We start from the raw sequence: 43,603 nt of genomic DNA on the forward strand, positions 1-43,603 counted from the left end.
GAACAAACAAGTTAGAAATATAAACTCCCATCAAATTTTTTGATGGGAGTTTTTTTATTTCTACTTTATAAAAATAATCTAATTGATTATTGATATCATGAAAAATAAAATAAATAATTAAGTACAAAATAAGGTTGATAATGATGTAATAAAATATGTATTTTAGCATTAATTACAATTCATAAAACCTGTTTTTTTTATTTCTTCTATCAATTTATCAGGATTAGAAACTCTGAAAATTATTTTTGAATCATATTTAGGATTTTTATGAAGAATTTTAATTCCTTTTTCAAAAAAATCGTTAGATGGAATTATATCTATAATATCTTTTTTTAAAAGGATTATTTTAAAGAAAAACAAATAATTTATTATTAACTTATCTTCATAAATATTTATTTGAGCAAGTAAACTTGACATTCTAATAGAGCCTATTATAAGACCTCCCGATTTTGTATAAAGATTGTTCATATTTTTTTAGGTTAAATTATTGATATTGTGAGAGTGAAGTTTTGAATAAATAATTTTACAGTTAGGAATGCTCTGAAAGGCATATTTTATCGTTTTAAACTGCATATCCAAAGCAGACAAATCTTACTTCAATAACGACTTCCCAGAATCCTTATAATTCCATGTTTTTACTTTCATCAAATCAGCAATTGTAGAGGCAATTTGATTGAGATAAGTTTGTTTCTGTTTGAATTTTTTAGGATTAATCCCATTTCCAATCATCAAAATAAAACCTTCGTCTGATCCAGGAATTTCATCATAATGTTCTGGCCATTGTCTTCCATTTCCACGTCCGTGATCAGTTGTTACAATAATAGTTGTTTGATCTTTATAGAATGGATCGCTTTGTACATAATTCCATAATTCCTCAATCATTCTATCATTGCGATTTATTGAAGTAATATATTGATCGTAATCTTCATCATGTCCGTAATCATCAGCTTCTCCATAACCAATAAAAAGTAATTTTGGCTTTTGATTTTTCATCGCTTCTAACGCAAATTCGTGCGTAAAAATATCAAATCTAGTTGCCCACCATTGTTTTGGTGTTTCTAATTGAAAACGTTCGATAAGCAATTCTCGTTCAGATTTGTTTTGATTAAAACTATCTTGATATCCAGCATTTACAAACAATTTAGAACGTTCTTGATTGAAAATATTTGTATACATTCTCCAGCTTCCAAAAGCCATTACCTTATTGTTTAAATTCTTTTGTTGATTTGCAATTTCAAAAACTGAAACATTAGGATTCGGAATATCTTTGTTATTTTTAATTCGCTCATCATCAGCTTTTCCTGTAATAATTTCGTTGTATCCAGGATAAGACCATAATCTTTTGTTGGTCAAATTAACAAAGTTTTGTTCATCACGATTTCCTAAAATAACTCCTTTGTCTTTAATCGTTTTCCACGTAAATGGCATCAATAATTCGCGACGTTTTATAGAATCTTCTGTCCAATATTTTTCATTAGTTTGAACAATAAGTGAGTTGTATTTTTTATCATTTAAAATTGATTTTTCAACTCCTCGGAAAACTTCTTTCCAACGAACACCATCCAGCGTAACCAAAATAACTTTCGGTTCTTGAGCAAATAAAAAATTTGAGAATAAGGCAAGAATAAGAAATGTATACTTCATGTGATTATAATTTCTTATAAAAATAGGAAAAGCATCGATATGATGCTTTTAAAAGTATTATTTTTCTAATTTATCGACGATTTGTTCATAAATATCTTCGGCACTCAAATTTTGAAAATAATCATAATTTTGAAACTTTTTTGGATCTTTTCCAAAGATAGAAGTTGGACGAATTTTCATCGTTTCGTCTTGTATCACATCATTCATAGATTGACCATAACCTAAAAATCCAGCAAATGGATGCGTTCCACCCCAAATAGAAATTGTGCGTGTTCCCATCAACGAAGCTAAATGCATGTTTGCGCTATCCATAGAAATCATTACTTCTAATTTAGCAATTGCTTGTAATTCTTCTTCAAAAGAGATTGTTCCAGCTAAAGATTTGATGTTAGGATTAAAACTTTCCCACGTTTTTAATTCATCAATTTCAATTTTTCCACCGCCAAATAAATAAATTTTGTACCCATTTTCAGCTAATTTCTTCGCAACGATTTTCATCTTTTCGATGGGATACATTTTACTTGTAAAGGCTGCAAAAGGCGCAATTCCAATTGATTTAGATTCTTTAATCGATTTTGGTTCGATTTTATGCTTTAAATTGACGTTAAAACTAAATTGACGCAAAACATCAGCATAGCGCTCAGTTGTTAATTTTAATTGCTTAAAAACGCGATTTTTTTGATTGACTAAAGCTTTTTTCTCCTCACGACCTTTATCTAAAGTAGCCGTTTCTGTTCCGTTAAGTTTGAATAGAGTTGTAATGACTTTTGATCGGATTACGTTGTGAAAATCAGCTACATAATCAAAATTATATTGTTTTAATTCTTTGTATAATTTGAACAAGCTAAAAAAGCTTTTGTAGTCTTTGTTCAAATCAACCGAAATAAATTTGATTTGAGGAAATTGCTTGAAAATATTTCCCATAAAAGGGCGCGAAGCAACATAAACTTCGATGTTAGGATTTTGTTCAATAAACTCTTGTAAAACAGGAGCAATCATTGTAACATCCCCCAAAGCAGAAAAACGTAAAACTAATAGTTTTTTATGATTCGTTTTCTCCATTATTCCTATTGTTAATTTCTTTTGCAACCATTTTCATTTGCTTTTCAAATTCTTGCTTAGATGCTTCAAAATATTGATCAGAATTTTCGGCATGTTTTGCAATTTTACGCAACGATTTTCGGTCACTTTTTATGAAAATTTCTCCAATTTTAGACGCTTCTTCAGGTGAAAAACCATATTTTATAAGGATTTGTCTACCAACGTAAACAGATGAGAAAAAGTTTTCTCGATAAACTTCGTCTATACCATCTTTCAAATAATTATACGCATAACTACGATTTTTTGCACGAACAATAATTTCTAAATTCGGAAAGTTTTTACGAACAATATAAACTAATTTTTGATTAATTTCTGGCGGATCCAAAGCAGCTACAAAATATTTTGCATGTTCAGCACCAGCCGATTTTAGTAAGTTAACATTTGTTGCATCGCCATAAAAAACATTAAAACCCTGCTTGCGCATTTTCTCTACACGCTCACTATCATTATCCAAAACAATCGATTTTATTCCAGTGCTTTTCAAGACACGACTAATTGTGTTTCCAAAATCACCAAAACCAGCAATAATTATTTCACCTTCTGCTGAATGTGGATTTATTTTATCGTTTTCAATGATTGTTTTTACTTTTGTTTTTACACCAAAATATTTTAGAATTAATTTTTCATTTAAGACTAAAAGTAATGGTGTTATTACCATTGTTATCGCAGTTGTAGCTAACATCAAATCGTACCATTCTTTATTTAGAATATCTAAATTTCGAGTCAATGATAAGATAACGAAAGCAAATTCTCCGACTTGTGATAAAAGCAAAATGAACAACCATTTTTGATCAAAATCAAATTTATGTTTGATTCCAATAAACCATAAAACCAATGATTTTATTAACATTATTCCAAATGTTAATCCAAGAATCATAAAAGGTTTATCTGCAATTAATTTGAAGTTAATCGTTGATCCAACAGCAATAAAAAAGATTCCTAATAATAATGATTTGAATGGCTCAATGTCACTTTCTAATTGATGTTTATATTCGTTATTCGCCAAAACAACACCAGCAATAAATGCTCCCAAGGCAGGAGAAATTCCAACTTTTTGCATCAAAATTGAAACTCCAATGACTAAAAGTAGGGCAGAAGCGGTGTAAATTTCTCGAACTTGTAATTGTCCAACATACTTGAAATAAGGTGTAATAATGTATTTTGCAATCACATAAATAAATGTAATTGCACCAAGAATAACCAAGGTTTTCATGAACGCTGGTCCACCAACTAACAAACTTTTAGAATCATCTCCAATGGACTGAATCAAGGAATCTCCAACTAAAAGTGGAATAATTGCTAAGATTGGAATTACCATAATATCTTGAAACAACAAAACTGAAAAAGTTGATTTACCTATGTTTGTTTTGGTCAATCCTTTTTCGCTAAGTGTTTGCATAATAATGGCTGTTGAAGACATGGTTATTGCAAAAGCTATAGAAAGAGCCAAAGAAAAATCCATTTTCAAGGCAAATATTCCGACTAAAGTTGCAATAATTATTGTTCCCAAAACTTGCATTCCACCAAGGTTGATGATTTTATTTTTCATCTTCCAGAATTCCTTTGGATCAAGTTCTAATCCGACCAAAAAAAGCATCATAACTACACCAAATTCTGTGGCGTGCATAATGTCTGTACCGTCATTGCCAACAAATTTCAGCAGATAAGGTCCAATTAAAACTCCGGCAATTAAATATCCCAAAACCGAACCCATTCCTAATTTTTTGGAAATAGGAACGCAGATTACAGCGGAAAATAGAAAAATAAATGCTTGGCCTAAAAAGTCGTTCATTATTTTATAAGGTTGATTAGATGATGTGTCTAACTATTATTTTGTTTTGATTGAAATGCAATCGCATAAAATTTGAATTGTTTTATCATCGCTAATAATCCATTTGCACGAGTTGGTGATAAAAATTCTGATAAACCAATTTCGTTGATAAAATCTGTATCCGATTCTAAAATATCTTTTGGCGTTTGATGATTATACATTCTCACCAATAGTGCGGCAATTCCTTTTGGTAAAATAGCATTAGAATCAGCTTTAAATTCGATTGTATTACCATCCAATTCTGCATCTAACCAAACAGAAGATTGACAACCTTTTATGATTTTATCATCTGTTTTTGCTTCTTCTGGTAAATTATTTAAGCTTTTTCCTAACTCGATCAAATATTCGTAGCGTTGTTCCCAATCATCAAAAAATGAGAATTCGTCTACTATTTCGTTTTGAATTTCTTTAATTTTCATATGACAAAGTTAGAAAGTTTTTGATAGTTTTTCCTCAAAAAAAGACGTTAAATAGCTTGATTCTTTTAGATTTCTTATTTTTGTGTTTTGATAAATTTCAATTCCCAAAAAATGAAGTACACTTTCATTGTTAATCCTAATTCAGGAAACGCAAAACACGATATTTCGCTCGATTTTTTACAATCAAAATTTGATTCTTCAGACGAAATCGTTTTGAAAGAAACAGCTTATCAATTTCATGCAAAAGAATTGGTGAAGGAGGCGATTGCAGAAAATTCGGATGTTATTGTTGCATGCGGTGGTGATGGGACAATCAATGAAGTGGCGAGTGCTTTGGTGAAAAAAAATATTCCGTTAGGAATAATTTCTGCTGGATCTGGAAATGGTTTGGCAACAAATCTTAATATTCCGAAAGATGCTAACAAAGCGATTGAAATTATCAAATCAAATGCAGTTCATACGATTGATGTTGGCAGAGTAGAGGACAAGTATTTTTTTAGCAATTTAGGTTTTGGGATTGATGCAGAAGTTATAAAAACATATGAAGAAAATCAAAAGCGTACGATTACTGGATATTTTGATGCATCTGTGAAAACGTTGTTGAATTATAAATCGAAATTGTTTCGTCTTTATATAGATGATGTAATTATTGAGAAAAATTTTTATTATCTATTCTGCTCTAATTCTAACATTGCTGGTTATGGAATCTCTTTTACACCGAAAGCTGATTTGTCTGATGGTGAATTGGATTTATTGATGATAGAAGATTTGGATGTTTTCGAGCAATTTTATTTTTCTGTACTGGTTTTAGCCAAAAAGATTGATTTGTTGGACAAAGCAAAGTATCGAAAAGTGAAAAAGTTCAAGATTGAAAGTTTAGATAACAATCCTATTACGTATCAGCTTGATGGAGAGATTCATAATACCGATTCACTTCAAGTAAAAGTTAAGGTCATACCAAATGCTTTAAAAATCATTTTTTAAACTTCAATTATTATTTAATTAGCAATATAAATTATACATTTTCAATAAATTAAAATATTATTAACGTAGTTATAAACGATTTGTTTGTAACCAATTTTATCTTCAATTTTATAATAATACTTGCATTCGTTGTAACTTTGATTAAAATTTTTGCAATGAATACGCCTTATAAAATTTTAGCAATTGATTCTAATCACGAATGTCTAAATAATGGACTTCGTGAAGCAGGGTTTATTGTTGATGAAGATTACACTTCACCCAAAGAAATCATCGAACAAAAGATCAATGAATATGATGGAATGATTGTAAGGAGTAGATTTCCAATTGATAAAGATTTTTTAGCAAAAGCAACGAATTTAAAGTTTATTGGTAGAGTAGGGGCAGGCTTGGAGAATATTGACGAAGAGTTTGCAGCTGATCATAACATTGTTTTATTCAATTCTCCCGAAGGAAACCGAGATTCTGTTGGTGAACATGCGATTGGTATGTTGTTGATGTTGATGCATCATTTGCGCAGAGCTGATAACGAAGTTCGTAATGGAATTTGGAAACGTGAAGAAAATCGTGGTGATGAATTGAAGGGAAAAACGGTTGGAATTATTGGTTATGGAAATATGGGAAATGCTTTTGCGAGACGTTTGCAGGGTTTTGAAGTTAATGTGATTTGTTATGATATTTTGCCAAATAAAGGAAATGAATTTGCGAAGCAAGTTTCGTTAGAAGAAATTTTTGAACAAGCTGATGTTGTAAGTTTACATACGCCGCAAACACCAGAAACGATGCAAATGATTAATGCAGAATTTATTTCTAACTTTAAAAAAACATTTTATTTTGTGAATACAGCGCGTGGTAAATCTGTTGTGACAAAAGATTTGGTTGAAGCAATGAAAACAGGAAAAATTTTAGGAGTAGCTTTAGATGTTTTAGAATTTGAAAAATCGAGTTTTGAGAAATTAGTTGCATTTGATTTACCAGAAGAATTTCAGTATTTAATCCAAGCGGATAATGTTGTTTTGGCGCCACATATTGCAGGTTGGACGCATCAAAGTAAAGTGAAATTAGCAGAGTTTATTCGTGATAAAATAATTGATTGGAAGAATAATCAGTAATGATTAATTGATATAAACTAAAAAGGTTCCGAAACTTCGGAACCTTTTTTCATTTTGTAAGTTTTTTGTAAACTTTATACAAAATAACTGCTACTATAATAACAAGAACGATTTGGAGTAGAATCCAAAGTATAACATTAAATGTTGATTCGCCTGAAATTGATAGCATATATATGTCTCATGTGTTAACTGAATGCTAAAATATAAATTATTTTTAACATTTTGTTAATAATTTAAAAAAAGTTTTATTCATCTTCTAGGTGTGTTAATTGATAACTTATCACATGTCAATAGATAAGTTTTTTTTGCACCCTAAATTTGTATAAAAATAAATTACTATGAATTACCAAATATTTAAATCAGAATCAAGAGGTGGAGGAAATCATGGGTGGTTAGACTCTAAACATTCTTACAGTTTTGCAAATTATTACGATCCAGCTCGTATTCATTTTGGAGCTTTGCGTGTCGTAAATGATGATATAATTACCGGAGGAATGGGATTTGGAAAACATCCTCATGATAATATGGAGATTATTACAATTCCTACAAAAGGAGGAATTTCTCACGAAGATTCAATGGGAACTGGTTCTGTAATTGAGTCTGGGGATGTACAAGTAATGAGCGCTGGTACGGGAGTTTTTCATAGTGAAATGAATGCTTATGAAAACCAAGAAGGACATTTTTTTCAGATTTGGATTATTCCAAATAAAATGAATGTTGAGCCTCGTTATCAACAAATTTCTGTTCGTGAAGTAGCAAAAGAAAATGAATTATATCAAGTTCTTTCTCCAAATGCAGATGATCAAGGAGTTTGGATTCATCAAGATGCATGGATTTTTTTAGGAAATTATACAGAAGATAAACAAGAAACATACAAAGTACAAAAAGAAGGAAATGGTGTTTTCTTTATGGTTGTGGAAGGAGAAGTTGAATTTGATGGAAACAAATTAGGACGAAGAGATGTCATCGAGATTAAAGATACAAACGAGTTTTCGTTTAATGTAGCAAAAGATTCTCGCTTGATGTTAATCGAAGTTCCTATGGATATTTAGAATTTTTTTCAAGTTTTAGTTGTTTTATATATAGAGCAGATTTCAGAAATGGAATTTGCTTTTTTTTTGTTAAAAAAATACCATTATCAACACAAGTATTTAGTATATTTACTGCTTATAAAACTTTAACTCAAAACGTATTAATCTATACTATATGAAACGTTTATTCATCATTGCTTCTTTCGCTTTAATGATTATCAGTTGTAAAAATGATAACATTGAAATTGATTCTACATCTGCGCAAACTTTTAGTGAAACGGTAGACAAAATTTCGAAGGCTTTGCCTGTTATGCAACAAGATAAATTTAAGGAAGCTTTACAGATTATTTTCGAGTATAACACAAGTCAATCAATGGATAATGAATCGCGTTGGGGAATTGTGCGTACGTTGTTAGATGGAAAAACAGTAGATGAGGTTTTTGATATTGCTGAAAAAGTCGCGTTACAAAATAAATTTACATGGAATAGAAATCAAGTTCCTTTGGTGAATGGAATTCCAAAATCAGGTGCAATTGAAACTGTAGAAACGCCTGCTGAACCGACTTCTAATGTACAACGTTTCGATTTTAGTTTAAAACAAGATGATAGTGGAATCTCAATTTCTCCTTTTTTCTACAATGCGCAAGGAGAGGAAATTCAGTTGGATAAAGCTGTAACGGCAACGATAGAAGTGTTTAATTCAGGTAGTATTGTGTACACATTTCGTTCTACAATTGATCCAAATTCTATGGATGATTTGTACAGAAAAAATACAATTAATATTAAATATTCGTCATTAGATGCTTCTAAAATTAAGAGTGATCGATTAGATATTTTGGTTCGAATTCCGAATTCTGAACGATATTTAACGAATCGTAAAGCGGTAAAAGTTCCGTTGAATTTAGTTGGTGCTGCTGAGGTTGTAGATTCTCTTTTGGTTGAAAGTACGCCTGCACATGTAAGTAAAGAAGCTGGAATGGTAAAATCTCTTTCGAATCGTTTTATGACAAATTTATCAAAGAAAAATTATTCTGGTGCTTTTGCGTTGACAAGAAGTGGTGAATGGAATACTTTCCAAAAATTTTCTTCTGATGAATCAATTAAGAATTTAGAGCAAGCAACAATTAATGATGCAAAAGTGTTAGATGCAGACGAAAAAGTTGCATTAGTTGAAGTGAATGCAAATTTAAAAGACCAATCTTCTAAGACATATCAAGTGACTTTAGAAAAGATTAATAATAAATGGTTTGTGGTTAATTTTAAATAATCGTAAACGTATTAAACATAAAAAAAGCGTTCAAAATCTGAACGCTTTTCTTGTTTTATATTGAAATGAATTATTGTCCGTTTGCTTCTTTAGCAGCGTCCGCTTTCATTTTTGCGTTTGCAGTAATTGCAATCTCTACACGACGGTTTTGAGCACGTCCTTCTGCAGTTGTATTATCAGCAATTGGTTCCTCTAAACCTTTTCCTTTCGATGTTAAACGAGAAGAAGCAATACCTTTAGAAACTAAATAATCTTTTACAGACTGTGCGCGTTTTTGAGATAATGGTAAGTTATAATTTTGAGAACCTACGTTATCAGTATGGCCAACAATTAATAAATCTGTATCAGGATATTCGTTGAAAACTTCTACTAATTTATCTAAGTTAGATTTAGCAACAGCAGTTAAAGAAGCTTTGTTATAATCAAAAGTAACTTTAGAGTTTTCATCTAAAATTAAGTTAATCCCTTCTTCAGTTCTTACGACTTCTGCACCTGGTAAAACTTGCTCAATTTTTTGCGCTTGTTTATCCATATTGTTACCAATAACACCACCAGCAGCTCCACCTACAGCAGCTCCAATTACAGCACCTAAAGCAGTGTTACCACCTTTACCGATATTATTACCTAAGATTCCTCCAATAACACCACCAGCAACAGCACCAATACCAGCACCTTTTTGTGTATTGTTTGCATTTTGTACAGCTGTACAAGAAGACATAATAAATGATCCTCCTAATACAATTGCAGCTATTTTAGTATTTATTTTTTTCATAATTTCTAAGTTTTTTAAATTGTTGATTAACGTACGAAGTTATAAATCACTTGTGCAATTTTTCCATTTGCATTGATATCTTGTACCAATTTCATCGAATTTGCATCAACATAATCTACACGCATTTTATATCCTGCTGTATTTTGTTTCGCTTTGATTCCTGTAACATCTTTGAAGATAAAGTAAGTTGTAGAACCATCTTGTTGTAAATCCCAAATAATATTTGTTGTTCCTGAAGGGCAATCTCCGCCAGCGTTATTAAATGTATATGTTCCTTTTTTGTTGTTTTGAACTAAGTTCCATGTAGAACCTTCATAACATTCTGGGTTTGCTGTGTCAAAAACTTTCGCAACTGCATCAGTAACTTTTACATTACCTTGTACCTCGTTTGTTGTTAAACCTTGGTAGTCTACATTTGTCAAAGTCCATGCACCTCTCACTTCTTTACCTGTTTGTATTTCTTGTTTTGCAACGGTTGTAGATGCACAAGAAGTTAAAAATGCTGAAGCGCATATCCCAAATAATAAAATACTTTTTTTCATAGCTATTTATTTTATCTATTATTAATCTTAAAAAACGGCTTCTATAAATTAGATTTAATAAAGTTTTAGAAAAAAAACGACTTCTAATACATCTGATTAGATAATCATTCTTTAAAAACGCTTATTTTAATTTTCAGCTTTAATAATATAGATTAAAGAAGAATATTGACCTGTTTTTTTAGCTTGAGTATTAGACTTCAAACCAATTCTAAGTGCATTGATAAAACCTAACTTATTACCTTTATATTTTTCAGATAGTAGACTCACATAAAATGAATCTAATTTCATCGGGTGGATAGATTCAATTTTCATACCAAAGTTGCTAAATAACTTTCGCATGCTGGTTTCTGTGAAATGCCATAAATGACGAGGTACATCATAAGCTGCCCAATGTTCACCATAATATTTAGCATCATACGATTGGTGGTTTGGAACAGCTATTACTAAGATACCACTTTTTGTTAAATGTTTCTTTAGTTCTGTAATTATTTCTTTAAGATTAGGAATGTGTTCTAAAACATGCCACAAGGTAATCACATCATACTTTTCTGTATTCTGTTCTAATTCTGTAGAAGTAACTTTTTCGATTCCTACTTTTGATTGAGCAATTCGTCTTGCCGAATCATTTGGCTCCATTCCCAAAACATCGTAACCATTTTTTTGTAGATGCTCTAAAAAATCTCCAACGCCGCAACCATAATCTAGAATCTTTTTACCATTGCCAATTTTATTAATCAATTCTAATTTATTATTTAGATTGATTGATTTTGCCATTTGATAAAAACGTTCGAAAATAGATTTCTTTCCATCGGTATGGGAAATGTAATTTTTACTTTCGTAATACTTTCCCAAATTTTCGATAGGTTGGGGGAGAGTATACAAAACTTCAGTTTCTGAATCTTCGTAAATTTCGAACTTTTCTTTTGTTAAAAAATAATCTTTTAAATCTAATTTCTTAATACCAGAAAATCCTTCTTTTGAAGGATTTTCTTGAGATGTTTCACGTGGAACATTTTCCATATTATCTTCCCATGTAAATTAATAATACACTAATATCTGCTGGTGATACACCACTAATTCTTGATGCTTGTGCTACCGTTGCAGGTTTTATTTTTGTTAATTTTTGACGAGCTTCTATCGACATCGAACCAAAGACATGATAATCGATGTCAGCCGGAATTTTTAGATTTTCCAAACGATGCAATTTATCTGCATTCTGTTGTTCTTTCTTAATATAACCTTTGTATTTGATCTGAATTTCTGTTTGTTCTAATTCTTCTTGATCGTATTCATTTGTTTCAATAAATTCTTTTACACGATCTAATTTCGTAAAATCAGAAAGTTTTAACTCAGGACGAGAAATAACCGAAATCATTTTGTTTGGTTGTTTCAAAGGTGTTCCTTCGCGCTCTTCAATTACATCATTTATTTCTTGTGGCTTGATGGAATTTTCTTCGAAATAATTAACAAGTTTTTCAGCTTTGTCAAATTTTTCTTCCATTCTTCTCAAACGATCTTCTGAAGCTAAACCAAGTTCAAAACTTTTTCTTGTCAAACGTTCATCCGCATTATCTTGTCTCAATAAGATACGATATTCTGCACGAGACGTAAACATACGATAAGGTTCTTCTGTACCTTTTGTAATCAAATCGTCGATTAAAACTCCTATATAAGCTTCGTTACGATTTAAGATAAATGGATCTTTTCCTTGAATTTTTAACACAGCATTTATACCCGCCATCAAACCTTGAGAAGCAGCTTCTTCATAACCTGTTGTTCCGTTAATTTGACCAGCGCAATATAAGTTATCAATTAACTTAGTTTCTAGCGTATGTTTTAACTGTGTTGGTGGAAAATAATCGTATTCGATGGCGTAACCTGGACGTAAAATTTTTGCATTTTCAAAACCAGGAACAGAACGTAAAGCTCTTGCTTGAATATCATCTGGCAAAGATGTTGAGAATCCATTTATGTAGAATTCCATCGTGTGCCAACCTTCCGGTTCAGCAAAAATCTGATGACGATCTTTGTCTGCAAAACGATTAATTTTATCTTCGATAGATGGACAATATCTTGGTCCTGTCGATTTAATTGTTCCGTTAAACATTGGAGAACGATCAAAGCCTTCACGCAATAAATCATGAACTTCTTGATTGGTATAAGTAATCCAACAAGAACGTTGTTTCGTTAATTTTTGTGTATTTGTATATGAGAATTTTGAAGGATTTTCATCACCTGGTTGCTCAACCATTTTCGTATAATCGATAGAACGACCATCTACACGTGGAGGAGTTCCTGTTTTCATTCGTCCAGCTTCGAAACCTAAATCAACTAATTGTTCCGTAATTCCGAAAGCAGCAGATTCTCCCATGCGTCCACCTCCAAATTGTTTTTCTCCAATATGAATTAAACCATTCAAAAAAGTACCATTTGTAAGTACAACAGACTTAGAACGAATTTTCATTCCCATGGCTGTAATTACTCCGCAAACTTTACCATTTTCGATGATTAAATTTTTTACCATATCTTGAAAGAAGTCAACATTCTCTGTTCTCTCTAAAGATAAACGCCATTCTTCTGCAAAACGCATACGGTCTGATTGCGCACGTGGCGACCACATCGCTGGACCTTTTGATTGATTCAACATTTTGAATTGAATCGCAGTTTTGTCGGTAATAATACCTGAGTATCCGCCTAAAGCGTCAATCTCGCGAACAATTTGCCCTTTCGCAATTCCACCCATAGCAGGATTACAAGACATTTGTCCGATTGTTTGTAAGTTCATTGTAACAAGAAGCGTTTTTGCTCCTAAATTGGCTGCTGCCGCTGTTGCTTCTGCACCTGCGTGACCACCACCAACTACAATTACATCATATTCTGATTGAAATATCATTTGATTTGTAAACTTATTTTTCTTGTTAAAATAATAAATGTTCCACGTGGAACATTATTGATTTAGATAGCTACTAAACGTTTCTAAATATTGATTTTCTTTAGCAGTCATTAATTCTTTGTCATCTGGTTCTTTGTCCATATAACCAGCAAAATGTAATATCCCATGGATAACAACGCGAGCTAATTCGTTTTCAAAAGAAACATTATTTTGCTCAGCATTATCTTTGATTCGTTCGACGCTAATAAAAATATCACCCATCAATTTATCTTCAATAGAATTATCGAAACCAATAACATCTGTGTAATAATCGTGTTCTAAATATTGTCGATTAATTTGAAGTAAGTATTCATCATCACAGAAAATATAGTTTAAATCTTCTATTGTTTTCCTTTCATTCTTCATACTCTCTACGATCCAATCTATCCAAGTTTGAGCATCTTTTAGCTCAAAATCTGTTTCGTAAAATAATTCTATCATTGTTCTAAAACCAGTAACCTAAACTTAAATTAAATAATCCTTTTTTTGTGTAAGGCGAATAACTCCAAATAAAATTTAAAGGACCTAATGGACTATCGTAGCCATAGGTAATGCCGTACCCAAGATATTTGTAATCTGTTAAACTCAATTGCTCAAATCTATCTGTGATATTTGCTATATTCATAAATAGACTTGTGTAATGATTTTTCAAAATTCGAGCTTGAATATGAGAGCCAAAAAGCAATTGATTGTCGCCAATTGCAGAGCCAAAGGGAAGCCCATAAAACTTAGTGTAATTGAAAAAATCTTGTTCAACATAACCTCCGATATAAAACTTCTGAGGCATTGTTACATTATCGTTGAAAAAGGTTCCAAAGTTAGCAGTAAATCTGTAACTTAGGAAATTATTTAACGGAAAATTTGCCTCTAAACTTGATTCTAACAAATAGTTATTTTCAAACCCAGTTACATTAGAATCAAATAAATACTTGAAACTTCCATCAAATTTTAAACCACTACGCGCAAAATTTGCATTATTTCGATTATCTGCTTTGATATATCCATACGCTTTCCAATAATAACCTTCGGATTTTGCTGGAAATTCCTCATTAGAAGCAATAAAATTATTTGTGAAAACTTTTGTGTATTGATGCTCTAATCCAACGCCAATAGCAAATTTTTCTTTGATAGTCGATTGAATGTAGATTTGATTGATGTATTCTCTAAAGTTATAATTTACTTTTTTGTAGATATTATCCTGGCCAAAGAAGTTTCTTAGATCAATTTCTTTATCAAAATAATGTGAAAAAGAGTTGAAGCCGATACTTGGAAGATATCCATTATCAATGAAAAAATTGATGTTATATCGCGCATAATCACCAACCACAACATCAGCAGAAAGCACCGAGTTTTTGACAAATAAATTCTTTGAAGTGAAGTTTAAAAGTAATCCTGTTTTAAATAAATCATCGTAATGTAATCCAAATCGGATAGATTGTTTGGTCTTATTTTCTTGAACTTTTAACGTTAATAAATTTTCTTCATCGTTAATTTCTGAGATTTTATACGTGATATTATTGAAGTTTCCAGAAGCATATAGTTTCGAAATTCCAGCTTTTAAATCATCATATTTTATAATTTCAGGAGTACGAATTCTTAGCTTACCTTCGATATAATTTGTGTTGAAATTTTTCAATCCTTCAACCTCGATTTCTTTGACCAAAACATAATCATCAAGTTTGATTTCGTTTCGAGTTCTGTTCGAAGCATGCTGTTTTTTTGCAATTTCTTTGAGTTGATCATACACTTTTTCTGAAGCAATAAGTCCGCGATTATAAATAGAATCTACTTCATCAAAACTTGTAACTGCATATTCTTTTAGCTCCGGTTTAATCAATAAATCGACTAATTTTTTCTGTTCATCTGTTTTTTTAACGATACTCATCGTCATAATTTGACTCAAAATATCAATAGCAGAATTTAGATCATCACGTTTTTGTAAACCATCACCCAATTCTACACCGATAATAATATCAGCACCCATATCTTTCACTTCTTTCACAGGGAAATTGTTGACAACACCACCATCAACATATATTTTACCATCAATTGTGACAGGATCTAACATGGTTGGATAAGCGCCCGAAGCCAAAATAACGCGTGGTAAAAATCCTGAACGAAAGACTTTTTCTTCTCCAGTTTCGAGATCAGTTCCAATACAAACAAAAGGCGTTGGAAGTTTATTGAAATCATCAATATCATGAACTGGACGCAATAAATAAGTCAATAAATCAAGCGGACCTTGACCTTTTGAAATGGCATTTGGAATCGTTAATTTGAACTTATCAAAAGGTAATTCTAAGATGTATTTTTCTTTGTATGCTTTCTCGAAAAAAGGAATCTCTGCACGATCTTTATTTTGCGTAATCAATGAAGAAATATCCAATTGATGCATGATTTTCTCGAGTTCGTCAGGTGTATATCCAGCTGCATATAATCCACCGATAATCGCGCCCATACTTGTACCTCCGATGTAATCAATTTTGATTCCAGCTTCTTCAATCTTCTTCAAAGCGCCAACATGTGCATAGCCTTTTGCGCCACCACCACTCAATACAACACCCACTTTTAGACGCGTTGAATCGTTCTTCGCTTCTTGTGCAAAAGAAATGGTCGAAATAATGAAAATGAAAGTAAAAAGACTGCGCATAAATTGATCTAAATTGAAGAATAAAGATAGCAATTTTGAATCTAAGTTGTAGAATTGTTTAACTATTCTACATTATTTTCATAACAACTTAAATAATATGAAAATTTCGAAAAGTTGGAAGAAAAAGCTTTATTTACTTTTAGAAAAGGTTTTAGTTTTTCTATTTGTGAAACAGAAAGTGGATATGAATCATAAATTTCTGTCGGATAATCATCCTTATTTAAGGTAAAATCATTTAAATAAAAAAGAATCTGTTCAGATGTTATTTCTAATTCGAATTCATTGTTAAGAGAATCGTCAGAATTATTATACTCTTCAATTAATCTAATTATTTTATCCATTTATTTTTTTTAAAATTACAAAAAAAGAGCTACTATTCAGTAACTCTTTTCAATAAATTATTCTTTGTAATAAACGCGTTTTATACGTTGGGAAACCGAAGTTAAGACTTCATAAGGAATTGTTCCTAACCATTCGGTAACGTTAGCTAAAGTTGGCGAGTTTCCAAAAATAGTCACTTCGTCACCTTCTTTACATGGAATATCGGTAACATCAACCATCATCATATCCATACAAATGGTTCCGGTAATTGTAGCCAAATGCCCGTTGATACCTACTTTTCCTTTTCCGTAACCAAGTGAACGACGAATTCCGTCTGCATAACCAACAGGCAAGGTTGCAATTTTGGTATGACGCTCCGCTGTAAAACGACGACCATAGCTTACAGTTTCGCCTTTTTCAATCTCTGAAATCTGAGAAATTACCGTTTTGAAACGCACAACAGGTTTCAAATATTTCTCCATAAAATCGGTATATTCAGAGTAGCCATACATTCCGATTCCTAAACGAACCATGTCATATTGATGTTCTCCATACGCTACAATTCCAGGAGAATTTAACGCATGTTTGATTGGTTTTATGTTTAAAGCAGTTGTAATTGCCGCATAACTATTATCAAAACGTTCTAATTGATATTTCGCATATTCTTCTTCCTCTGGCATATCTGCAGTTGCTAAATGCGTGAAAATTGAGCGAACATAAACATGTGAATTATCTTTTAGAATTGCAATTAATTCTTCGAAATCATCTTCGTGAAAACCAAGACGATTCATACCTGTTTCCATTTTTAGGTGAATTGGATAAGGTGAAGAAATTTGTTTTTCTTGTAGTTTCTGAATGAATAATTTCAAAACACGTAAACTATAGATCTCTGGTTCCAATTGATAATCGATAACAGTAGAGTAACTACTTTGTTCCGGGTTCATGACGATAATTGGAATGGTAATTCCAGCTTCGCGCAATTCTTTTCCTTCATCTGCAATCGCAACGCCTAAGAAATCGACACCGTTATTTTGTAAGGTATTTGCTACCTCAAAACTTCCTGTTCCATAACTATTCGCTTTTACCATGCACATCAATTTTGTGGTAGGTTTTAGCAATGAGCGGTACACATTTATATTTTCGATCAGGTGTTGCAAATTAATTTCAAGAACAGAATCGTTGGAACGTGTTTCTAATTCACTCGAAATTTTTTCTAATTTGAACGGACGAGCGCCTTTTAATAAAATAGCTTCGTTGTCGACGTTTTGATGACGGAACTGCTCTAAGAATTCTTCAGTCGAATTGAATGAACGAACATAGGATTCAAATAAATGTTTGAACTGAGAAATTTTTTCTCCAATTAAAACTATCTCATCAAAATGATAAGGGTTGACTAAATTGGCTGCTTGTTGATATAAATCGTGGTCAGATAAGTTACTTTGTAAAATATCCGTCAACACCAACGATTTTTTGTCGCGTGGTTGTTGATTTAACACATTTAGACCAATTTTTAATGAATTTAGATCAGAATTGAATGTATCATTAATTAAAATTGAATGATTAATCGCTTCTTTAATTTCCAAACGCATTTCGATTGGTAGAAGTTGACTAAATTCGTTTTTAAGTTGTTTATAATCAATATTTAAACTAATTAAAGTCGTTAAGCAAATTAAACTATTTTTAATCGAAGCATCATCGATAAAAGGAATCGAATAGGTGAATTCTTGTTGATTATGTAAAATAGAAATTTGCGTATTAGTCTGATTACTTTGTATTTGCTTGATCTGTACAGTGGCAGAATTGGAGTAACCGTAAGTATATTTATCTGTTTTTGCTAAATGAGCGTTTTCAAGAATAGCTTGATGAACTTTTTCGTTTTCGATATTGAAAACTAATTTATCAACATGAGAAAATAGTTTCAGTTTTTCCTGAATCAATTCATCTTGATTTTTGAAATTCTCTAAATGCGCTTCTCCGATTTTTGTCAACACACCTATTGTTGGTTGAATAATTTCTTCGAGATTTTGCATTTCATTTGGCATCGAAATTCCAGCTTCGAAAATACCCAAATCGTTTTTCTCTTCCATTTGCAAAACAGAAAGTGCTGCTCCAAATTGAGAATTGTAACTTTTTGGACTACGAACAATCGAGAATTTTTTCCATAACAATTGATTCAACCACTCTTTGACAATCGTTTTTCCATTGGAACCGGTAATTCCGATCACAGGAAAATGAAATTGTTTGCGATGAATTTTTGCCCAATTTTGCAAAGCAAGTAGCGGATTTTCAACCTCGATAAAATTTGCATGAGGCAAATTTGTCAACGCTTTTTCTACGACAAAATTTCGAATTCCTCTTTGATAAGCATCTTGCAAAAACAAATGTCCGTCTTTTTGGTTTCCGTGAAAAGCAAAGAAAATTCCGTGAATTGGATTGACAATCATGCGCGAATCAAAGAAAATTTGATTGATGATTTCGTCTCCATTTCCAATCAAAGTACCGTTGATGATACTTGCAATTTGATTTAGATTATAAGTTTTCAACTTTATGTTTGTTATGTTCTTCCCAGAAAGCAACTCGGCTTAATGGTTCATATTCTAGTACTTCGCCAAGTTCTACAAGACGATCACTGTCAATTTTTCGGTGCGAATAATTGGCTAAATTTCCTGTACGAACGCAGATTGCATGCACTTTTGTTACATACTCGGCAGTCGCCATTAAATTGGGCATTGGACCAAAAGGACGACCTTTGAAATCCATGTCCAAACCAGCTACAATAACGCGTTTGCCTTCGTTTGCCAATTGATTGGCTACGTCTACAATTCCTTCATCAAAAAATTGTGCTTCATCAATCCCTACCACATCGCAATCATCAGCCAATAATAAAATTGCTGAAGAATACTCAACTGGCGTTGATGTAATAGAATTTTGATTGTGTGAAACGACTTCGCGGTCCGCATAACGCGTATCTATCGTAGGTTTGAAGATTTCGACACGTTGTTTGGCAAATTCGGCACGTTTTAGACGGCGTATAAGTTCTTCGGTTTTACCAGAAAACATTGAGCCACAGATGACTTCTATCCATCCACTTTTTTTGTTATGATTAAAGGTATTTTCGAGGAACATAGTTCAAATAATTTAGATTAAAATATGAGAACAAATTTACGGAATAAATTAGTTGAATGAAGTAAAAAATTAAATGAAGATAGAGATATAAGAAAAGTTAAATAAATGCGTTCTAAACTTTAATGTTATAACAACAACACTTATTTATTTTATGGAAACTCAACAAGAAAATAATAATCAAGAAATTGATTTGGTTTTTTTAGCGAAGAAAATTAAAGGTTTTTTTCTATCAATAGGTTTTTTAATCCTACGATTAATCAACTTTATTATTCGAAACAAAATAATAGTAATTATCTTGTTCATTTTAGGTATATCTCTTGGGGTTTATTTTGATAAAAAATCAAAAAATAATTTTAAAACAGAAGTTGTTGTTGTTCCAAATTTTGATAGCGTCGATTTACTTTATTCAGAAGTAGAAAATTTTAAATCGAACTTAAATTCGAACAAATCTAAATATGACTTTTTGAATGATGTTGTAGATTTAAGAATAGAATCTATAGAAAATATAAATAGTATTCTTACAGATAAGGATAATTTGGAAATTTTTAAAGTATTAACATCAAATGGACAAGATTTATCTAAAATTTTGAAAAATGAAGAGTTTAAAAAGAATTATAAATATCATTTAATCACGTTGAAAACAAATTCATCGGTGAATTCTCAAAAAATCATTGATTTTTTATTAAATATTATTAATTCTAAACCATATTATAAACAAAGGTCTGCTTTCGCAATTAAAAATCAAACTAATGCTAAACAACAAGCAGAAAAGAGTATTGAACAAATTAATAAGATTCTAGAAAATTTAGGAAATGGAAGTGTTTCTGTTGTTGGTAAAGATTTGAATATTAATAGTTATGATCAATTATCTAATGTAATTGAGATGAAAGATTATTATATGAAAAAATTAGTTGATATTAATACTAAGTTAATTGAGTATAAATCTACTATTTATCCTGTTAATACATCTTTTAACAATAAAATACACCAAAAGATATATGAAAAAATGGTAGTTATTTTACCACTTTTTTTGATTGGTTTCTACTTGTTTTTGTCTTATATCAAATATTTGTATGCGAAGTACAATAATCTATACCAAAAGACAAAAATTACAAATGCTTGAAAAGAGCAAAAATATTATCAAAAACAAGGAAATTAAACAAGGTTTAATCACACTTTTTTTAAGAGGAATTGGTGTATTGACGTTATTTGGTTTTACTATTTTTTTTAATCGAAATTTTGATTCTTCTGTGGTGGGCGATTACGAGTTTACTCGTATGTTTTTACTCGTATCAGGAAGTATTTGTTTGTTCGGCACAGATATCTCTATTTTATATTTCGCAGGAAGATTGAAAAGCGAAGAAAGATTTTATGAACTAAAAAAATTGTATTATAAAATATCAATTCTAAGTTTTCTTTTTTGTTTAATAATAGGACTTATTTTTTTTATTTTTTTTGATTCAACTTTTATTAATTCTTTTTTTGGTTCGGAAAACTCATATAAAATAACATCTTATAGTATATTGTTTTTATTTTTTAATGTTTGGACTCTTTTTAATACGGAGGTTTTGAGAGCTCTTGACCAAATTGTTTGGTCTGAATTATTTCGAAATACATTCAAGTTCTTTCCTGTTATCTTTGGCGCAATCATTTTATATGGAAGTGAAAAAGAGGAAAGTATTGTCTTTTATTATATTTTAGGTTTTGTAATTCTAGGTCTTATTACTTCAGTTTTTGTATTAGTCCTTTTGAGTAAAATTCCGAAATCAAAACATAATTATTCATCAATAACTTATCGCGAAATAATAGATTATTCTTTGCCAATGGGAATAAGTAGCTTTGCAGTTTATTTATTTTCTACAATTGATATTATTATTTTGAGAAACTATTTTTCGAGTTCAGATGTGGCTTTATACGCTTTGGGAATAAAAATAATGGCAATTTTGAGTATGGTAATTTTAAGCATCAATGTTAATCTTTCGCCACAGATAGCTGAACTTTATTTGAAGAATGAGTTAGACGAGTTAAAGAAGGTTTTAAGACATTCGAGTCGATTTATTTTTCTGTTAAGTGTAACAATAGGCTTAATAATTATTTTATTTTCTGATTACATTTTACCAATATTTGGAGCAGAATATATTGCAGCGAAAACAGCTTTATTAATTCTTGTTATTGGACAAATTTTAATTTCAAGTTTAGGAAGTTCGGCTGCTTACTTGAATATGACAGGAAGACCAAAAGTTTTTCGTAGTTTTCTATTGATTGCTTTGCTAATTAATCTTTCCTTGAATTTAATTTTGATTCCTAAATTTGGAATAATAGGAGCGTCTATAACGTATGTTTTAACAATTCTTTTTTGGAACTTATGTGCTGTTATATATATTTACCAAAAGGATAAAATAAAAATTTATATCAATTGAAATGAGAGTTACTCTACAAAAAAATAAGTTAACATTTATACTTCTTTTTTTATTGTCAATTCTTATCGCATTGATAGGAGAGAAAGTATTGCCACAGAAGTTCTTTATAGATGCTAATACAATTGTTTTTGATTATTATAATGAAGCAGGTTTCAAAGGAAGTTATCCGCTTACAATGTCTTTTTATAAATATACTCAGTTAGGTAAATTACCTTTTAATGTAGTAGGTGTTTTTCAGTTGTTTTTTTATTATATTATTTTATTCAAAATAGGTGTACCAAAGGATTTTCATATCCTTACTATAAAAAATATAATTGTTTACTTAGCTTTTTTGATGATAGGAATTTTTATCTCAATGCCTTCAAAAGAGTTTATTACATTTCTATTTATTTCACAAATTGTTTTCTTATTTCAATCTAAAAAAATAGGGTTTGATTTATCACTTTTATATTCTTTTTTAATATTAATAATATTTGGAATATTCTTCAGGTCTTATTTTGCATTAATACCTGTTATATCTATTTTATTATACTTTATTTCGAAAATAAAGTATACAAACAGGACATTCGGAATAATAATAATAAGTGTATTAGTAATAATTCTATTTTCAGCGTTACATTATTTAGCAAAGGGAGAATTTTTTTCTGATTTAGCAAGAAATTCTGTAAATGAAGTTAGACAAGGCTCTGAAGATGCAAACTCTATGATAATTCCTCCATTAGAACCTACAGGATTATTAGCAGAGTTAGTGAATACTTTTTATAGTTTTTTATCAGTTAATTTCCCAATTGTAGAATATAAGCATTTATTATCACCTCGAATTTTTCTATTTATTATTTGGCAGATTTTATTTACAATAATTTTTATAGTTCGTTTTTCGTGGGCCATAAAAGATCCGATAAAGAATAATAGAATATTATGGATATTTTATTTTCTGTTTTCTTATCTAGCAATCCAAAGTGTTTTTGAGCCAGATTTAGGTTCAGCAGTTAGACACAAAATTGGAATTTTACCATTGTTTTATTACGTTTTCTACTATGATAGTTTCTCTAAAAAAGTATAATCAAATTAATCAGTTATTGATTCTACTAATTGCATGTACAATCGTTTTTAGGAGTATTTGTACACCTATTATTATATTTTTTTTAGTGTTTAATTTATTTCATTACAAGTTTGTTAGCATTGAAAAAAAACACTTTAAAGATATTCTTATCATTAGCTCACCGTTATTAATTAGTATATTGTTTTTTTTTAATAATGATACAATTTCAGGAGGATTCAAATCTGTAGAAAAATTATTGACATTAATTATTTTTCCACTTTTTGTATTAACGAATAAAAACTTAAATATCAATTTTATTTTAAATCAATATAGGATTTGGTTTCTCGTTATCTTATTAGGGTTTTTAGTAAGATTTGTTTTAATTTTTCCTGAGAAAATAACGAAATATATTAATGGAATTGATTTGATAGAAATTGGTTATCAATTTGCAATTTCATTAGGCTCGCATGCACCATTACTTAATTTACAGGTTGGATTTTTGAGTGTAGTTCATTTTTATTTTTTGATTCAATCAATTGTAAATAAACAATTTTCTAAAATATTTTTTAATATCATTCTATTTTTCCTTTCATTTTCTTTGGTGCTAATTGTAAATACTCGTATTACGTTATTAGCTGTTATTCTTTGTGTAATTGTTATTTTGATTAGAGAACTTATTTCTTTGTATTCACTAAAGAAAACAATGATTGGTTTATTCTTAGGATTAATGATAACAGCCGCAATAATAGGAGGTTTTGTTAAACTTAATCCCTATATGTACGAGAAATACTCCTCGGTTACTTTTATACATATGGATAAAGTTGGAAAGCTTGATGAAATTAAAAATCCAGAAATTGTAGTGTTTAATGCTTTGGTGACAAGAGTCTCTATTTGGAAAGCATCTGTAGAAGTCGCAAAAGAAAATTTACCTTTTGGAACAGGAGCTGAGATGGGTAAAAAAGAACTTTTTGATTATTATAAAAAGACAAATCAACATTTCTTAGCTAAATACGAATTTCCAGTTCACAATCAATTCTTAGATTTCTCAATAAAATTTGGTGTTATAGGCTTCATAGTTTGTTGTATTTATATATTTTTTCCGTTTTATAAAAGCTTAGATTTACTCGATTTCAAATCACTATTTATTTGTTTTGGAACGTTGTTCTTTATTTCGAATTTAACGGATGATTTTTTAATTCGATTTGATGGAATTGTTTTTAGTGGATTATTTTATTCATTTTTTAGTAGTATTTCAACCTTTAAAAAATAATAAATGAAAAAAGCTATAATTATTGATTGGCTTGATAAATATGGAGGAGCAGAAAGAGTAATCGCAAAACTTAATCAAATTTTTCTTTTTGACGAGGTATATACTTTGACTAATATTATGAAAAAAGAGGAGTTTTTGGAAATTTTTCCTCAAAAAAATATACAAGTTCACGACACTTTTCTTAGAAATTTAAAAAATAAATTTAGATTTCTTTACTTCATTTTCTTTTGGGTAATAAACCGAATGAAAGTTTCTCCAGAAATTGATTATTTTATTTCTTCCTCTCATTCTATAGCAAAAGGTGTTACAAAAACTCGAAAAGACCAAATTCATATAAGTTATTTTCAGGCGAGAAACTCAAATTATATCTGGGACGAAGTAGACTTATATCTTGGTAAAAGTAAATATCTATTCTATCCTTTATTATTGATTCTTAGAAAAATTGATGTTAAACAAGCTCAGAAACCTGATTATATAATTTCTAATTCTAAGTTTGTTCAACAATGGATAAAAAAAACATATAATAGAGAGTCTATTGTAATTTATCCACCCGTTAATTTCGAAAATTTTGAACTTGTAAAACATAAGTCAGATTATTACGTTATTGTAGGTAGAATGGCTTCAATAAAAAGATTTGATGTTGTTATAAAAGCATTTAATCAAAATAAAAAGAAATTAATAGTTATTGGAGATGGAGAAAAGTTAGATGACCTAGTAAAGCTATCTACCTCAGATAATATCCATTTTTTTGGTTTTTTAGAATCACAACAAGTGGGTGAGTATATCAGCAGAGCAAAAGCATTTATACAAGTTGGAGTAGAAGGTTTTGGGATAGCTCCGTTAGAAGCACAAGCATGTGGAACACCAGTTATAGCTTACGCAAAAGGAGGTGTTTTGGAAACTGTAATTGATAGACAAACAGGTGTTTTTTTTAATGAACAAACTGAAAAAAGTTTAGATTTTGCAATAAATGAATTCGAGCAATTACAGTTTGATCAGACTTTAATGAGGAATCATGCATTAAGTTTTTCTCAAGAAGTTTTCGAGAAAAAAATGAGAGATTTCGTAGAATCAATAATAAAAAAAGTATAACGTAAATTTTATAATGGGTAATCTTAATAAATTTAACTTTTCAATAAAGATAGGATTTTATATTTTAGATGCATTGATTATTTTTTTTGGTTTACTTTTTTTTATTTGTAATCAATATCAATATTTTTATCATACTAAGTTAGCTAGACTTCCTTATTTTTCTGAATTACTCGACGCTCATTACAAAGCAATTTTACTATTATTATTCGCTTGGTTTGTTATTTCAGATTATGTAAAACTTTATTCTATAAAAAGAGTCAATTTTCTTAGAGAAATTCTTCGAAAAATAGTGTTACAAACATTTTTCTTTTGTTTGATTATTTTTACAATTTCTGGAATAAAAAAAGAGGAACTATTAGCGAATCAGTTAATTGTTTATTTTGTTTTCATTTTATTTGCTTATCTAATCTTTACACGATTACTTGTATTTTTGGTTAGTCGCTATAATTTTCAAAAGGGCAATGACGTAAAGAATGTTATTGTTTTGGGAGAGAATAGTAATACACCACGTTTTAAATCGATTATAGAGAATAGAAAACATTATGGCTATAGAATTATCAAAACAAATAATATTATTGATAATGATTCATTAGAAACAGTTTTATTATCAAATAAAGTTAAAGAAATATTTATATCTCAATTAGGATTACCTATATCATTACAAGAACAAAGTATTGTTAACTTTTGCGAAGATCATCATGTAAAAGTAAGCTATATACCTTATTCGTTGAACACGGAATTAATAAGTTTAGATGTTGTATACATTGATACTTTACCAATTTTTAGATTTAAAAAATTTCCTCTAGAAAAAGCGGAAAATAAATTGATCAAATCCTTATTTGATGTTATCATTTCTTGTTTTGTTTTAATTTTTATAATGAGTTGGTTGTTTCCGATAATTGCAATTTTAATTAGGTTAGATTCGAAAGGGCCAATATTTTTTAAACAAAAGAGAAGAGGAATCAATGGAGTAGAGTTTGACTGCTATAAATTTAGAACAATGCGTAATGATGGAACAAATTCCATTAAAGCTACAGTAGTTAACGATAATAGAATTACAAAAATTGGAAAGTTTCTTCGTAAAGCAAGTTTAGATGAATTGCCGCAATTTTTTAATGTACTGAACGGAGATATGTCTATTGTAGGTCCACGGCCACACATGATATCACAAGATATACATTACAGTGAAATTATAAGAAAATATAATCTTAGAAATTATGTCAAACCAGGTATTACAGGTTTAGCACAAGTAAAAGGTTATCGTGGAGCTATAGATTGTGATAAAGATATGGAAGATCGTATACGAACGGATATCTTTTACGTACGTAATTGGTCACTTCTTTTAGATTTACAGATTATTTATCAAACGATAGGTTTAATAATAAAAGGAGATAAAAATGCTATATAAAAGATAAAAAAACCTCTTATAAAATTTATAAGAGGTTTCTCGAATTAATTCGAAAATATATTTTATACAATATAAGATAAATTATCTTTCGTATCTTTTTTCATTTTCGGTTCCAAAGCTAGCGATTTTATATAACCACCATCCCATCAATGCGCATCCGATGAATGTAAATAACCATCCAAAGATAACACCAATTGGAGATAATAAGTTTTCAAAAGTCCATTTGAAAATATCACCAATCGCAAAAAATAAATCAGTTATAACTCCCATATTCTAGTTTATTGCTTAATTTGCATCAAAGTTAATAAAATGTTGGTTAATCTACTTGACAAAAGGAATTTTTTTATACAGATTTTTATCATTGTGCTGTTTACATTGCTTGGAGCAACGAATTTTAACAGTATTGATCTGAGTAATTTAGAAAAATTAGGGGTAATCCTGACGATTTTGACGATTGCTTTTGTGGGGTATATCGACAATACAAATGATTTAATTTCGACTTCTTCCTACCCAACTTTTACTTACATTTTGTGGATAATGCCTTTTATTTCAGGTTTATCAGATTATAGAATTGCTGGAAGTTTGTTGCTTGTGACTTATGTAACAGTGCAATTACTCTATTTTGAGTCCGAAAAAAACGATACGTACAATGCTTTTGATATAGGCGTTTTTATGAGTTTTGCAATACTATTAAGTCCGCCACTTATTTTCTTAGGAATTGTAGTTTTTACTTATTTCTTGACTTTAAGAGTTGTAGAACCAAAAATTCCTATTCTAGGTTTTCTAGGATTTATTCTTCCAATATTAATCGTTGCTCAAGTTAGTTTTCTGCTCGATTATTACTTTATGTTCGATTTTTATAAAGAACAATTAATGTTTACAATGGTTCATTTCGAATGGAAACAATTGTTTTTAGTTCCAATTGCAATTATTCTAATTTATTCAATTATCAATCATTTCAAGAATGTGAATAAATTGACAGCGCAAAAGAAACGAATCTTTTTGTTGATGCATTTTATGTTTGGAACAATGCTGATTACGTATATTCTTTACGGAGGAAATAATGACGCTTATCTTGCCTTCTTAGGTTTTAGCATAATGTTGATGTTAACAAGATATTTTAGCGAAAGCAAACCCAAAATAGAATGGCTAAAAGAGGCATTTCTTTGGGTTTTTATGATTTGCTTGCTAATCTATAATTTTTATGATAGAATCCCGAGATTCTTCTCCTTGATTACGGAGGTAAGTTTTTAATTCGAATTCTTTTCCATCAAAAATACCATAAGTAAAGTAGTTAATCCAATCACCAAGATTGATATGACGCGCTTTGCCTATAGCAATTTCCATTGGTAAATGTCGATGTCCATAAATTAGATAATCGTAGTATTTTCGATGCAATTGTTTGCGGCTATACATGATTAACCATTCGTTGTCAACGCCCAAAAAATTAACATCTTCATCACCCGAAATCATTTTATTTTTTCGAGAAACTGTAATTCCTAACCACATTGCCAAATCCGGGTGAAGTAGATAAAAAAGAAATTGACAAACTTTGTTCGTAAAGACCTTTTTCATGCGTTTATAACCTTTATCTCCAGGACCTTTTCCATCGCCATGAACAATAAAAAATTCTTTTCCATTGATGATAAAATCCTGTTTATCTCGAAAAACAATCGCATTGATTTGTTCTTCCAAATAATCTTTCATCCATAAATCATGGTTTCCGACAAAGAAATAAATAGGAATTCCACGATCAGAAATTTCGGCTAATTTTCCTAAAATACGCACAAATCCTTTCGGAACAACGTGTTTATATTCGAACCAAAAATCGAATAAATCGCCAATCAAAAACAAAACACCACAATCGTCTTTTATTTCGTCAAGCCATTTTACAAACAATTTTTCGCGCACCAAACTATCTTTTTCATTCGGAGCACCAAAATGATGATCCGAAGAAAAATAGGCTTTTTTACCAGCTTCTAACTGAATGTTTATTGGTTGTCCTCCGCTAACCATTCTGCATAAGAATTTTCAGTTTCGTGTAATTTCAAAGCAACCAAATCGATATTCGTTGGTAAAAGAGGCTTGATTTTATCCACAATCCACAAAATCATATTTTCAGCAGATGGTTGATAATCTGTAAAAACAACATTGTGTCCTTCTGCTAATAATTTTTCTCCCAATGTTTTGTGAGGCGAATTTTCGTTCAATAAAATTGCGTGATCAAAAAGATTAACAATTTCTTTGTTCACAATTTTTTTCAAATCCCCAAAATCCATCACCATTCCAAGTTTCACATCGTTGCTGTCCTCAGAAGGCGTTCCTTTCACAGTTACAAATAATTTGTACGAATGTCCATGTATATTTTTACACTTTCCGTCATAACCATGCAAAGCATGTGCAGTTTCGAACGTAAAAGCTTTTGTAAGTCGAATGATTTTCATTAAATTTAGTACTAAACTTTAATTTGCAAAGGTAATGGAAATCAAAACAATCGTAAATTCTTTGGTTGATTTATTTTTTCCGATGCGTTGTTTGGATTGTCAAGACGTCATTCAACCTTCGCAATTTCTGTGTGTTTCGTGCTCAACCAAACTTGTTTTTACGCATTTTAATTTTGATCAAAATAATCGCGCTTATGATAAATTGAGAAATTTTTGCGAGGTGGAAAATGCCTTTTCTTTGTTAGAATTTAAACATCATAACACAACGCAAGCCATTTTACATGAAATGAAATATAGGAATCGCCCAGAAATTGGAATTGATTTAGCGCAGATGATTAAGTTTGATTTGAGTGATTATGACGGAATTATTCCGATTCCTTTGCATCCAAAAAGATTGAAAACAAGAGGCTACAATCAAGTCGAAGATTTTGCGCTCGCGTTGGCTGAAATTAATCAAATCAATTATTTTTCGAACGGATTAATTAGAACAAAATACAATTCTTCTCAAGTAAATGAAGACAAAAAACATCGATTAGAAAATTTGAAAGATGCGTTTGAAATCAATCCAAATCTTAAACCTGGACATTATATATTGATTGATGATGTGTTAACAACTGGCGCAACGATTGCATCAGCAATAAAAAAGTTTAATCTTTCTCAAAATTTTAAGATAAGTGTAATTACCATTGCTTGTGCTTAATAACAAGCTTTTTCTTAACTTGCGCCCATGAATAAGACGACACGTTTTTCGCTTTTGATGTTAACCATTTTGACGGTTATTTCTTGTGCAAGACAAGGTTCACCAACGGGAGGACCTAAAGATGAAACTCCGCCAGTTTTCCTAAAAGCTGATCCAGATACGTTGGCAACAAATGTAGATGTCAATTTGCAAGAGGCAATAATCAACTTTGATGAGTATATTCTTCTAAAAGAGTACAGCAAAAATGTGGTTGTTTCGCCATCGTTTCAAATTCCGCCAATTGTGACGCCGCAAGCTTTAGCGAAGAAAAATATTTCGATTAAATTTCAAGAACCATTGTTACCAAACACGACGTATAGTTTCAATTTTGGTGATGCGATTCAAGATTTTAACGAAAATAATAAGTTGTCAAACTTTCAATATGTTTTTTCGACAGGTAGTTTTATTGATTCGTTGAAGGTGACAGGTCGAGTAAATGCGTCTTATGATTTCAAGTTACCAGAGAAGATATTGGTTGGGCTATATAAAGTAGACAGTGCTTACAAAGACAGCATTATTCTGCAAAAGAAACCATATTATATTGCGAGAGCCAATGATAAAGGAGAATATCAATTAAATTATTTGGCTTCGGGCAAATATAAATTGATTGCTTTTGAGGATAAGGTAGAAAATGTGATGTACGATTATGGGAAAGAGCGTTTGGCTTTTTATAACGAACCAATTGAGTTGAATGCGAATCAACAAATCAACTTGAATTTATTCAATCAAAAACCAGCTTATCGTAAACCCGAAGCGAGTTTTAAACAAGAAGGTTTAATTGTTTTTAAAACGACTGGCGCAACGGATGATGTAACGATAACTCCGGTTGGAAAAGAATTTAAAACAGCTTATATTCAGAAGTTTCCAAAACAAGATTCGATTAATTTTTGGTTCAATCCAAAGGTGGATACAATTGTAGGAAGAAGTGCAAAATTGAATTTCAAGGTTCAACATAAAGATCAAATTGATGAAGTAAGTGCATTATATTCAAAATCGAATACAGAACGAAAATTAGAATTTAAAGCATTAAATGATCAAAAATTACCACCAAATAAACCATTTAAAATTCAGGCAAATGCACCAATAAAATCATTGGATTTATCTAAAATTTATGTGTTTAAAGATACAGTTTCAATTCCATTCAAAGTTTCGATTGATACAGTGAATGCTCAGAACTTGAATTTTGCTTTTGAGAAAAATTTAGACGAAAAATTTGAAGTTAATATTTATCCAAATGCGTTGACAGATGTGTTAGGAGAGAAGAATGATACGCTTGCTTATCCAATAAAAATGGGAACGAGAGGCGATTTTGGACATTTGAAATTAACACTACAAAATACTCCAAGCAAACCATTTATCCTACAGTTTTTAAAGACTGATAAAGATTTTACAGTAATTGAAGAAATTTATAATCCAGCAAATAAAAACTATTTTGAGTTCAATTTTATTGAGCCAGGAGAATATTTGTTCCGTTTATTGGTTGATGAAAACGAAAATGGAAAATGGGATACAGGCGATTATTTATCAGGTAAACAACCCGAACCAATTTATTTGTATCCAGAGCCAATCAAAATTAGAGCGATGTGGGATGCGACCGAAACATGGGTTTTAGGAGAGACAAATCAACCAGTTTCTTTACCAAATGATAACAAAGATTCGGACAAAAATAGAATACGTCGAGGAGAATTGAAAGAAGGCGAGGAGCGTCAAAATCCACGAACAACAAATAAGAAATCAGAGGAATAGTTCTCTGATTTTTTTATTTAATCAATTCGCAAATCTTTTGTAATACTTGCATATGGTTGTATATCATAAACAGGACAGCCTTTCTGTCCAAAATAATACTTCCTACAATTAAATAAACTTGATATCGATTTTTAGGTAAATTATTATCAAAAAGATGTTTACAATTTGTAATTAATATTGCATTGATAAATTCTTCAACAGTAAGATTTTCCCATTTTATAAAATGATAATCTAAGAAAACATATTTTAATAGATTCGTGAAATTTTTAATTTTTAGATTTAAAAAATCACTTAACTTTTGGAAGTTATTTACTTGTAAGTAATTAGATATTTTATCCGTTAGTTGAATATGATGTCCAAAGTAATTTTGAAACGTTATGTAAAGTGAATTAAATTCTTCTTTGTTTTCGGAAGTAACATCAATCATTTGACAAATTAGGTTTGAAATTTCCCCAACTCGACTTACTTTTTGAATATCTTCATCTTTAAAATGAATTTTGAAATGATTTTCAAATTCCATGATTAATTCAACATTATCTAATCCCATATTTCTAACTTTCTGGAGCCAAATATATAAAAGGTGAAAGAGGAATATTTCTTAAAATAGAATAAATCAAAAGGAAGATTAAGAAATTTCGCGCAAAACTTGCGGGAAGATGTAATTTGCCTGACATTGGTTTGCCTAAAAAAATATTTCCAACAATAGCATAATACAATTGTATACAAATGTAAAGTGCAAATGGTAAAATAAGATTGTAGCGTAACGATTGTAAAAAATGTCCGTGAACTAGCAAGGAAAAAGCACGTTGACCGCCGCAGCCAGGACACCATAATCCTGTTATTTCATGAAATATACATTTGATAGAAAACGGACTTTGGTTGCTGTAATAACTATAAAAATAGACGATTACCAAAATAGGCAAAAGCGTAGCTAATCCATAAACCAAAATCCGTTTTATCATATGATTAATTTCCGTTAGAGCTTTCTAAAATACTTTTATATTGCTCCATATAAGCATCCATACCTCCTGTAATTAACATCACAACATTTATAATAACACCAATTACGCCTAAACCAATTGCAACATAAGCTAATAATTTAGAATTCTTAGCTGCTTGTTCAGCACCTGTATAATCGCCAATATTGTGTTTTGTATTCACTTGATTTGCAAAAACAATTGCAATAATACCCACAATAGTACCGATGCAACAAGGAGAACAAAGCCCTAAAACAGTACCAATGATTGCTAAAACAAGGTTGTTTTCTGGTTTTGGTTTAATTTCTTCAAAAGAAGATTGTTGTGGTTGATTAAAATCTTGAGTAGATTGGTTAGAATAATCCATAATTAGAGTGTTTTTAGTTTCGAATAAAAATAGAAAAAATAATGTATAAATCAAGTGTTTATAAAATATTTAATATTCTATTGAAATAACATTCGATATAAATCTTCAACTTTAGATATTCTAACGATTCGAATTCCAAAATCTGTATCTTTTATTTTATTGTATTTTGAAACAAAAATTGCATCAAAACCTAATTTTTCAGCTTCGGTAATGCGTTGTTCAACACGATTTACAGCTCTTATTTCTCCACTCAACCCAACCTCTCCAGCAAAACAACAATTATCAGGAACAGCAGAATCTTCGCTTGACGAAAGAATTGCCGCAATAACAGCTAAATCAATTGCAGGATCATCCACTCGAATTCCGCCTGTAATATTCAAGAAAACATCTTTCATATTCAGTCTGAACCCAGCACGTTTTTCTAAAACTGCCAACAACATATTCAATCGTTTGGCATCAAAACCAGTAGCAGTACGTTGTGGAGTTCCATAAACAGCAGTAGAAACTAAAGCTTGAATTTCAATCAACATCGGGCGAACACCTTCCAAAGTTGCTGCAATTGCATTTCCGCTTAGTAATTCATCTTTTTTGGTAATTAATACTTCTGACGGATTTGTGACTTCACGCAAACCAGCTCCTTGCATTTCATAAATTCCGATTTCTGCAGTCGAGCCAAAACGGTTTTTGTTTGCACGTAAAATTCGGTAAATATGGTTGCGATCGCCTTCAAATTGCAACACAACATCTACCATATGTTCCAAAATTTTTGGTCCAGCAATTACACCTTCTTTCGTAATATGACCAATTAAAATAATCGGTGTGTTGGTTTCTTTTGCGTATTGAATCAGCTCAAAAGTTGTTTCTCGAATTTGCGAAATACTTCCTGGAGATGATTCTACATAAGTGGTTTGAAGCGTTTGTACAGAATCGACAACAATCAGTTGAGGTTGAATTTCTTTGGCATGCGCAAATATTTTTTGCGTATTAGTTTCGGGTAAAATAAAACATTGATCCGATTCAATTCCGATTCGTTCGGCACGAAGTTTTACTTGCGAAACAGATTCTTCTCCAGATACATATAAGATTTTAATCGTATCTAACTTTAAGGCAACTTGCAACATCAATGTCGATTTTCCAACACCAGGTTCTCCACCAACCAAAATCACTGATCCAGGAACAATTCCGCCTCCTAAAACCCTATCTAATTCTTGGTTTTTCGTTGAAATTCTTATTTCTCCTAATGGATTTATTTCGCGAATATTCAGGGCAAAAGTTTTTTCTTTTTTGTCCGATTTATCTTTCCACGATTTTTTTTCGTCGCCTTTGTCTACAATTTCTTCAACAATGGTATTCCATTCGCCACAACTTTTGCATTGTCCCATCCATTGCGCGGTTTGCGTGCCACAGTTTTGGCAGAAATATGTAGTTTTTGTTTTAGCCATAGTTTCAAATTTAGACAAAAATAATGTTTTATCGCGACAAGATATGGAGTTATAAGTGTGAAAAATTTTAATACAACAACTAAAAAACGTTAATAATAATTTACTTTTTTAACAAATTATCAACTTTAGATAAAGTTGAGTTAAATATTGATTTTCAATCATTTTCTCGATTATTTTTAATCATGTTTTAAAATGCCAATGAAAAGAACTTTACTTCTTAGCTTTTTTTATATTTTTTGTATTTCTGCCAATGCACAATCGACTTTAATTTCGGGGAAAATTATGGTAGATAATGCGGATGAAATCGTTAATCTTGATGATTTTGTAATCGAAAATTTAACGTCAAATGCACGAACAAAATCAAATGAAAAAGGTCTTTTTTCGATTCGAGTTCAGCCAAACGATGTTTTACTTTTCAAACAAATTGGAATTGAAGAACGTCAGCTTAAGATTTCTGAATCAATGATTAGAAAGGGTTTTATAGACGTTCATCTAAATGTTGAAGTGATAGAATTATCCGAAACGAAAATAAAACCGCTTAAAAAGAATTGGAAAGAAAATATTAGCAAAGAAGAAACGCAAAGCGAAAAAATCAATAAAAGTTTAGGTATTAATGAAGAGTTTAAAAATGATATGGTGAAAGCCTATTTTGCTTCGGAATATCTTCGAAAATTAAGAGTTCCCATTCGTTATGAAAATGTGATGGGTTTGATAGAGCAATATTCGGACAAAGAAGTGCAGACGTATAAACATTTTCTGAAAAAGAAAAACCTTGATAAATATGATAAAATCATTCAGCTCAAAGATTATTTCACCGAATATTATTTTGAGCATGATTTGAAAATTCCAAAAGGAAATATTCTTGATTTTATTCATTATTGCTTTGTTGAGTTTAAGTTAGAACCACTTTTAAAAGCAAATAATTATGATCAAATTAGTTTGATTTTCGAAGAACAAGCGCCAAATTATCTTTCTATTATCAACCAAAAACCAATCGAAAATGAGTAAAATTTTATTCTTTTTATTAATCATTTCATCAAGTTATCTTCAAGCACAAAGCACTTTAATTACAGGAAAAATTATTGTGGATGATGCAGAAGAAGTTATTGATTTGGAAGGAACTTCGATTGAAAATTTAACGACAAAAACCAAAACAAAAGCGAATAATGTTGGCTTATTTTCGATAAATGTGAATTTGAATGATGAATTGTTAATCAAGCATACGGGAATCGAAGAAAGAAGATTGAAAGTTTCGGAAAGCATTATTGCGAAAGGTTTTGTGACGATTCATGTAAATATTGAAGTAATTGAGTTGAAAGAAGCGAATATCTCGAAATTAAATATAGACAAGCTTAACAAATTAGGAAAAAATAAATCTGCTTCTAAAGAAATTGTTGATGCGACTGGTGTTAATGATAAGGAGTTTCAAAAAACTGTTGTTGAGAGACATAATTGGGCGACATTTCATCGAAAAGATAATCCATATGCAGGCAATTTATTAGAAATCGTAAAATTATTTAAAACGCCAAATGGAAAAGGAATTTTAGATAAAAAAAGGATTTCTACTTATGAGAAAATTATTGATTTGAAAAGTGTTATTGGTGAAACTTTCTTTATCAAAGAGTTGAAACTTTCGAGGGATCAAATTATAGATTTTATTGGAACATGTTATTATTCAAATAATTTTGACAAGTTAATTCGTAAGAAAAATTTCAATAGAATAAAGCAAATTTTAAAAGAACAAGCACCAAATTATCTTTCTACTATCAACCAAAAAACAATCGAACATGAGTAAATTTTTATTCTTTTTATTAATCATTTCATCAAGTTGCCTTCAAGCACAAAGCACTTTAATCACAGGAAAAATTATTGTGGATGATGCAGAAGAAGTTATTGATTTGGAAGGAACTTCGATTGAAAATTTAACGACTAAAGTTAGAACCAAAGCAAATAATGTTGGCTTATTTTCGATAAATGTGAATTTGAATGATGAATTGTTAATAAAACATACGGGAATCGAAGAAAGAAAATTGAAAGTTTCGGAAACTATGATTACGAAAGGTTTTGTGACGATTCATGTTAATATTGAAGTGATAGAATTGAAAGAAGCGAATATCTCGAAATTAGATAAAAATTCGCTCAAAAATTTGGGAAAAGAAAAATCATTTCAAGAAAAATTGAATGATGAAGCGGGTTTTACTTCTCTAGAATTTAAAGCGGAACTGAATCTTAAACATGATGAAGAAAGAGTCAATAGAACGATTAAACAGGTTGGAGGAGTTAATCTAAAAGGGGTATTTGATTTGTTCAAAAACCCAAAAAAACGAATGAAAAATCCAGGTCCAATAAAAGTTGTGAAAGAAGATCAATTATCGGCGTTGCATAAATTTTTTACGACATATTATTTTGTGAATGATTTGAAAATTCCAGAAGGAAAAATAAACGAGTTTTTAGATTATTGTTATTCAAATTTTGATTTTCCGAAATTGTTGCGAGATAATAATTTTGATGAAATTCTTTTTATAATTGAAGAACAAGCGCCGATTTATTTAGCAAAAATGAAGAAAAATGAGTAGAATAAATTACATTATATTATTGAATTTGTTGAGCGTTTTTACATTTGCGCAAACAACCTTGATTACTGGAAAAGTAGTGATTGATGATGGTGTTGCTGGGCAAGATGCGGTAGACAATATTTTGGTGACAAACGAATCGACGAATGCGAAAACGTTTACAAATGCGAGCGGAATGTTTTCAATTAAAGCTTCTGTGGGAGATGAATTGGTGATTACACATGATTTTTATATCGAACGAAAAATCAAAATTACATCGGATATTTTAGTAAAAGGAATGCTGACGATTCATTTGAATATTGAAACGATTGAACTTGCTGAAGCGCGAATTAATACGTTGGACAGAAATTTTAAGAATAACATCAAGTTAGAACACGGAAAAGTAGATGAATTGTATGATAATTTGAACTTGGGTTTTAATTCAAATTTGCGTTTCCGAAAGATAAATCCTAACATGACTTCTACAATTAATAATAATGGATTGTTGGATCCGTCGAATTGGATAGCAACTATTTCTGGACAAAAGAAAAAAGATAAAAAACAAAACGAATATTTCAAAAAGGTAGATAAAATCAAGGATTTAGAGAATTATTTCACCTCAAATTATTTCATCGAAACATTGAATATTCCCGAAAATAAAGTCACTGATTATGTGCGTTATTGCTATGCGAATTTTGAATTAGAGAAACTCGTAAAAGAAAATAAATACGATAAGATTACAGAAATTTTAGAAGAACAAGCGCCTAAATATTTGGAAATGATAAAGAAATAAAATGTATATTTAATGAAACTTATTAGCTATGGAATTACTTTTTGTATTGTTTGTCAATCTTATTTTCTTTTTTGTTATGAAAATAAGTTATAAAATAAATCCTTGGGAAATCAATAAAATGGTAAAGCTTTGGAATCGTAGTTTTGGAGGTATGAGATTATTGTGTAGAATCTCGTCGAATTCGTGCGATTTTGTAAATAGCAATCAATCCAAAACTAATCATCGATACAACTTGAGCTATATAAAGAATTAACCCAAAATAATCGCCAATTGCTCGTCCTTCGTGCTGATCTCCGCCTTTTGCTAAATAAACGGCCGAAAATGCAATCGACATAATATATGGATAAGCCAAACCGCCTGAAACAGGCAAAATCATTCCTAAAGATCCCGCAATCAATAGAAATAAACCTTCTAGTATACTAAAATTTTTGGTGTCTGGAAAAGCAAAGAAAACAAGGAAAGTCATTAGGAAATAACAAATCCAAAGTGCGAAAGAATAAAAAATGAATAAGCCTCTTTTTTCTAATTTCGAGATTGATTTTATACCTTCCCAAAGTCCAAATAGAAAGGTTTTGATTTTTTCAAAAAACTTTAATTGACTAATTTTTTTCCAGAAAATAGCGATTAATCCAATTCCTAAAACAAGAACTCCAATTGTGATGTAGTATTTTAAGAAAGAAGGTTCAGCTGTTGGTTGATGTACTTTTTCTTTGTTTCCTAATTCTACAAATTTGATGAATGTTTCATAATTGAAAATAAGTGTTAAACCGAAAAATAATCCCAAAAATAAAACGTCAATTACACGCTCTAAAACTACTGTTCCGAAAGATTTCTCAAACGGCACTTTTTCCATTTTATAGAAACTTGTTGCACGAGCCACTTCACCACTTCGAGGAATGGTCAAATTCATAAAATATGCAAATGCAATAGCCCAAAAACCAGATGAGGTTTGTGTGTTGTAGCCCATTGGCTTTAGAAGAAGATCCCAACGAGCGGCGCGTATCCAATATGTGAGAATACTGATTGCCATAGATGCAAAAATCCAAAAATAATTGGTTTGTTTTAAAACTTTTGCAACTCGTTCGAAATCAATTTGCTTCACTGTTACCACGACAAAAAATACGGCTAACAATGAAGCAGTGATTAAGAAGAGCGATTGTTTGATCTTACTCTTCATATAAATTGTTGAAAATTAATTTCTTAATCTAAACGATTGTTCTCGTTAGGGAAAACAATTGTTGGTTCGTATGTTTTGGCTTCCTCAAACTCCATCATCGCATACGTAATGATGATAACTGTGTCACCAACTTGTACTTTACGCGCTGCAGGTCCATTCAGACAGATTTCGCCACTTCCACGTTTACCTTTTATAATATAAGTTTCAAATCGTTCGCCATTCTCTTGTACCACGATTTGTACTTTCTGACCCACAACCATATTGGCAGCATCTATCAAATCTTCGTCGATTGTAATACTTCCGATGTAGTTTAATTTTGCGTCTGTTACCTTAACTCTATGTATCTTAGAGTGAAAAACTTCTACCATCATAATCTTGCAAAGTTACACTGAACTTATAAATTTCAAAACCTGTTTCAATATTTTTCTATTGATTTGAGAAATTTATTATATTTAATTAAAACTGAATATTATCGATTAAACGTACATCACCTGCATAGGCAACGACAAATCCACGAATATTATAGGCCTCAGAAAAATGTTCGATAGACAACAAGGTTTCTTCATCTGTTATTTCAAAATATTCTAATTCGAAGGGTGAATTTTTGAATTCATTTTCGACGAAAGCTTTTACTTCAGCAACATCTTTTCCTTCATTTTTTAGCGTTACAGCTTGCGATAAAATTGAATAAATTTGAGGGGCATCCGAAGTTTGTTGCGTTGATAAACGTGCATTTCTTGAACTAAATGCTAAACCAGAATCTGCTCTATGAATTGGCATTGGAACAATTTCGACATCTAAATTTTCTTGTTTTACCATTTCTTGAATGATACGAATTTGCTGAAAATCTTTCTCTCCAAAATATGCTCTTGTTGGTTGAACTGCTTTGAATAATTTGCAAACAATTGTAGCTACTCCATCAAAATGTCCAGGGCGAGAAGTGCCTTCCATCACTTGGTCTATTGTACCAAAATCGTAATGTTTTGCACCTTCATTTGTTTCATATAAATCTTCAACAGTAGGCATATAGACAAAATCACAGCCATTTTTCATTAACAATTCTTTATCATTTTCCTCAGTTCGAGGATATTTTGCTAAATCTTCTGCATTATTAAATTGTGTCGGATTGACAAAAATGCTGACGATTGTGTAGTCGTTTTGAGCTTTAGAAGCTTTGACCAAAGACATGTGACCTTCGTGTAAAGCGCCCATTGTAGGGATAAAGCCAATGGTTTTGTTTTGGTTTTTTAACTCGACGATTGCGGGAGTTAATTTTTCCTTTTCGTTAAATATAACCATAACACTGATTTGTTAAAAAAAAACTAATATCTCGCAAAGCTACTATAAGCAAATAATATATCAACATTTTTTTGTAAATTTGTGCCTTATTATTCATTAGGAAAAGAGAGTAGAAATTATGGAAGGAAAGCGCATATTGTATGTAACAACAGAAATGGTACCTTACTTTCCTGAAAATCCGATGTCTTCACAAGCATTAGATTTGCCAAAAATCATGCAAAGTAGTGGTGCAGATGTAAGAATCTTTATGCCAAGATTTGGAGCAATTAACGAAAGAAGACACCAATTACACGAAGTAATACGACTTTCAGGTATGAACATGATTATTAATGATTTGGATCAACCCTTAATCATTAAAGTCGCTTCTGTTCCAGGAGAAAGACTACAAGTGTATTTTATTGATAACGAAGAATATTTCAAACGTAAAGAAGTTTATGGAGAACATAATGGACTATTTTCTGATAACGACGAACGTTCAATTTTCTTCGCAAAAGGAGTTTTAGAGACAGTAAAAAAATTAAACTGGAAACCAGATGTTGTTCACGTAATGGGTTGGATGTCTAGTTTAGTACCATTGTATCTAAAAAAATATTATTCTGACGATCCTTTCTTTCAAGATGCGAAAGTTGTTGTTTCTTTATTTGACAACGGATTTGAAGGAGAATTAGATAACGAATTAGTTAAAAAATTAGCTTTTGATAAAGTAGAAGCTGATGTACAAACATATTTAGAAAAACCTACACATTTGGGTATGATTCAAGCTTCTTTACAATATGCAGATGCAGTTGCGAAAGGAGAAGAGATGATTCCAGAAGATGTGAAAAACTATATCAACCAACAAAATATTCCTCTATTAGACTATTGTTCTAAAGAACAAGCAAAAGAAGTTTACAATAACTTTTATCTTGAGGAAGTAATGAACTCTAATTAAAATCTGTTTAGATTAATGAAAAAATTTTTGAATGTCCTTTCTGTGTCTGTTGCAATGATGATTGGAATGGGAGCAATTGTTTCGTGTGAGAATGAAACACTAGGATTAGATAACAATGTGATTGGAGGTGAGGCAGAAGGAAATGTAAAATCCTTAGATGTTATTGCTTTTAATGCAAATTTTGATACGCTTCGTACAGATAAATTTGTACTTCAAAATGGAGCTTTTGGTGTGTACAACGAACCAATTTTTGGTTCTACATCTTCTAAGTTTTATACACAAATTAGACCTTCGTCTTCAAATGCTGGTGATCAGGATTTTGGAACAGAACCTAAAGTAGATTCTGTGAATTTGGTAATTCCAGTTTATTACAGTACAACTAAAGATCCAATTTCTAAAGATACGATCAATCTTTCTAAACCAGGAGAGAAACCAAATGATACAGATACAATTCAAATTACAACAAAGTATGCAGTAGACTCTTTGTATGGGAATAAGGATTTGACAATGACGTTGAAAATTAAAGACATTAATACGGTCTTATATAAAGACACAAAATATTTTTCAACACTAAGTGGACTTGAGTCGCCAATTTCTGTTAATTCGAGAGTAATCGGAAAAGCAACAATTGGAAAAACAGTAACAGGAAAAGTTGTTAAACAGAAAACTGGAACTTCTAATATTTCTGAGGTTGTTCCTGGTTACAAAGTTTCTTTAGATCCAGATTATTTTGACGAAAAAATTATTAAAAATTCAAAAACAGGATTACTTTCTGATTACGCAACATTTATTCGTGAAAATATCAAAGGTTTAGAGTTTTCTGTTGAAGAATCAAATGGATTTATTGTCAATTTTAATCCAAATAAAATTGACTTGAAGATGTATTATTCATATAAAAATCCGACAGCAAAAACAAGTTCAGACACAAATTATAAAGAACGTTTGAGTGCTACTTATGCTTTTGATATGACAAATCAGTGGAATTCTGGTACTGCAAATAATGCCAATATTATTGCTTCTCAAATTGTGAATAATGCAGTAGGTTCTACTTATTCTACAATCAAACCCGATGAAGTGAATGGTGACGCGAGATTGTATTTAAGCGGAATGAGTGGAAATTATGCAAAATTAAAATTCAATCAAACGCAATTAGATGAATTAAAATCTGAGATGACAAAAAGTAATATTGTGATTCTTGGAGCAAAATTAAAATTCTATATTGATGGTTCAACTAGTTTTCCAAAACCGCCTTATTTAGTAGCTTGGAATAACTACAAAAAAGATGATAAAGTTATAAATGAATTGTATGCAGACGTTTTAGAATTCTATAATTCATACCCTACATCAGTTCACTTTAATCCTATTGTAAAAGGAGATACGGATTATTATACAATTGATATCACGAAACATCTAAAAAGCATGTTAGAGAAAGGAAATGAGTTTAAAGATCAAACGATGTTTATTACAATAGGTAATTTTATAACATCTGTTAGCGATGCAACTACGATTAATAGTACAAATCCTTATCAAAATGATAGAGCTTATAATCCATACAGAATTGTTTTACATGGAAATAATTCGGAAGTAGCGGATAAAAAGCTGAAATTATTGGTATATTACTCTCAAAAATAGGGCGTATTATATTTAACGAATTTAACTAAAATACTATAAAATATTATGTGTGGAATTGTAGGATATATTGGACATCGCGAAGCGTACCCAATTATTATTAATGGACTAAAAAGACTAGAATATCGTGGATATGATAGTGCAGGTTTAGTTCTTTCTACTGGTACCGATTTTGAATTGGTAAAAACAAAAGGAAAAGTTTCAGATTTAGAAGATAAATCAGCAAATTTAGATAAAACACCTCATTTAGGAATTGGGCATACACGTTGGGCAACACATGGTGTTCCAAATGATGTAAACTCTCATCCTCATATGTCTAATAATGGACGTTTGGTATTGGTTCATAACGGAATTATCGAAAATTATGAATCAATCAAACAATTACTAAAAGACAAAGGGTACGTTTTTCATAGTGATACGGATACAGAAGTTTTAGTAAACTTTATTCAATTATTTCAAGAAGAACAGAACTTAAATTTAACTGATGCAGTTCGTTTAGCTTTGAATGAAGTGATTGGAGCATATGCGATTGCAGTTTTAGACAAA

General features: G+C 30.6%; 43 protein-coding genes and 1 pseudogene. 20 read left to right on the plus strand and 24 right to left on the minus strand.

Going from position 1 to position 43,603, the window contains the following annotated elements; genetic code table 11:
• Window positions 1-168: 168 nt before the first annotated feature.
• The 5 genes from B2X73_RS13910 to B2X73_RS13930 form a co-directional block, all read right to left on the minus strand.
• Window positions 169-468, minus strand: a complete 300-nt coding sequence (locus tag B2X73_RS13910; RefSeq protein WP_219034088.1) for a hypothetical protein — start codon at window positions 466-468, stop codon at window positions 169-171.
• Window positions 469-591: 123 nt separating this feature from the next.
• A complete protein-coding gene (locus B2X73_RS13915; protein ID WP_219034089.1) occupies window positions 592-1,644 on the minus strand; it encodes an alkaline phosphatase family protein in 1,053 nt (350 codons plus the stop codon).
• Window positions 1,645-1,701: 57 nt separating this feature from the next.
• Window positions 1,702-2,706, minus strand: coding sequence for a glycosyltransferase family 9 protein (locus B2X73_RS13920; protein ID WP_219034136.1), 1,005 nt, complete (start codon window positions 2,704-2,706; stop codon window positions 1,702-1,704).
• Entirely contained in the window at window positions 2,687-4,537 is a 1,851-nt protein-coding gene (locus B2X73_RS13925) for a monovalent cation:proton antiporter-2 (CPA2) family protein (RefSeq protein ID WP_219034090.1), read from the minus strand. The genes B2X73_RS13920 and B2X73_RS13925 overlap by 20 nt, the downstream gene beginning before the upstream one ends.
• 29 nt (window positions 4,538-4,566) lie before the next feature.
• Window positions 4,567-4,995 carry a SufE family protein gene (locus tag B2X73_RS13930; RefSeq protein WP_219034091.1) on the minus strand — a complete coding sequence of 143 codons (429 nt, stop codon included), beginning with the start codon at window positions 4,993-4,995 and terminating at the stop codon, window positions 4,567-4,569.
• Between the two features lie 111 nt (window positions 4,996-5,106).
• Here B2X73_RS13930 and B2X73_RS13935 point away from each other — a divergent pair, with 111 nt between their 5' ends.
• The 4 genes from B2X73_RS13935 (at window position 5,107) to B2X73_RS13950 (ending at window position 9,386) form a co-directional block, all read left to right on the plus strand.
• Window positions 5,107-5,979: a diacylglycerol/lipid kinase family protein gene (locus B2X73_RS13935; protein ID WP_286495672.1), complete on the plus strand. Its 873-nt coding sequence runs from the start codon at window positions 5,107-5,109 to the stop codon at window positions 5,977-5,979.
• 155 nt (window positions 5,980-6,134) lie between these two features.
• Window positions 6,135-7,088 carry a 2-hydroxyacid dehydrogenase gene (locus B2X73_RS13940; protein WP_291096736.1) on the plus strand — a complete coding sequence of 318 codons (954 nt, stop codon included), beginning with the start codon at window positions 6,135-6,137 and terminating at the stop codon, window positions 7,086-7,088.
• Between the two features lie 338 nt (window positions 7,089-7,426).
• On the plus strand, window positions 7,427-8,140 hold the full coding sequence (locus B2X73_RS13945) for a pirin family protein (RefSeq protein WP_114998600.1): 714 nt from the start codon (window positions 7,427-7,429) through the stop codon (window positions 8,138-8,140).
• Window positions 8,141-8,294: 154 nt separating this feature from the next.
• Window positions 8,295-9,386, plus strand: coding sequence for a hypothetical protein (locus B2X73_RS13950; protein ID WP_221854014.1), 1,092 nt, complete (start codon window positions 8,295-8,297; stop codon window positions 9,384-9,386).
• A gap of 70 nt (window positions 9,387-9,456) precedes the next feature.
• On the opposite strand, the gene B2X73_RS13955 is transcribed toward B2X73_RS13950, so the two are convergent.
• The 9 genes from B2X73_RS13955 to B2X73_RS13995 all read right to left on the minus strand — a co-directional run bounded on the left by B2X73_RS13955 (window position 9,457) and on the right by B2X73_RS13995 (window position 19,729).
• Window positions 9,457-10,158, minus strand: coding sequence for an OmpA family protein (locus tag B2X73_RS13955; RefSeq protein ID WP_221854015.1), 702 nt, complete (start codon window positions 10,156-10,158; stop codon window positions 9,457-9,459).
• Window positions 10,159-10,184: 26 nt separating this feature from the next.
• Complete coding sequence (locus B2X73_RS13960; RefSeq protein ID WP_286495675.1) at window positions 10,185-10,700, minus strand: lipocalin family protein; 516 nt, start codon at window positions 10,698-10,700, stop codon at window positions 10,185-10,187.
• A gap of 126 nt (window positions 10,701-10,826) precedes the next feature.
• Complete coding sequence (locus tag B2X73_RS13965) at window positions 10,827-11,720, minus strand: class I SAM-dependent methyltransferase (RefSeq protein WP_125349119.1); 894 nt, start codon at window positions 11,718-11,720, stop codon at window positions 10,827-10,829.
• Window position 11,721: 1 nt separating this feature from the next.
• Complete coding sequence (gene mnmG, locus B2X73_RS13970; protein ID WP_286495677.1) at window positions 11,722-13,593, minus strand: tRNA uridine-5-carboxymethylaminomethyl(34) synthesis enzyme MnmG; 1,872 nt, start codon at window positions 13,591-13,593, stop codon at window positions 11,722-11,724.
• 54 nt (window positions 13,594-13,647) lie between these two features.
• A complete protein-coding gene (gene ybeY / locus B2X73_RS13975) occupies window positions 13,648-14,073 on the minus strand; it encodes an rRNA maturation RNase YbeY (RefSeq protein ID WP_219034096.1) in 426 nt (141 codons plus the stop codon).
• Window positions 14,074-14,077: 4 nt separating this feature from the next.
• On the minus strand, window positions 14,078-16,282 hold the full coding sequence (locus B2X73_RS13980) for a patatin-like phospholipase family protein (protein WP_291096738.1): 2,205 nt from the start codon (window positions 16,280-16,282) through the stop codon (window positions 14,078-14,080).
• A gap of 62 nt (window positions 16,283-16,344) precedes the next feature.
• Window positions 16,345-16,623, minus strand: coding sequence for a DUF7683 domain-containing protein (locus B2X73_RS13985; protein WP_171622934.1), 279 nt, complete (start codon window positions 16,621-16,623; stop codon window positions 16,345-16,347).
• 57 nt (window positions 16,624-16,680) lie between these two features.
• On the minus strand, window positions 16,681-19,146 hold the full coding sequence (locus tag B2X73_RS13990; RefSeq protein WP_291051321.1) for a bifunctional UDP-N-acetylmuramoyl-tripeptide:D-alanyl-D-alanine ligase/alanine racemase: 2,466 nt from the start codon (window positions 19,144-19,146) through the stop codon (window positions 16,681-16,683).
• Window positions 19,133-19,729, minus strand: a complete 597-nt coding sequence (locus B2X73_RS13995; RefSeq protein WP_038336222.1) for a thymidine kinase — start codon at window positions 19,727-19,729, stop codon at window positions 19,133-19,135. The genes B2X73_RS13990 and B2X73_RS13995 overlap by 14 nt, the downstream gene beginning before the upstream one ends.
• A gap of 151 nt (window positions 19,730-19,880) precedes the next feature.
• Here B2X73_RS13995 and B2X73_RS14000 point away from each other — a divergent pair, with 151 nt between their 5' ends.
• The 6 genes from B2X73_RS14000 (at window position 19,881) to B2X73_RS14025 (ending at window position 26,961) form a co-directional block, all read left to right on the plus strand.
• Window positions 19,881-20,852, plus strand: coding sequence for a hypothetical protein (locus B2X73_RS14000; protein WP_291076665.1), 972 nt, complete (start codon window positions 19,881-19,883; stop codon window positions 20,850-20,852).
• Window positions 20,845-22,149, plus strand: coding sequence for an MATE family efflux transporter (locus B2X73_RS14005; RefSeq protein WP_280035022.1), 1,305 nt, complete (start codon window positions 20,845-20,847; stop codon window positions 22,147-22,149). The genes B2X73_RS14000 and B2X73_RS14005 overlap by 8 nt, the downstream gene beginning before the upstream one ends.
• A gap of 1 nt (window position 22,150) precedes the next feature.
• Window positions 22,151-23,212 (plus strand): hypothetical protein, encoded by a 1,062-nt coding sequence (locus tag B2X73_RS14010; RefSeq protein ID WP_280035024.1) that lies wholly within the window; start codon window positions 22,151-22,153, stop codon window positions 23,210-23,212.
• A gap of 178 nt (window positions 23,213-23,390) precedes the next feature.
• Entirely contained in the window at window positions 23,391-24,461 is a 1,071-nt protein-coding gene (locus B2X73_RS14015) for an O-antigen ligase family protein (RefSeq protein ID WP_291071720.1), read from the plus strand.
• Between the two features lie 3 nt (window positions 24,462-24,464).
• On the plus strand, window positions 24,465-25,553 hold the full coding sequence (locus tag B2X73_RS14020; protein WP_291071722.1) for a glycosyltransferase: 1,089 nt from the start codon (window positions 24,465-24,467) through the stop codon (window positions 25,551-25,553).
• Between the two features lie 13 nt (window positions 25,554-25,566).
• Window positions 25,567-26,961, plus strand: a complete 1,395-nt coding sequence (locus B2X73_RS14025; RefSeq protein ID WP_291096740.1) for an exopolysaccharide biosynthesis polyprenyl glycosylphosphotransferase — start codon at window positions 25,567-25,569, stop codon at window positions 26,959-26,961.
• Between the two features lie 81 nt (window positions 26,962-27,042).
• Here the strand turns inward: B2X73_RS14025 and B2X73_RS14030 are convergent, their stop codons facing one another.
• Window positions 27,043-27,231 carry a hypothetical protein gene (locus B2X73_RS14030; RefSeq protein WP_125349128.1) on the minus strand — a complete coding sequence of 63 codons (189 nt, stop codon included), beginning with the start codon at window positions 27,229-27,231 and terminating at the stop codon, window positions 27,043-27,045.
• Between the two features lie 93 nt (window positions 27,232-27,324).
• Here B2X73_RS14030 and B2X73_RS14035 point away from each other — a divergent pair, with 93 nt between their 5' ends.
• Entirely contained in the window at window positions 27,325-28,215 is an 891-nt protein-coding gene (locus B2X73_RS14035) for a DUF6427 family protein (RefSeq protein WP_291077984.1), read from the plus strand.
• Here the strand turns inward: B2X73_RS14035 and B2X73_RS14040 are convergent.
• Window positions 28,150-28,977: a UDP-2,3-diacylglucosamine diphosphatase gene (locus B2X73_RS14040; RefSeq protein WP_291059859.1), complete on the minus strand. Its 828-nt coding sequence runs from the start codon at window positions 28,975-28,977 to the stop codon at window positions 28,150-28,152. The genes B2X73_RS14035 and B2X73_RS14040 overlap by 66 nt on opposite strands.
• The gene (gene queD, locus B2X73_RS14045; protein ID WP_291077986.1) at window positions 28,953-29,405 is read right to left on the minus strand and encodes a 6-carboxytetrahydropterin synthase QueD; all 453 of its coding nucleotides are present in this window, start codon (window positions 29,403-29,405) and stop codon (window positions 28,953-28,955) included. The genes B2X73_RS14040 and queD overlap by 25 nt, the downstream gene beginning before the upstream one ends.
• 34 nt (window positions 29,406-29,439) lie before the next feature.
• Between queD and B2X73_RS14050 the strand changes: the two genes are divergently transcribed.
• Together B2X73_RS14050 and B2X73_RS14055 are read left to right on the plus strand one after the other, a co-directional pair.
• The gene (locus B2X73_RS14050; RefSeq protein ID WP_291077988.1) at window positions 29,440-30,105 is read left to right on the plus strand and encodes a ComF family protein; all 666 of its coding nucleotides are present in this window, start codon (window positions 29,440-29,442) and stop codon (window positions 30,103-30,105) included.
• 27 nt (window positions 30,106-30,132) lie between these two features.
• Window positions 30,133-31,890 (plus strand): Ig-like domain-containing protein, encoded by a 1,758-nt coding sequence (locus B2X73_RS14055; RefSeq protein WP_291077990.1) that lies wholly within the window; start codon window positions 30,133-30,135, stop codon window positions 31,888-31,890.
• Between the two features lie 13 nt (window positions 31,891-31,903).
• Here B2X73_RS14055 and B2X73_RS14060 read toward each other — a convergent pair whose 3' ends face one another.
• The 4 genes from B2X73_RS14060 to radA form a co-directional block, all read right to left on the minus strand.
• Window positions 31,904-32,437: a hypothetical protein gene (locus tag B2X73_RS14060; RefSeq protein WP_291096742.1), complete on the minus strand. Its 534-nt coding sequence runs from the start codon at window positions 32,435-32,437 to the stop codon at window positions 31,904-31,906.
• A gap of 4 nt (window positions 32,438-32,441) precedes the next feature.
• Window positions 32,442-32,852: a DUF2752 domain-containing protein gene (locus B2X73_RS14065; protein WP_291059862.1), complete on the minus strand. Its 411-nt coding sequence runs from the start codon at window positions 32,850-32,852 to the stop codon at window positions 32,442-32,444.
• A 4-nt stretch (window positions 32,853-32,856) separates the two neighbouring features.
• Window positions 32,857-33,234 carry a CD225/dispanin family protein gene (locus B2X73_RS14070; protein ID WP_114998540.1) on the minus strand — a complete coding sequence of 126 codons (378 nt, stop codon included), beginning with the start codon at window positions 33,232-33,234 and terminating at the stop codon, window positions 32,857-32,859.
• Between the two features lie 77 nt (window positions 33,235-33,311).
• On the minus strand, window positions 33,312-34,676 hold the full coding sequence (gene radA / locus B2X73_RS14075) for a DNA repair protein RadA (RefSeq protein WP_125349136.1): 1,365 nt from the start codon (window positions 34,674-34,676) through the stop codon (window positions 33,312-33,314).
• A 198-nt stretch (window positions 34,677-34,874) separates the two neighbouring features.
• On the opposite strand from radA, the gene B2X73_RS14080 reads away from it, so the two are divergent.
• From B2X73_RS14080 to B2X73_RS14095, 4 genes are read left to right on the plus strand one after another with little or no spacing between them, the layout of a single operon-like run.
• Window positions 34,875-35,684, plus strand: a complete 810-nt coding sequence (locus B2X73_RS14080; protein ID WP_291059865.1) for a hypothetical protein — start codon at window positions 34,875-34,877, stop codon at window positions 35,682-35,684.
• Complete coding sequence (locus B2X73_RS14085; protein ID WP_291087586.1) at window positions 35,677-36,471, plus strand: hypothetical protein; 795 nt, start codon at window positions 35,677-35,679, stop codon at window positions 36,469-36,471. Before B2X73_RS14080 ends, B2X73_RS14085 begins: the two co-directional genes overlap by 8 nt.
• A complete protein-coding gene (locus tag B2X73_RS14090) occupies window positions 36,464-37,252 on the plus strand; it encodes a hypothetical protein (RefSeq protein WP_114998536.1) in 789 nt (262 codons plus the stop codon). The genes B2X73_RS14085 and B2X73_RS14090 overlap by 8 nt, the downstream gene beginning before the upstream one ends.
• On the plus strand, window positions 37,245-38,021 hold the full coding sequence (locus B2X73_RS14095) for a hypothetical protein (protein ID WP_291096744.1): 777 nt from the start codon (window positions 37,245-37,247) through the stop codon (window positions 38,019-38,021). The genes B2X73_RS14090 and B2X73_RS14095 overlap by 8 nt, the downstream gene beginning before the upstream one ends.
• A gap of 157 nt (window positions 38,022-38,178) precedes the next feature.
• On the opposite strand, the gene B2X73_RS14100 is transcribed toward B2X73_RS14095, so the two are convergent.
• The 3 genes from B2X73_RS14100 to panC form a co-directional block, all read right to left on the minus strand.
• On the minus strand, window positions 38,179-39,198 hold the full coding sequence (locus B2X73_RS14100; RefSeq protein WP_291059871.1) for a lysylphosphatidylglycerol synthase transmembrane domain-containing protein: 1,020 nt from the start codon (window positions 39,196-39,198) through the stop codon (window positions 38,179-38,181).
• Window positions 39,199-39,221: 23 nt separating this feature from the next.
• Entirely contained in the window at window positions 39,222-39,569 is a 348-nt protein-coding gene (panD, locus tag B2X73_RS14105; protein ID WP_038336011.1) for an aspartate 1-decarboxylase, read from the minus strand.
• A gap of 85 nt (window positions 39,570-39,654) precedes the next feature.
• A complete protein-coding gene (gene panC / locus B2X73_RS14110; RefSeq protein WP_038336010.1) occupies window positions 39,655-40,497 on the minus strand; it encodes a pantoate--beta-alanine ligase in 843 nt (280 codons plus the stop codon).
• Window positions 40,498-40,615: 118 nt separating this feature from the next.
• Between panC and B2X73_RS14115 the strand changes: the two genes are divergently transcribed.
• The 3 genes and pseudogenes from B2X73_RS14115 to B2X73_RS14125 all read left to right on the plus strand — a co-directional run.
• Entirely contained in the window at window positions 40,616-41,428 is an 813-nt protein-coding gene (locus tag B2X73_RS14115) for a glycogen/starch synthase (RefSeq protein ID WP_291047337.1), read from the plus strand.
• Window positions 41,429-41,443: 15 nt separating this feature from the next.
• Window positions 41,444-43,060, plus strand: coding sequence for a DUF4270 family protein (locus B2X73_RS14120; RefSeq protein WP_291096746.1), 1,617 nt, complete (start codon window positions 41,444-41,446; stop codon window positions 43,058-43,060).
• 45 nt (window positions 43,061-43,105) lie between these two features.
• Window positions 43,106-43,603, plus strand: a pseudogene (locus tag B2X73_RS14125) (glutamine--fructose-6-phosphate aminotransferase); the annotation flags it as partial.

Origin of the sequence: Empedobacter sp. UBA7252, from assembly GCF_002472765.1 — a bacterium.
GTDB lineage: Bacteria > Bacteroidota > Bacteroidia > Flavobacteriales > Weeksellaceae > Empedobacter > Empedobacter falsenii_B.

What these genes read in the sequence shown, in the direction of transcription:
- B2X73_RS13910 (WP_219034088.1), bottom strand. Translation starts at nt 468, where the DNA reads ATGAACAATCTTTATACAAAATCGGGAGGTCTTATAATAGGCTCTATT.
- B2X73_RS13915 (WP_219034089.1), bottom strand. Translation starts at nt 1,644, where the DNA reads ATGAAGTATACATTTCTTATTCTTGCCTTATTCTCAAATTTTTTATTT.
- B2X73_RS13920 (WP_219034136.1), bottom strand. Translation starts at nt 2,706, where the DNA reads ATGGAGAAAACGAATCATAAAAAACTATTAGTTTTACGTTTTTCTGCT.
- B2X73_RS13925 (WP_219034090.1), bottom strand. Translation starts at nt 4,537, where the DNA reads ATGAACGACTTTTTAGGCCAAGCATTTATTTTTCTATTTTCCGCTGTA.
- B2X73_RS13930 (WP_219034091.1), bottom strand. Translation starts at nt 4,995, where the DNA reads ATGAAAATTAAAGAAATTCAAAACGAAATAGTAGACGAATTCTCATTT.
- B2X73_RS13935 (WP_286495672.1), top strand. Translation starts at nt 5,107, where the DNA reads ATGAAGTACACTTTCATTGTTAATCCTAATTCAGGAAACGCAAAACAC.
- B2X73_RS13940 (WP_291096736.1), top strand. Translation starts at nt 6,135, where the DNA reads ATGAATACGCCTTATAAAATTTTAGCAATTGATTCTAATCACGAATGT.
- B2X73_RS13945 (WP_114998600.1), top strand. Translation starts at nt 7,427, where the DNA reads ATGAATTACCAAATATTTAAATCAGAATCAAGAGGTGGAGGAAATCAT.
- B2X73_RS13950 (WP_221854014.1), top strand. Translation starts at nt 8,295, where the DNA reads ATGAAACGTTTATTCATCATTGCTTCTTTCGCTTTAATGATTATCAGT.
- B2X73_RS13955 (WP_221854015.1), bottom strand. Translation starts at nt 10,158, where the DNA reads ATGAAAAAAATAAATACTAAAATAGCTGCAATTGTATTAGGAGGATCA.
- B2X73_RS13960 (WP_286495675.1), bottom strand. Translation starts at nt 10,700, where the DNA reads ATGAAAAAAAGTATTTTATTATTTGGGATATGCGCTTCAGCATTTTTA.
- B2X73_RS13965 (WP_125349119.1), bottom strand. Translation starts at nt 11,720, where the DNA reads ATGGAAAATGTTCCACGTGAAACATCTCAAGAAAATCCTTCAAAAGAA.
- mnmG (WP_286495677.1), bottom strand. Translation starts at nt 13,593, where the DNA reads ATGATATTTCAATCAGAATATGATGTAATTGTAGTTGGTGGTGGTCAC.
- ybeY (WP_219034096.1), bottom strand. Translation starts at nt 14,073, where the DNA reads ATGATAGAATTATTTTACGAAACAGATTTTGAGCTAAAAGATGCTCAA.
- B2X73_RS13980 (WP_291096738.1), bottom strand. Translation starts at nt 16,282, where the DNA reads ATGCGCAGTCTTTTTACTTTCATTTTCATTATTTCGACCATTTCTTTT.
- B2X73_RS13985 (WP_171622934.1), bottom strand. Translation starts at nt 16,623, where the DNA reads ATGGATAAAATAATTAGATTAATTGAAGAGTATAATAATTCTGACGAT.
- B2X73_RS13995 (WP_038336222.1), bottom strand. Translation starts at nt 19,729, where the DNA reads ATGTTCCTCGAAAATACCTTTAATCATAACAAAAAAAGTGGATGGATA.
- B2X73_RS14000 (WP_291076665.1), top strand. Translation starts at nt 19,881, where the DNA reads ATGGAAACTCAACAAGAAAATAATAATCAAGAAATTGATTTGGTTTTT.
- B2X73_RS14005 (WP_280035022.1), top strand. Translation starts at nt 20,845, where the DNA reads ATGCTTGAAAAGAGCAAAAATATTATCAAAAACAAGGAAATTAAACAA.
- B2X73_RS14010 (WP_280035024.1), top strand. Translation starts at nt 22,151, where the DNA reads ATGAGAGTTACTCTACAAAAAAATAAGTTAACATTTATACTTCTTTTT.
- B2X73_RS14020 (WP_291071722.1), top strand. Translation starts at nt 24,465, where the DNA reads ATGAAAAAAGCTATAATTATTGATTGGCTTGATAAATATGGAGGAGCA.
- B2X73_RS14025 (WP_291096740.1), top strand. Translation starts at nt 25,567, where the DNA reads ATGGGTAATCTTAATAAATTTAACTTTTCAATAAAGATAGGATTTTAT.
- B2X73_RS14030 (WP_125349128.1), bottom strand. Translation starts at nt 27,231, where the DNA reads ATGGGAGTTATAACTGATTTATTTTTTGCGATTGGTGATATTTTCAAA.
- B2X73_RS14040 (WP_291059859.1), bottom strand. Translation starts at nt 28,977, where the DNA reads ATGGTTAGCGGAGGACAACCAATAAACATTCAGTTAGAAGCTGGTAAA.
- queD (WP_291077986.1), bottom strand. Translation starts at nt 29,405, where the DNA reads ATGAAAATCATTCGACTTACAAAAGCTTTTACGTTCGAAACTGCACAT.
- B2X73_RS14050 (WP_291077988.1), top strand. Translation starts at nt 29,440, where the DNA reads ATGGAAATCAAAACAATCGTAAATTCTTTGGTTGATTTATTTTTTCCG.
- B2X73_RS14055 (WP_291077990.1), top strand. Translation starts at nt 30,133, where the DNA reads ATGAATAAGACGACACGTTTTTCGCTTTTGATGTTAACCATTTTGACG.
- B2X73_RS14060 (WP_291096742.1), bottom strand. Translation starts at nt 32,437, where the DNA reads ATGGGATTAGATAATGTTGAATTAATCATGGAATTTGAAAATCATTTC.
- B2X73_RS14065 (WP_291059862.1), bottom strand. Translation starts at nt 32,852, where the DNA reads ATGATAAAACGGATTTTGGTTTATGGATTAGCTACGCTTTTGCCTATT.
- B2X73_RS14070 (WP_114998540.1), bottom strand. Translation starts at nt 33,234, where the DNA reads ATGGATTATTCTAACCAATCTACTCAAGATTTTAATCAACCACAACAA.
- radA (WP_125349136.1), bottom strand. Translation starts at nt 34,676, where the DNA reads ATGGCTAAAACAAAAACTACATATTTCTGCCAAAACTGTGGCACGCAA.
- B2X73_RS14080 (WP_291059865.1), top strand. Translation starts at nt 34,875, where the DNA reads ATGAAAAGAACTTTACTTCTTAGCTTTTTTTATATTTTTTGTATTTCT.
- B2X73_RS14085 (WP_291087586.1), top strand. Translation starts at nt 35,677, where the DNA reads ATGAGTAAAATTTTATTCTTTTTATTAATCATTTCATCAAGTTATCTT.
- B2X73_RS14090 (WP_114998536.1), top strand. Translation starts at nt 36,464, where the DNA reads ATGAGTAAATTTTTATTCTTTTTATTAATCATTTCATCAAGTTGCCTT.
- B2X73_RS14095 (WP_291096744.1), top strand. Translation starts at nt 37,245, where the DNA reads ATGAGTAGAATAAATTACATTATATTATTGAATTTGTTGAGCGTTTTT.
- B2X73_RS14100 (WP_291059871.1), bottom strand. Translation starts at nt 39,198, where the DNA reads ATGAAGAGTAAGATCAAACAATCGCTCTTCTTAATCACTGCTTCATTG.
- panD (WP_038336011.1), bottom strand. Translation starts at nt 39,569, where the DNA reads ATGATGGTAGAAGTTTTTCACTCTAAGATACATAGAGTTAAGGTAACA.
- panC (WP_038336010.1), bottom strand. Translation starts at nt 40,497, where the DNA reads ATGGTTATATTTAACGAAAAGGAAAAATTAACTCCCGCAATCGTCGAG.
- B2X73_RS14115 (WP_291047337.1), top strand. Translation starts at nt 40,616, where the DNA reads ATGGAAGGAAAGCGCATATTGTATGTAACAACAGAAATGGTACCTTAC.
- B2X73_RS14120 (WP_291096746.1), top strand. Translation starts at nt 41,444, where the DNA reads ATGAAAAAATTTTTGAATGTCCTTTCTGTGTCTGTTGCAATGATGATT.